This window comes from Gammaproteobacteria bacterium (assembly GCA_035279405.1).
Lineage (GTDB): Bacteria > Pseudomonadota > Gammaproteobacteria > Natronospirales > REEB76 > REEB76.
Map to the genome: position 1 here is coordinate 57672 of DATEHU010000059.1, position 53368 is coordinate 111039.

Below are 53368 nucleotides of genomic sequence, written 5' to 3' on the forward strand. Positions count from 1 at the left end.
AGAAACCGTGCAGCACCGGGCCGCCGAGGATCAGCAGCGCGATCACCACCAGCAGCGTGGTGCCCGAGGTGATGATGGTACGCGACAGCGTCTGGTTGACGGCGAGGTTGATGATCTCGATGGGCGTGCCCTTGCGCATGATGCGGAAGTCCTCGCGGATGCGGTCGAAGACCACCACGGTATCGTTCACCGAATAGCCCATGACGGCGAGCACCGCGGCCAGCACGTTCAGATCGAATTCCAGATGAAACACCGAGAAAAACCCCACCACGAACACCACGTCGTGCAGCGTGGCGAGCACGCCGCCGACGGCGAGCCGCCATTCGAACCGGAAGATGATGTAAAGCAGGATACCGACGAGCGTGAGGACGAACGCCAGCGTGCCCTTGGTGGCCAGATCGCGTCCCACTTCGGGGCCGACGAAGTTCACCTGCTCCAGACGCACCTGCGGTACGTCCTTCTGCAGCAGCGCCATGACCGCGTTGCCGGTGTCCTTGCCGGATACGCCCTTCTTGGGTTGCAGGCGGATCAGAACCTCGCGCGGCGTGCCGTAGCTCTGCGCGATGGCGTCCTTGTAGCCGGCCGCGGAGAGCGTGCCGCGGATCTGCTGCAGATTGGCGGTCTGCGGATAGCTGACCTGCACGGTGACGCCGCCGGTGAAATCCACCGCGAAATTCAGGCCGTGGATGGACAGCGACACCACCGCGATGATGAGCACGATGATGGAATACGCAAACGTGAACTTGCGCAGCCCCAGGAAGTTGATGTGCGGAACGTTGTGGAAAAATTCCATGGCGCGCCCCTACACCGGCAGCTTGCTGAGGTTGCGGCCGCCGTAAATCCAGTTGACGATGGAACGCGTGCCCATGATGGCGGTGAACAGCGAGGTGAGAATGCCGAGCGACAGGGTCACGGCAAAGCCCTTGACCGGACCGGCGCCGAACAGGAACAGCATGACCGCGGCGGTGAGCGTAGTGACGTGCGCGTCCACGATGGTGGCGAAGGCGCGCTTGTAACCGGCATGAATCGCGGCCTGCGGCGTGTTGCCCGCGCGCACCTCTTCACGGATGTGCTCGTTGATCAGCACGTTGGCGTCCACGCCCATGCCGAGCGTCAAGGCGATGCCGGCGATGCCGGGCAATGTCAGGGTTGCCTGAATCAGCGATAACAGTGCCACAGTCAGCACCAGATTCATGATCACCGCGAGGTCGGCGATCACGCCGAAAGTCTTGTAGTACAGGCCGATGAAGATCACCACCAGCAGGAAGCCCAGCAGCGCGGCATGGAAACCCTGGCGGATGTTTTCCTGACCGAGACTCGGGCCGACCGTGCGCTCCTGCACAATGTCCATGGGCGCCGCGAGCGAACCCGCACGCAGCAGCAAGGCCAGGTTCTGCGCTTCCTGCTGCTGCAGGCCGGTGATCTGGAAACGCCCGCTGAAGATGCCCTGGATGGTGGCCACGTTGATGACCGTGTAGGTCTTCTTGTGTACCGGCACGGTCTTGCCGTTGACAGTGGTGCTCTCGGTCTTGGTTTCGATGTACAGCACCGCCATGGGTTTGCCGAGGTTCTCGCGCGTCACATCGCCCATCTTGCTGGCGCCGGCGGAATTCAGCGACACGTTGACGTCCGGCAAACCATTCTGTTGATCAAAACCTGACGAGGCATCCACCAGCTGGTCGCCGGTGACGATCACGTCGCGCCGCAACAGCACCGGATTGCCGGCCTTGTCCTTGAACAGTTGATCGTCAAGTGGAACGTGGCCGGTCTGCTGCGCCAACATCGGATTGGCCGTCGGATCCACCAGCCGGAATTCGATAGTGGCGATAGCGCCGAGGATTTCCTTGGCGCGCGCGGTGTCCTGCACGCCGGGCAGTTCCACCACGATGCTGTTGCCGCCCTGCTGCTGCACCACCGGATCGGCCACACCCAACTGGTTCACGCGGTTGCGCAGCACGGTCATGTTCTGCTCGACCGCGGTCTGGCGCAGCGCCTGCAACTGCTTGGGATCAATGACCGCTACCAACGTGTTCGGCTGGCTGCCGGTGGTGACGGCGAGTTCCTGGAATTGGCTGCTCAGCAATTGTTTGGCACGCGTCACGTCGTCCGGCGTGCGCAACTGCATGTTGATGTTTTCCCCGGTAAGCGCCACGTCCTCATAGCGAATCAACTGTTGGCGCATGGTACTGCGGATGTCGGCGGCGTCACGCTGCAGCTTGGTCTGAATCGCGGCATTCAAATCCACCAGCATCTGAAAGTGCACGCCGCCTTGCAGGTCCAGGCCCTTGGCCATGGGTCTCAAACCCAGCACGCGCATCCATGCCGGTGTGCGCGGCGCCAGATTCAGGGCTACCGAGTACTGATTGCCCAGCGCCTTGGTAATCGTGTCCAGTGCCTGCAATTGGGTGTCGGGGGTATCGAAACGCACCAGCAGCCGGTTGTCGTCGAGCACCGCCGACGTGTACGGCAGCTTGGCCGCGTCCAGTGCCTGCTCCACTTGGGTGGTCGTGGCCTCGGTGACCGTTCCGTTGTTCTGCGAAACCTGCACCGCCGGATCGTCGCCGTAAAGATTCGGCAGCGCGATCAGGATGCCCGCCACGGTCACCAGAATGACAAGGATGTTTTTCCAGACTGGATAGCGGTTAAGCATGTGCGAATCGGCCGCAGTTTAGAAATTCTTGAGTGTGCCCTTGGGCATGACCGCGGTCACGGATTGGCGCTGGATGCGCAATTCCACGCCCTTGGCGACTTGCAGCGTCATGAACTGATCGCCGAGTTCCGTAACCCGCCCGAGCACTCCCCCGCTGGTTATCACCTCGTCACCCTTGCCGATGGCGGACAGCATCTTCTGATGGTCCTTCTGGCGCTTTTGCTGCGGTCGGATCAGGAAAAACCAGAAGAACGCGATCAGCACGACAAAGATGATGATGGTGATGTATTCGCCGCCACCCTGCTGCGGCGCCGGTGCGCCGGCGGCGTAGGCGTTTGATATGAAGAAGCTCATGGGCAATCCTGGATTCGGGTTTTGAAACAGCGGGTAAATCCGCCGGGCGGCCGCCCAGTGGGGTCCGCCGCGGCGGCGCGCATTATGGCATAGACACAGGGATTTGCTGCGCGTTGGCGAGGAAATCCACGGCAAATGCACCAAATCGCCCGGCATCAAGCGCCGCACGCATCTCGGCCATGAGCCACTGATAGTAATAAAGGTTGTGCAGGGTCATGAGGCGCGGCGCCAGAATCTCGCCGCACTTGTCCAGATGGCGCAGATACGCGCGGCTGTAGTGCCGACACGTATAGCAGCCGCAGCTTTCGTCAATGGGCCGGGTGTCCGCCTGGTGCTCGCTGTTGCGGATGCGCAGCACCCCGTGGCGCGTGAACAGATGGCCGTTGCGGGCGTTGCGCGTGGGCAGCACGCAATCGAACATGTCCATACCGCGGGCCACGGCCTTGACCAGATCCTCGGGCGTACCCACACCCATCAGATAGCGCGGCCGTTGGGCCGGCAGTTCCCCTGCTAACAGGTCCAGCACCGCGAGGCGTTCGGACTCGCTCTCGCCGACGGCCAGACCGCCGAGCGCATAGCCGTCGAAGCCGATGTCCTTCAGTTCCGCCAGCGAGGCGCGCCGCAGCTCCGGGAACACGCCGCCCTGCACAATGCCGAACAGCGCGGCCGGATGATCGCGGTGCGCCGTCTTGCAGCGGCGCGCCCAGCGCAACGAAAGCTCCATGGACTCACGGACCTCAGCCTCACTCGCCGGGTAGGGAGTGCACTCGTCGAACACCATGATGATGTCCGCATCCAACTCGTGCTGCACGCGGATGGAATCTTCGGGACTCAGGAACACCGTGTCGCCGTTCACCGGCGACTGGAAACTCACACCCTCCTCCGTGACCTTGCGCAACTCCGCCAAGCTAAATACCTGGAAACCGCCGGAGTCAGTAAGGATCGGCCCAGACCAGTGCATGAACTCGTGCAAACCGCCGTGGGCACGGACGATTTCCGTGCCTGGCCGCAGCATCAGATGAAAGGTGTTGCCGAGAATGATCTCCGCGCCCACCTCGCGCAGCTCCTCGGGTGTCATCGCCTTCACCGTGCCGTAGGTGCCCACCGGCATGAAGGCGGGGGTTTCGACCGTCCCGCGGTCAAACGTCATGCGCCCGCGGCGCGCGGCGCCGTCCGTGTGCAACAAGTCAAATTTCATTCGGAGAGTTTAAATTAGGCGGGGCTTTCGCGCCCCTACTACGAGGTACTTTCCTTGTACGAACAAGGAAAGTACCCAAAGGAAGTCGCCCCGGGGATTCCGCGCTTGTCTGAAACCGAATGGACGACCATTCGGTTTCAGCCGCGTGCCCTCGTTTCTCGCCCGGCTCGGGGCGGTGCAGACGGGCCACCTGGCCCGCTGCACCGGTTCGTCATCCTGACTTCACCCCGCCCAAAGGGCGGGCGCTCGAAGCTGCGCTTCTCGCCCTCACAGGGCTGCGAGACTCGGCGGACTCCACGGGTTTACGAAGAGCAAAAAGCGCCTGGTGCCGGTGTCTTGCTCTAAATACCCGTAGCGCGAGCCGAGCACTGGACTGAGCAAGGTTAGCCCGAAGGGGCACGAACAGGATGTTCGCGCTCCCGCCGTCAGGCCATGGATGGCCTGTCGGCGGGACTCCACAGCGAAGGAAGCGCACAGGGCAGTCGCGGTTTCCGCGACCCGCGCTCCGGGGGAATGGGTTTGGGCACTTTCGCCGAAACGAAAGTGCCCCGCCCGCGGGTGCGGGAACCCGCTCTTAAAAAATACATGCGGCCGTAGGCCGCTCGATATAAGACTGGATTTCGGCCTTCGCCGGAATGACGAGAAATAGTGCCACAGGCCGCTCAACTGCGCTCCGTCAGCGCCCCCGGCATGGGCGTCACAAACATCGCGTCGCCATAACTGAAAAACCGGTAGCGCTGTTCGACGGCATGGCGGTAGGCGGCCAGCACGTGTTCGCGGCCGGCAAAGGCGCTCACCAGCATCAGCAGCGTGGACTCGGGCAGGTGGAAGTTGGTGATGAGCGCATCCACTACCTGGAACCGGTAACCGGGATATATATAGAGTGAGGTCTCCCCGGTGAAAGGCTTGAGGACACCGACTGCGGCGGCGGCTTCAAGGCTCCGCACCGCCGTAGTCCCCACGGCCACCACTCGTCCGCCGCGCCGGCGGGTCTCCGCAACTGCATCGCACACCGCTTGCGACACAAACGCCTGTTCGCTGTGCATGTGGTGCTGAAGAACGTCCTCCTCGCGCACCGGCTGGAATGTACCGGCACCCACGTGCAGCGTCACGAACTCGCGCCGCACGCCGCTGTCTGCAATTTTGCCCAGCAGCGCCTGATCGAAATGCAGGCCCGCGGTGGGCGCGGCCACCGCGCCCGGAACGCGCGCGTACACCGTCTGGTAACGCGCACGGTCCTCGGCGCCGTCGTCATGCCGGATGTAGGGCGGTAGCGGCACATGACCGTGCTGATACAGGAATTCTGGCAGCGTGACTTCCGAAAACTCCACCCGGAAGAACTCTCCGTCGCAGCCAACGACCCGAGCATCGGTCGCGTCCTCAATACGCACTTGCATGCCGATGCGCAGCGGCTTGCTGGATCGCGCCTGCGCGAGCGCGGTGTGCGCATCCAGGATGCGCTCGATCAGCAGTTCCAGCTTGCCGCCGCCGGGTTTGCGGCCGAAGAGCCGGGCCGGAATCACCCGCGTGTCGTTGAACACCAGCAGGTCTTCGGGCCGCAGCAGCTTCGGCAGCTCGCGGAACATGTGGTCGGTGTACTGACCGCTCGCCCCGTCCAGCACCAGCAGCCGGCTGGCGGTACGCTCCGCCAACGGGTGCTGCGCGATCAGCTCGGGAGGAAGTTCGTAATGAAAATCTTGCCGCCGCATAGGCGGCACAGCGTAGCAAACCCGGAGATTTCGTTCCCGATCCGGCCGGTGTACGGTTTAGCGCAAGTAAAAATGCATCGGCCGATAGACGCCGATCTGGCCCGGGGCTTTGGGTGCGATAACGTCGAGCGTCAACGGTTTGCCCTTGCGCAGGATGCCCAGCTTGAGCGGCTCTCCGGGTGCGTAGGAGTAGAGAATACGCATGGCTTCCGCAGGGGTGGCAGGCGTGCGATCGCCGATCTTCAGAATCACATCGCCATCCTTGAGCTTGAGCGCTGCATCGCGCGGCGCACGCACCACCAGCAAACCCTTGTCGGTGCCGAAATACTGGCCAAGGCCGGGGGTGAGTTGCGTCAGTTGCATGTCGCCCCACGCGCCCCACACGCCCGGCGGGAACAGCGCACGCAGATTCTCCGGCTGCAGGGGTGGAACCGGGGGCACCGGCGGGACCGGGGGCACGGGCGGCGGCGAAGGCACGGCAAAAGCAAAACTGTAATCGGACAATTTGCCGGCCTTCAGGCTAACGCTGTGCGCCTTGCCATTGCGCATGAAGCCGAGCTTGAGTGCGTCGCCGGGTTTAACCTTGTCCATGAAATCCATGAGTTCATCGGCCGCGGATTGCTTGGCACCCGCGCGCAACGCCGTGCCATTGATTACGGTGAGGGTGTCGCCGGCCTGCAGACCGGCCTGGTCGGCCGGCCCGCCGGGTGTGACGGCGAGCACGCGCACGCCCCGGGCGTCTTTCGCATCGCGATTCTCCGCGATGCTGACCCCCAGGACCGCGCGATTAGGATCAAACATGCGCGACATGCGCGACATCATCGGCCCCTGCATCTGCAGGCTCAACTGCGCCATGCGTTGCGCCGCCTGCTCCATCTCGTGGCGCGCCTGCTGCATCTGCTTTTCCAACTGCTGCTGGCCGAGTTCCGCGGATTGCTGGTTTTGCTCGGCCATCCGTTGATCGTGCTCCGCCATGCGCTGATCCTGTTCCAGCCATTGCAGATCCTGATCGATGACCGACTGGTTATGCGGTAACGCCTGCTGATCCCGTCTGAGTTTCTCCTGATCCTGCTGCAGCTTCTGCTGGTCGCGCTGTCGCTGCGCCGCCTGCGTAGGTGCGGCCGTTTGCGCTTGCGGTGCAGCGCTCGTCTGCGCATACACGGAGAAAGCCGGGGCGAATGCCAGCGCACAACCAATGGTTAACAGGATTTTCATGGAACACCTCGATATGAGTTCATTGATTCCAGGTCACCGCCGAGGCCTGTGCGTAGCGCACCGCCACCAGCGACTGCATCAAATCCACGCGTTGCTGCCAGAGTTGCGTCAACTGCCCTCCGGTCTGCGGCCGGGCTGCCGTGCTGTTGATCGCGTAATCCACCAGCGCGATGCGGTCTTCGAGCGCGGCCACGGTGGCGGCGCTGCCGACATTCACGATGCTCGGATGGCGGTCCGCATTCATGAACTGCACCGCGTTTTCGAGATAGCGCGACTGCGCCTGAAGTTGCGCCAGACGTGCCGCATCCACAACGGCGCCGGCAGTCACCGCGGCGCTGCGGTTCTCCGCGGGCCACGGATGCCAGGCCACCAGGACCACTGCCGCGGCCAGTGAGGCCGCGAGGCCGATCCCGGCCACCGGCAACCAGCGTGCCCGGTTTGTGCCGGCAGGCTGGTCGAGACGTTCAGCTACCCGAGCCCAGCCGTTTTCCGGCGCCTCAAACGCCGGCAGTGTGCGCAAGCGTTGCCGCCAGTCCGACAAGCGCAGCAGCGCCTGCCCGCACTCGGCACAGCCACGCACGTGCGCCACCGCTTCGGCGGCGAGCGGTTGGCCGTCGCGCAGCGCAATCAGTTGTTCAGCACTGGCGTGCATAGCTTTGCATCCGTCTCCAGGTCGGCCCAGCGCCGCATGCGCGCATAGGCGCGCGCGAGCTGGGATTTCGAAAAACTCGGTGTGGCGCGCATGCACTGGGCGATCTCGTCGTGGGTGTAGCCTTCGACGTCATGCAGCCATACCACCGCGCGCGCGGCCTGCGGCAATTCTTCCAGCGCGCGTTCCATATCCAGCACGTCCTGCCAGCGGCCGCTGTCGTCCTGGCGCAGCGCTTCGGCTTCCTGCGGCATCGCCGCGCGGTAGCGCAGCCAGGGCGAGCGCAACTGCATGAGACAGCGGTTCACCGCGATGCGCCGGATCCACATGCCCACCGGCGCCTCGCCGCGGAAGGCCGGCAGACCGCGCATCACTTCCACGAACGTATCCTGCATTGCATCCTCGGCCAGTTCGGGCTTTACCAGCAGCCGGCTGGCGAGCGTGTACACCGCCGTGGCGAATTGCTCATAAAGGCGCGCTTGGGCGGCGCGCTCACCGGCGCAGGCACGCGCCAGGATTCCGGCCTCCACCGCCTGATTAAACGAGCCGCTCATGGATACTAGGATGCGCGGGCGGGCCAATAAGTCGCAACTCATGCAGAAAAATGTTCCGGCCCCGGGAAGATTTCCCTATACTGTGCGCCTTTGCGCGGCCCGTGCCGCGCGCCCCTGGCCCGGATGGCGGAACTGGTAGACGCGCGGGACTCAAAATCCCGTATCCCTTAAAGATGTGTGGGTTCGACTCCCTCTCCGGGCACCAATTGATCATATCGACGCCGCGTACGACCAAGCCCTCCCTGGCACGCCAGCCAGCCCGCACTTCCTGTGCGGGCGCTCGAAGCTTCGCTTCTCGCCCCTGGCGCGAAGTCCAGCCCCGACATCCATGTCGGGGCGTTCGGGCCGATGCGAGCGGTGCTCGCATCAAAACACGGCCCTCACCCTCTCCGGGCACCAAATAAACTAAACGCGTCATGCTCACTGAACCATCCTTGGTAGGCTGACCTGCCGCCGCTTCCCTGCGGCGGCGCTCGGGCGGAAGCAACCTGTGTTTGCGCAGAACCTCGTGCTCACCCTTATTCTGGCGCCATTTACGGGAAGTTGCTGTTATGTACCAGGATTCCCGCTTTCATCACGCCCTGGGGTAAGCGATAATCCGCTAACTGCAGAGGACAGAGACATGTTTCAAATAGATTTCGAACGCGAAACCGATGGCCGCTGGCTGGCGGAGATTCCACCGCTGCCCGGCGTGATGGCTTATGGGAGCGACCGCGACGAGGCCCGCCGCAAAGCGGAAGCTTTGGCCTTGCACGTTCTAGCGGAACGGCTGGAACACGGTGAACGTCTGCCGCAGGCTGCCGATGAAACGGTTGCGAAGCTCTTTGCAACGGCATGAGCGTATAGCCGGCCACGCGGGCTAACCAGGTATTGGCCGCCTTGCTGCGTATCGGTTGGCAGATCAAACGGCAGCGTGGTTCTCATCGCACGCTCAAACGCGAGGGCTGGCCGGATTACGTTTTCCCATTTCACAACCGCGACGAAATCGGACCACGCATGTTGGCGAGAATCTCAAAGCACACCGGCCTGAAACCCGAACACCTCTGAACCAAATCACCAATCTCGACGCAGACGCCCGAGCAAGCATTGCGGCCTGGAGTACGCCGTTTTCGCTTCTGGTTCTCGTTTGGCAGCTTAAGGGGAATTCTTATGCTATCCGGGGCCCACATCCCTGATGCACCCGCGTAAAGCTCCGCTTCCCGCCCATGTCGGGGCGTTCGGGCCGATGCGAGCGGTGCCCGCATGAAAGTACGGCGGTAGCGCAACAGCTTATCGGCGCCTTATGATGCCGCACCGCACGTGCCCGCGTGCGCACTGGTCGAAAGCCCATGAACAACACCAATAAATCATCGGGCATGGATGCAACGCTGCCCTCCTCCGGCGTGATGACCGCAGCGCAAGTGCTTGCGCGCCAGGACCGCATCCCCGTATGGACGCTACCGCGCTGGTATCTGGTGGTCATCGGCATCGGATATTTTTTCACCTTCTTCGACATCGCCGACATCGGCTATGCGATGCCGGCCATCGCGGAGCAGTTCGAACTCACCGGTTCGGAAACGCTGTTCGTCGCGCTCGCGCTTGGCCTGGTCGGCTACGTGATCGGTTCGATCGTGATCGGCGCAATTGCCGATCGCGTGGGCCGCTACCGCACGCTGATTGTGACGCTCACGATCACCGCCATCGGCTCGTTCCTGGATGCCACCGCGACCGGCATCGTGACGCTCTCCATCTGGCGCTTCGTGACCGGCATCGGCGTGGGCGCCGATCTGAATCTCGTGTCCACCTACATCGGCGAGCTGGCGCCGGCAAGCAAGCGCGGTCGCATTTCCACACTCACGTTTCTCGTCGGCATCCTCGGCCAGGCGGTGACGCCGTTCGTGGCGCTTGCGCTGGTGCCGAATTTCAGTTTCGGCTGGCGGCTCATGTTCATCATCGGCGGCCTGATCGCATCCATCGGCGTGATTGCGCGCGCTCAATTGCCGGAATCCCCGCGCTGGCTGGCGCTGCACGGGCGCGTGGCCGAGGCCGACGCGGTGGTGCGCCGCATGGAAGCCGGCGCTGCCGCGAAAGGCATTACGCTTCCCGAGCCGCGCCTCACGGAAGTGTCCGACACGCGCCACGCCTTCCCGTTCCGCGCGCTGTTCGCTCCGCCCTACGGCTCACGGCTCGCGCTGCTCGCCGCGATGTGGTTCTTCTGGTACATCGGCAACTACGGATTTCTGGGTGACGCCGCGTCGCTCATCGCGGCGCACGGCTTCGCGGTCGGGAGTTCCATCCTGTTCCTCGGCGTCGGCGCCATCGGCTACCCGGTGGGCGCGCTCATCATGGCGTTCATCGCCGACCGCGTGGAGCGGCGCCTGCTGATCTTCGGCTCCACCATCGTGTGGCTGATCGGCATGCTGCTGATCGGCACCAAAGCCGGCGAGGTGGTGTTGATTGTCGGCTCGTTTGTGGCCTCGCTCGCGCTCGGCCTGTATCTGCAGGTGGCCTACACCTACACCGCGGAACTCTTCCCGACGCGCGCACGCGCGAGCGGCTTCTCGCTCTCCGACGGCATCGGCCACTGCGGCGGCGCGGTGGGCGCACTGCTGTTGCCAACGGCGGTGGGCGCGCTGTCGTTTTTCACCGGATTCCTCGGCATCGGCGTGACCGGCCTGATCGCCGGATTGATCGCGCTCGCCGGTCCGCGCACCAGCGGAAGGCGGCTCGAAGAGGTTTCGCACTGAGCTGCGTCGGTCGCGGAACTGAGGCGCACGGTCTCTGCGGATGACGCAGACTTGAATACACGCAGCGCAAGTTTCATAATTGTCGTGGTCATTGGATTGTTCCGGCATTCACCACACTGGGTATCCGCCTTCTTTTATCAGTCTCACGATTAACTCTGCTCAAATTGCTCGCCACATCCTCAAACAAGCTCACCGGCGCGGCCCGCAACCGTTCCCTAAAGGTCCCCGGGCCAGGCTGTGCCTGAAAACCGCCACACGATCGAAGTCATCCCCGCCCTGCCAGCCCCACTGGCGCGTCTCGCGGACCTGGCCGAAAACCTCATGTTCAGCTGGGACCGCCGCATCCGCGACCTGTTCTATTTCATGGATGCCGAGCTGTGGGACAGTTGCAACCACAACCCCAAGGTATTCCTGCGGCGCCTGTCGCAGGTACGCCTCGACCAACTGGCCCGTGACCCGGCGTTCCTGCACCAGTACGCCGAGGTGCTGGCACGCTTTGACCGCTACCTGAAACAAAAAGGTGACTTCCCCGACGCCGAAGTACGGCCCATGGACCAGCAAACCGTGGCGTACTTCTGCATGGAGTATGGCTTGCACGAGAGTCTGCCTTTGTATTCCGGGGGGCTCGGCGTGCTGGCCGGCGACTACTGCAAGGCGGCCAGCGATTCCGGCCTGCCGTTCGTTGCCATCGGCTTGATGTATCGGCTCGGCTATTTCACCCAGACCATCAACGCCGCCGGTGAGCAGCAGGCGCATTACCATCCGGTTCCCATTGAAGACCTGCCGGTGCGGCCGGCACTGGATGCCGCCGGCTCCCAAATCAAGGTGCAGGTCGCGATCGCGGACCGGCGCGTGGCGCTGCTGGTGTGGGAACTGGCGATCGGCAACGTGCGCCTGTTCCTGCTCGACTCGGACCTGCCGGAAAACACCGCGCAGGACCGGTCCATCACCTACCAGCTGTATGGCGGTGACGCCAGTACGCGCATCACGCAGGAAATCGTGCTCGGCATCGGCGGAGTGCGGGCGCTGGGCGCTCTCAACATCCATCCGGCGGTTTGGCATATCAACGAGGGACACGCGGCATTTTCGGTGCTGGAGCGCTGTCGCGAGCACTTGCAGTCCGCCGGCCTGGATTTCGCCACGGCACTCGAGCTCACGGCTTCCGCCACGCTGTTCACCACGCACACGCCGGTAGCCGCGGGGCATGACGTGTTCAATCGCGAGTTGATGCTGACGCATTTCAAGGCTTACGCCGGTGAACTGCGCATTTCCTTCGACGAACTCATGGCCCTGGGTGCTACACCCTCCCGCCCGGACAACTTCAACATGACCGCGTTGGCACTACGTGGCTCGCGCTGGCACAACGGCGTAAGCCGCGTGCATCGCAAGGTGGCCGCACACATGGAGGGTCATGTCTGGCCGCAGGTGCCACCGCAAGACAATCCCATGGATTACGTCACCAACGGCGTGCATGCGCGCACCTTTCTGGCGCGCCGCTGGGCATCATTTTTCGATGAACAACACCCCGACTGGCGCGAACACATCGCCGATGCCGAATACTGGCAACAGGTGTTGGCTAAAATCCCCGATGCGCGCTTCTGGAAACTGCGCCAGACGCTCAAACGCGAACTGCTGGCGAGTGCCCGCGGGATCCTGCAACGTCAGTTGCAGCGCAACAGCGTGGGCCGCCTGCGCGCCGAGCAGATGCTGGAGGGCCTGGATGACAGCCGCGTGGACGCCCTGGTGATCGGTTTCGCACGCCGCTTCGCCACCTACAAGCGCGCACTGCTCCTGTTCCACGACCCACAGCGCCTGGCCAAGCTGCTGAACAACCGCGAACAGCCGGTCATCGTGCTGTTCTCCGGCAAGGCACACCCGCAGGACCAGCCCGGGCAGCAGATTATCCGGGAAATCAACCGTTACACGCAGCAGCCGGAATTCGCGGGCAAAGTGTTTTTCCTCGAAGGCCACGATATCGCGCTCGAGCGCAAGCTGGTCACGGGCGTGGACCTGTGGCTCAACACTCCCGCGTACCAGCAGGAAGCCAGCGGTACCTCCGGCCAGAAGGTCGCCATCAACGGCGGCATCAACCTGAGCATGCTGGACGGCTGGTGGGAAGAAGGCTACGACGGCGCCAACGGCTGGGCCATCCCGATGCACGACCCGGCGCTCGACGCGGAGCAGCGCAACCGCGTGGAAGCCGAGGATCTGCTCGATCTGCTGGAACAGGAAGTGCTGCCGCTGTATTTCCGGCGCGACGCCGACGGCTTGCCGACCAAATGGATCAAGATTTCCAAACACTCGATGGAAAGCGTGCTGCCGCATTACAGCATGCGGCGAATGCTGCTGGACTACCTGCAGCGCTTTTACCTGCCGGCCTTGCGCCACGGACGCAAGCTCGCGGACCAGAACGCCAATGCGGCGCGCACACTCGCCGCCTGGAAACAAACGATTCGCGCTCGCTGGCCGCAGGTGAACGCACACTGGCAGCAGCCGCCACCGGCGCGGCTGCATCTGGGCGAACACCTGACCCTGTCGGTCATGGCAAACCTGGGCGAGCTCACTACCGCCGACGTGTACATGGACTGCCGCGTGGAAAATTCCGACAACGGCAGCGCATCAACACTCGCCTTCACGCCGACGGCCACTGAAGGGCAAGCCACGCTCTACACGCTGGAGCTGACACCCGAGACCAGCGGGCTGATGCATCTCTCCGTGCGCCTGTATCCGACGCATCCGCTGCTTGTGCATCGTTTCGAAATGGGCTGCCTGCTGGCGTTATAGGCCTTCAGTCACTGCGGCTGTAACGGCCGGCCAGTTCCCTGAGGTGCGACTGCAATTCCGTATTCAGGGCGTACGGCGCACACCGCCACGCCCAGTTCCCCTCGACCCGGCCCGGCGTGTTCATGCGCGCCTCTGATCCCAGAGCCAGACAATCCTGCAGTGGCAGCATGGCGAGCGCGCACACCGAGGCCATGGCCGCATGCACCAGGGGCCAGGGCATGGGCTCCGTGGGGCACCCCAACTCGTTGAGCACGCGTTCGCGAACGCCGGTGTTGAGCGCCCGCCACCAGCCAAGCGTAGTGTCGGTATCGTGCGTGCCGGTGTATACCACATCCCTGGCCGCGTGATTTTTCGGCAGATGTGGATTGTGCGCGCCGTCCGAAAACGCAAACTGCAGCACACGCATGCCCGGCAGGCCGAACTCGGCACGCAACCGCTCGACGGCGGGAGTGATATTGCCAAGGTTTTCGGCCACCAGTTGCAACGGCGCCAGTTCGCGTTGCAGCGCCGTGAACAGCGCCCGGCCAGGCACCTCCATCCACGCGCCCTCGGCGGCGGATTGCGCTTGCACGGGAATACACCAGCTTGCCTCGAAGCCGCGGAAATGATCGAGACGCAGAATGTCGAAGAGCGAGGCCTGCATCGCCAGCCGCGCGCGCCACCAGCGGAATCCGTCCTGCGCGAGCGGATCCCAGCGGTATTCGGGACAACCCCAGTTCTGTCCGTGCGCGGCAAAGTCATCCGGCGGAGCTCCGGCCATTTGCGTCAACCGCCCGCTGGCGTCCACGGAAAAAAATTCTCGCCGGCTCCAGACATCCGCGCTGTCGTGCGCCACGAACATCGGCAAATCGCCGAACAGGTACACGCCGGCACGCTGCGCATAGTGCCGCAACTGCCGCCAGGCGCTGAAGAACGCGTATTGCGCCCGACAGGTTCTCTCCATGGCGCGCCGGCAACGTACGCGCGCCTGCACAAGCGCGTTGGGCTCCCGGTCGCGCGAAGCCCGCGGCCAGAGATACCAAGGTTGTCCGCCTTGCTCCTCCCGCAACGCGCAATACAGCGCATAGTCATCGAGCCAATGAGCCTGCGCGGAGCGGAATTCCTCGTACTCCGCATGCGGCGGAGACTGCGTGTATCCGTCCGGCAGCAATGCCGTGTTGCCGGCAAATACGGAGCTTGCTTGATAAGGTGACCCCGATGCATTCACCGGATTGAGCGGCAGCACCTGCCAGACACGGCAACCCGCTGCGGCCAGAAAATCCACGAACCGGTATGCCTCGGTTCCCAGGCGGCCATGCGCTCCCGGACCCGGAAGCGAGGTGATATGCGCCGTGATTCCGAAACGGCGGCGACCAAGAATGGGCGGGAGCGGTGCCATGCTCATTGCGCGGGACGCATCGTGCCGCCACTGCCCTGCACGCTGCCGCGGCTGAACGGCTGCGAGAGTTCGTCGGACGGCGTCTCACGCATGAGACGATACAAGCCGGTCAACTGCATGCGGTACAGGCACTCCATGCGCGCCACGCTCGCGGCCTGATTCTCGTCGCCCGGCCACCAGAACCAGTCCGAGCCTTCGCACACCGCCAATTGCAACTCCAGACGTTCACGTTGCACGGCGTCCAGCCGGCCCGCGGCCAGCGCCGCATCACAATGCCGTCGCGCCTCCACCAGCAGATCCCAGGCACGGTTCTTGTCGGGGTGACCGATCCAGGTATCCAGGTTGCCTTTTACCCAGCTGCCGGCCACGAGCTTAGTCAACGGGCGCACCGGGACGCCGGCATCGTTTACGCATTGACTGAAGGTAGTCAGACGAAACCGGTCGTCTTGAACCAGCGCGCGATACACCGCGCTGAGGAAGTGATAGCCATTGTCCGGATAATGCTCCCAGGCGTTCTCGCCATCGAGCACGATGCTCACCACCCGGCCTGGATCGGTATGCGACTCCGCGGCGATAGCCGCCAGCCGCGTAATCAAGTCCGCGACAGCGTCGTCCGCCTTCCAGGTCTTGTACTCGAAGCCGATCAGGTCCGACAGTTTGTCGTCGCGGAAAAACACCACGACCTTGTGCTCGCCCAATCGGTACGGACGATGTACCACGTCGGAAGATGCACCCGTTACTCCGAGGCTGTGCATCAATACCTGCTGGCCGCTGGCCACCCACGCGAATCCGGATGCGTCGAGCAGCGTAAGCGCCGCAGCGGACAGCGCGCCCTCTGACGGCCAACAGCCGGCTGGAGGCGCCGCGAAGCGTTGAGCATGAGAGCGGCGAGCTTGTTCGATGTGCCAGCGGGCACGGGCGGCTCCTTCCGGATAACTTGCCGCCACCGGCAGGGGCAAATCCGGATGCGCTTCGCGCGCCGCGTTGAAATCCAGCAGCAACGGCAGGATTGGATGCGCCCAGGGACTCATGCTGAGTTCTATCCGTCCGCCTTTAGCGAGTGCGCGATAGCGCGGCACGATGCCGCGCAACAGCTCGTGCATGACCAGCAGCAACTCGCGACGGTCGTCAGCGCTGTAGTGCTGCGTCTTTTGCACCAGACGCTGCACCCGGGGATCCGTGCGCCGCACCGTCTCGCCGAGCCACGCCAGGTGGCACCACACGAGGAGATCGCCCATGAAGTCCGCCTCCACGGAGGCGCTCGCATCCGGATGCGCCAGAATCCATTCGGCATGCTGCACAAGCGGGTGCAAGGCGTCAAAGCGCTCCAGCATGCGTGGGCGCGCCAATTCGCGGCAGACGCGCATCAGGTTGTCGCGGGACTCTCCGGCCTGGATCAGTTCCGGCTTGGCCAGCGCCGCGAGCAGCGGATCGCGCAAATTCCCGCGGCCGGCGAAAAAGTCCTCCAACTGGGCGCAGTAGTCCTCGATCTGCTCCAGCAGCACGGGCGAGAAATTGACCACCGCCACCGCACCCGGCTGGTTTTCCAGGTGCGCGGCCATGTCGGTGTAATCCTTGAGTCCGTGCAGATAACTCCAGGGCGCCAGGTATTCGCCGGACACCGGCTCACGATATTGCGGCTGGTGCATGTGCCAGCACAACACCACGCGCAATTTGTGGTCAGCGGACATCGCGAGGCACGCCTGGCCCGGCATTCACCGCTTTTCCGCGCGCCGGCATTACGGTTTGCGCGTCCGGCGCACGGGCAACCACGGCTTGAGTGCACGCTCGGCCAGCACGGGCCAGTGGCGGTTGGCGGCCGGACTTGCGGGACTCGGATGCGGCAAATAGGCGAGCGGCAACCGTTCCCCCAGCAGCAGCTGCGCACGTTGTTCCGCGTATCGTCCGATGCCGATGACCGCCACGGGTTCCAGCAACTGCACTACCCGCGCCAGGGCACGGTCGCACACGGCCGTGAGCGCCCGCGCTTCACGCCGGTTCAGATGCTGGGGCGTGAGATTGTGATTTGCATGCAGAAACAACAACGGGCAGTAATTCCACACGAAGAAGCGCTCGAAGAACTGCTCGGGTGCACCGAAACGGCGCTGCGCCCACCCCCACAAGCGCGAGCCGCTGCCCTCGTAGCGGTGACAGGCCATCCCGAGTATCGGATATTTGGGATGCTGTGCGGGCAAGGTGCGCGCGAGCCGGGTCTCAATCCTGAACCAGGTGCGCACCATCACGGGGTCGCCAAACGGCACGCCGGTCTGCGCCATGCCCCAGGGTCCGGGGTTTATCCCGAGCAGCAGTACGCGCCCGCAGCGGCCGCCAAAACGTTCCAGATACTCACGCTGCCCGCTCCAGGCGTAGCGCAGCGGGTTGTAGACGTGGCTCGGCGTGCTCCACTTGAGCGCCTCCGCTTCGCGCCTCAGCCGGCGTACGGTATTCAGTAACGCGGGCCGCGCTGCCACAGTTCTGTGCGTTGACATTCGATTGTTGTTCCCGATCACCTGGATGCACGCCTCGCCCCGCGCAGGGGGCGAAGCCCAGATGCACGTCTTCAGGCCGCCACCATGCCGGCACGCTGCGCGCAGCGTTGCGCAAGGTCGGCGAGCACATTCATGTAGTTGATGTAGGCTTCGTAAGGCGAATCGTAATGGCTGAAGTATTTGTGCACGTCGCCGTCTGCCCAGTACTTGGTGGACATGTAGTAAAAGTGATCGCTCGTCAGCAGCCGGCGCCAGTCTTCCAGCAGGCCCGCGTCAATCGCCGCCGCGGCGTGCACCTTCGATTCCAAGTCATACACGGCACGCTGCGCAGCACGCTGAATGCGGTTGCCGGTCCAAGCCGACGTATCGCGCTCGAGATCCGCCCACGACCCCGGGTCGGGGAGCGCCACGGCCGCAGCGCCCGGAGGTACGCGCTCCAGTGCCTCGCTCGGCGTCACAAACCGCAACCCGCGCCGCGCCAACACCGCCCCCGGCAGCGCGCGCATGAAATCGAAGATCCCGGTGCTTTCCCATTGATGTTCGCCGAAGGTCTCGTAGTCCATGAACAACCCCAGCAGGCGCTCGCCGCTTCCGTAGGCCGCCGTGTTCTCCAGCCACTGCACATAGCGCTCCGCCGTGAGCGGCCACTCGCGCCAGCCGCGGTTTGAAAACCGGAACGCAATATCGTCGCTCAAGCGGTAATGGCGCGCCAACGCCAACAGCGTGGGTGCCGCGGAATACCGGCAGGGGTGCAGGACATCGGATTCGCGCAGTACGCGATCCGCGCCTTCCATGCACATTCCAGCATAACCGAGCGCGGCGACCTGCCGGGCAATGGCATCGCTGACGATGAGCTCGGTGTTGCGGAATATCCTGCCGGGTACGCCGAGCAGCCGTTGACAGACACCCCGGTGCAGCGCGATCTGCGCCTTGAATTCCTGCGGACTGTAAAGCCCTGCGAGGCTGTGATGTGATGTCTCGGACAGCAGTTCGGCCGCGCCGGTCGCCGCCAGCCGGCGGAAAGATGCCAGGGCATCCGGTGCATACGCCTGCATCTGCTGCAGCGCCGTCGCGGTAATCGAAAAGCTCACGCGGAAATCCGGCTGATAACGGCGGATCAGCTCTTCGAGCAGCGCGTTCATCGGCAGATAACACTTGTCCGCCACGCGCCGCATGATGCGGCTGTTGACCGCCGCGTCGAAGTAATCATGCTGATGGCCCACTTCCGCGTAACGGTAGGTGCGCAAGCGCCAGGGTTGATGTACCTGAAAGTAAAAGCACAGATTGAGCGACATTGAATGACTCCTCAGGCGGCGGCCGCCGGCAGCGGCAGGCCGCACACGCGTGTGTAGGTTTGCAGAACCTTGCGCGCCGAGGATTCCCACGACAGTTGCGCCAGTTGCTCGCGCCCCGATTCCACCAGTTGCTGGCCGAGCACCGGCAGGCGCAGCAGCGCGAGAATCTGGTCGGCAAGCTTCTCGTGATCCCAGAAATCCACCTGCAGGCTGTGGCCGAGCACCTCGCGCACGCCGGATTGTTTGGACAGAATCACCGGTGTGCCGTTGCGCAGCGCTTCGAGCGCCACCAGTCCGAAGGGCTCGGACACGCTGGACATGACCAGTACCCGTGAGCGCGCCAGCAGCCGATCCACGGCGGCCGGTTGCAGAAAACCGCGGAATTCGACGCGCCGCGCAATACCCAGAGAACGCGCAAGCGCATGCAGCCCGTCGGACATGTCGCCGCTGCCGCACACCAAAAAGCGCGCTTCGCGATTGAACTCGGCGACGCGCGCTGCAGCACGCAAAAAATGATCCGGACCTTTCTGAAACGTCAGCCGGCCAAGAAACACCACCCACGGTACACGCCCGGGGCCGGCCGGGCTTTCATCCAGAGCATCCGCGGGCTCATCCGGCGCGTTGTACACCACGGTGATCTTCCTGCGGGGCACGCCATAACGGCTGACCAGTACGTTCGCGGTATAGCGGCTGACGGCAAACACGTGCGTGGCGCGCGCGCACGCCTGCTGTTCGATGCCGGCGATATATGGATTGACAGCCTCGCCGCTGCGGTCATATTCGGTGGAATGCACGTGCAGAAACACCGGCAAACGGAGCGGCGCGGCTGCGGCGAAGGCCGCCGGGAAACTCATCCAGTCGTTGGCATGCACCACGTCGGCTTCGATACCAGGAGCAAGGCGTGCGACCCGTATGGCAAAACGTGCGACCTGCCGTCCGAGATCGTGACTGTAAAGCTGCACGGCGGGATCACCGGGGTCACCGGCATCAACCGGGTCACGCGCATCGTCTGCCGTCCGGGTCGCTGGTACCCGTATTCCGATGGGTCGCTGATACGGGTACAAACGTGCGGGCACAGCCAGAAATTTCAAGCCGGGTATGGCCTTTTTCCGCGGCAAGGTCCACGGCGATCCGCCCCGGTGTCTGCCGAGCGCCAGCCACGCGCTTACGCCGCCCACCGTCAGAAACGATGCTTCCTGGCTCAGCGGGTAGCGCGGCAGCACGAACCGGACCTCTGCGCCGCACTCCGCCAGGCCACGCGCCAGCCCCTGGCTTGCCTTGCCCAAACCACCCGCAAATAGCGGCGGGTATTCCCAGCCGAGCATCAGGACCCGTGGACGTCTTGTACCAAGCACACATTCTCCTTGAAAAGCATTACATTCCAGGCGCCGGACTGTGCACAAATCACAGCCAACAGAACACCTGCCGCGATGCCGTGGTGAGCCCAACACACCAAGCATCGGCGGGCATCCCTTCGTCCTGATCACAAACGCAGCCGATGCGGTGCGACGGTATCGGCAACCTATGATTAGGCAGTCGTCACAGACTCAAGCCGCGATGCCGCGGCGTCATCAAACCACCAGACCAGTTGTCCGGTTATCGGGGTAAGGTATTGCGCCGGCAGCACTTCCGGCTCGAACCGCCCTTCCAGTACCCGCTGCGCAATGTCGGCCTTGCCCGCTCCGCGGGCAAGTACCCAGACCTGGGCCGCATTGTTCAGGATGGGTCGCGTGAAGGTGAGCCGCCATTCTCCCGGCGCCTCTATATATTGGGGCACAACCACGTTCCACAATGCCCGCAAGGCGCCGGTACCGGGAAACAGCGATGCGGTGTGGCCATTCTCGCCCAGCCCGAGCAAAATCAAATCGAAGCGCGGCACGCCCGCCGTCCGAAACACGGACGCGAGCTCCTGCCGGTAACGCAAGGCCGCGAGCGCCGGGTCATCCTCGCCGCGCATGCGGTGCAGCTGCTCCGCGGGCAGTGGTACGTGCTTGAGCAGCGCATCCGCGGCCATGCGGAAATTGCTGCGCGCGTCATCCGGCGGCACGCAGCGCTCATCTCCAAAAAACACTTCGGTGCGCGCCCAATCCACGTGGGTATTGAACTCCTTGGTGGCCAGAAGTTCATACAAGGGCTTGGGCGTGGAGCCGCCGGCAAGCGCCACGCAGAACCGGCCGTGCTGCCGGATGGCATCCGCCGCAAGCTCAACGAATTGCTGCGCGACGGCGCGGTAAAAGTCCGCGCTATCCACGACACGGCGATGCGACTCGGCCTGCATCACGCCACTCACAACTTGTCGTGGCCCGGTGTTGCGCGCTCGATCCGCACCTGCCAGTCGTGATGTTCCCAGCCCCGCGGTCCGATAAACCGCCGCGTGAATTCCAGGCTCTGGCTCACGCCCAGGCGCCTGAGATCCAGCGCAGCCGCGTGCCCGCCCGCAGCGAGCGGCTGGCTGCCGAGATCCGTGACCTCCTGCCAACCGTCGTGGCCGAAATGCAGGACGAATGGCTCGCGCGATTCCACGGACAGCCGCGCAGCCGGACTTACCCGCTCGCAAGGAGCCTCGTCGCGCCAATGCACCACAGGCGCTGGCTCAACAGTTGCCTTGCGCCGGGCCGGAGATTTTCGATTCGCTGAAGTCGTACTCATGTCGCGTCCTCCTCATGCCTTGCTCGTAGAGCCAATGTGTACCTGCCAGTTCTGCTGTTCCCAGCCGCGCGGTCCGAAAAAGCGGCGCGTAAATTCAATGCTCTGCCTGGCGGCGAGGCTCTTGGGATCGAGCAGCACCGCGTGCATGCCGAACGCCAGCGGCGTGCTCGGCACATCCGCCGCGTCCTGCCAGGCGTCGTGTCCGTAATGTAGCTCGAAGGGATCGCGCGCCTCAATGGAAATTCGTGTGCCTGTGGCCAGCTCCAAGCACGGCGAATCATCCCGCCAGTGCACCACAGACGGGCGCGGCGCGTGACGATAACGCTCCGCCACCGCCTGCAGGCGTTCGATGGGCGCACCGCGCTTCGCAGCCAGCGCGAGCTTCAGGAACTCCGCGTGCGCCCACACCAGCGGCATGGCGCTGCCACTCGGCCGGCCGGGCGTGAGAAACCGTTCGGGAATGGGCGCGGTATCCCAGACCTGTTCGGGAATCATGCCGCCTGCGCTCGCCGCGCCGAGCATGGATTTGAGATACGGCAACGGGTCTTCGCCGGCATCCAGCGCGTAATGGCCGCGTTCGCCGCTCAGCAGCGGCCAGGCACGGCCGATGCCGCTGCCGTCAAACGGCCGGCCGTCCGCGTGCTCGCCGTAACCGTCTTCGTTGTAACGGTGGTAGAAAATCCCGGTGGGCGTGGTCACGCGCAGCAGAGCGTCCACGAGCTTCAGCGTGTCACGAATGCGCCGGTCGTCGGGCGCGCGCAAGCCGAGCCGCACCAGATACAGAAACTCCATGCCCAGCAAATCCCGCGCCCGCAAGCTCTCGCCGGCGCGGTTCTTGAGGACGACGCGGCCGCGCTCCGCAGTTTCGCAGGGCGGCGTGATGCGCACATAATGGCCGCGCGTGCCGTGCTCGTGATCGAGGTCGGTATCCTCGGCGTATACCCAGCTCTCCACGCGCGCGTTCCAATCGTCGGCCAGCGACAACGCGTAATCCTGTTCGGCGGCATCCAGGAATCGGTGCGCGGAGCCCGCCACCAGCGCAGCAATCGCGGCCGCAAGCGTGAAGGGGTTGGCGCCTGCGTTTTCTTCCCAGCGGTCCTGCGGACTGAAGGGACCGGTCGCAGCGACGAAGCTGAGCGCCGCGCGCACCATGCGCAAGGCCTCGGGACGCATCTCACCCAGTTCGCCTACTTCGTCCAGCTTGGCCGCCAGCAGCACCGGCAACGCGGCTTCATCGAGTTGAATGCCGGTCCAGAACGGCCGGCCGTCGCCGAAATTGTTCTGCAGCCAGTGGCCGTCCGGCTGCTGCGTGGCAATCAGGTAGGCGAGCATGGCGCGCGCTTCCTGGTGCTGCCCGCAGGCGAGAAACGCAAACCCCGCCTCCACGGCGTCGCGCGGCCACACCAGATGATAGCCGCCGGGGTCGTCACGACTTGCGCCCCAGGGTGTGCTCAGGCTCGCGACCACGGCGCCCTGATAAGTGCGATCGCCGTGCACCTTGAGCACCATCGCCGAGCGGCGCGCTTCGCGCGATAACGCCGGCGTCAGGGACGGCGTCTTGAGGCCGCGTGCCCAACGCCGCCAGCCGGCGATGAACCGGCTGCGCGCCACCTTGTAGCCGGAAGCCAGCGCGGATTGTGCGAGCGTGTGCGCACCCTCTGGCGTCTTGGCAAATGCGAGCGCCAGCGTGCCGCTGGTCGCGGTCAGTTCACCGGTGAGCGCCACGTTGCCGGCACCCGCGGAAGCGTACTGCCAGGTCATCGCAGAGTGTTGATGGAAATCCTGCCAGCCGTCGGACGCACCGACATAGCCGGCGCTGCCGCGCGTGATGCCGCCATCCGCCATAAGCGCGAGTGCCGTCTCCCCGTGCGCGGCCATGAGCGCCTGCGGCGCGACCCAGGCCGTGTTGTCGTGGCCGGAACTGCCAAGATGCGGCGCGAGCAACACGAACAGTTTCAGGCCTGCGCCCTGCAGGCGGTAATGGATCAGCGCTGTATCACGCAGCGGATCGGTCAGAAACTCGAGTTGCAACTTGTAACGCGGGTGTTCATGCAGCACGCGCGGCAGCGGTATCTCGGGCATGGGCGTACTCAGCCGGTAGCGATGTTCGCGCTTGACCTCGGCCCAGAAGTCCTCGCCCGCGACGATGAAGCCCAGATCCCGGATCTGCGGCAGGCTGCATGTCGGCCAGAACACTTCATTCAAAATGCCGTAACCGACCGTGAACCACACGCGGCTCGATCCCAACGCGGTGCCGACCAAGTCCTTGGCGCTGCTCGCCCAAGTGGGCGCATTGCCGGGCTGGCCCGGAGCGTTCATGGCAGGTCGCCCGCAGAAACTTTCACCGGGCGCCAGCGGTGCCCCGGTGCGAGCAGCCGGTTCTGCGAGGCCGGCCCCTCGGAACCCGACGCGTACGGCTCCGGTTCCCCGTGTTGCCAAGCGCGCAACACCGGATCCAGCAGGCGCCAGGCCCACTCGACCTCGTCGAAGCGCAGGAAATGCGAGCGGTCACCCTCGAGCGCGTCCATGAGCAACTGCTCATAAGCGGAGAATTCCTTGTCCGGATCATGCGCATAGGGCGCGGTGAGCACCACGTTGTGCGTCGCCAGTTTGGCGCCCGGCAACTTGGCGGTCGCCACCAGGTTCAGGCTTTCCTGCGGCTTGAGGCGGAACACCATCCAGTTGTTGGCGATAGTGTTGGCGCCCGGCAGCACGTCCGGCACCTGCTTGAACTCGACGGCGATCTCCCAGCGATTGCTCGCCATGCGTTTGCCGCTGCGTAGATAGAAGGGCACGCCGCGCCAGCGCCAGTTGTTGACCTCGAAACGCAAGGCGGCGAAGGTTTCGGTACGCGAGTTGCGGGGAATGCCCGGCTCCCGGCGGTAGGCGGGCACGCGCTTGCGGCCGATGCGGCCGGCCGTGTACTGGCCGCGCGCGCTGTAGCGGCGCACGCTGCCCGCGGTGAACGGCACCACGGCGCGCAGCACCTCGACCTTGTGATCGCGCAGCACGTCGGCATCCCAACTCGCGGGTGGCTCCATGGCGGTGAGACAGAAGAGCTGCATCAGGTGATTCTGCAGCATGTCGCGCAGCGCGCCCGCGTGGTCGTAGTAGGCGGCGCGATGCTCGACGCCCAGCATTTCCGGGCAGTTGATCTGCACCTGGGAGATGTGCGCGCAGTTCCACAGCGGTTCGAGAAAGCGGTTCGCGAAGCGGAACACCATCAGGTTCTGCGTGGTTTCCTTGCCGAGGAAGTGGTCAATGCGCAGCACATTGTCTTCGGCCCATTGACTGTGTATCTGCTTGCGCAGCGCTTCGGCGCTGGCGAGATCCGTACCGAAGGGTTTTTCGACTACCAGACGCCGCCAGCCCCTGGCCGTTTTTGCGAGACCCGCTTTGCCGAGCGCCACAGCCGCGGTGCCGAACAGCGGCGGCGGCAGCGCGAGATAAAACAATGCGGAGCCCTGGATGCGCCGCACCAAGGGGTCCATCTGCTTGGCATCGAGACCGCCGCTGATGTAATCCAGGCCGGCGGCAAACCGCCGCGCCTGCGCCGCCTGGTAATCCGGCGCGAAGGCACGCAAGGCCTTGTGGATGTGAGCGCGGAAACGCTCGCGGCTCCAGCCCTCGATCGAGTAACCCGTGATCTTGAGGCCGCGCGCATAACCCAGGCGGTAGAGCCGGTAAAGCGCCGGCATCAGCAGGCGCTGGGTCAGATCGCCGGTGGCGCCGAGGATCACGAGGTTCGCACCCGGCATGGCCTTACTCCTTGTCCGCCGCGGGTTTTTCATCGTGACCGCCGAACGCGTGGCGCATCGCGGACATCACCTTGCCGGCAAACTCATCGTGACCGCGCGAGGCAAAGCGCGCGAACAGCGCAGCGGTCAATACCGGCGCGGGCACGCCTTCTTCGATGGCGGCGAGCGCCGTCCAGCGGCCTTCGCCCGAATCCGACACGCGCCCGGCGTAATGCGCGAGCGTGGCATCCCGGCTCATCTCGATAGCCGTCAGATCGAGCAGCCAGGAACCGATGACGCTGCCGCGCCGCCACACTTCCACGACATCGTCCAGCGGGAACTCGTATTGATACCGGTCGGGATGTTCGAGCGGACTGGTTTCGGCATCCGCCTCCTGAGTGCTCTTGCCGATGTTGGCTTGATGCAGGATGTTCAGGCCCTCGGCGTACGCGGCCATGAGCCCGTATTCGATGCCGTTGTGCACCATCTTGACGAAATGGCCGGCGCCGTTCGGTCCGCAGTACAGATAGCCCTGCTCGGCCGGCGTCGGAGCGCCGCTGCGGCCCGGAGAGCGCGGCGCGGCATTTGCGCCGGGCGCCAGCGCGCGAAACGCGGGTTCGAGATGGCGGAAGGCCGCCTCAGGTCCACCGATCATCTGGCAGTAACCCCGTTCGCGTCCCCACACGCCGCCGCTCACGCCCACGTCCACGTATTGAATTTGCCGGGCCGCGAGCGACTTGGCGCGGCGCAAATCCTCGACGTAATGGGAATTGCCGCCGTCAATCACCATGTCGTCTGCGTGCAGCAGCGGCGTGAGCACATCCAGCACCTTGTCCACGACCGCGGTCGGCAGCATCAGCCACACCGCACGCGGACTCGAAAGCTTCGCAACCAGCTCCGGCAGCGAGGCAACGGTTTGCGCACCGGTTTTGGCCGCGGTGTTGCGCGCCGGCACATTGGTGTCAAACGCCACACAGCGCACACCGGCGTTCTCGAGCCGCTCCACCATGTTCAGCCCCATGCGCCCGAGACCAACGAAGCCGAGCTGCAGGGCCGCACCGGAATTTTTTTGAGCACTCACGTTTCGTTCTCCCACAGGCGGAATCCGCCGATGAACGCATGGGCGTTGTTGCCGCGGTGCACGCCTCGGGGCAGTTGTTTCAACAGACGCAGGTTGCCGCCGCCGAGCGTCACGTAATCGGGCTCAAGCGCCTTGCGCAGCATTTCAATCTCGGCAAACACGTTGGCCTGCCAACGCTGCTTGCCGAGACGTTTCAGGGCCGCATCGCTCACGTAATACTCGTAGGTCTTGTTGCGATACGGCATGTGCGCGAGTTCCATGGCCTGCACCACGCCGTCCACGATCACCGCCGACCCGAGTCCGGTGCCGAGTCCCAGGAACAGCATGTGACCGCCCGCATAGCTGCCGAGCGCCTGCATCGCAGCGTCGTTCGCGAGTTTCACCGGGCAGCCGAAGGCCGCCTCAAAATCAAATCCGATCCAGCCCGCTCCGAGATTCACCGGCTGGCTCACGATGCGCCCGCGCACCACCGGCGCGGGAAAGCCGATGCTCACCACGTCGTAGCTCCAGCCGCGCAACGCCTTGCGCACGTTTGCGAGCATGGAGGCCGGCGTCATCGTCGGGCCGGAGAGGATTTTCACTTCGCGTGTGCTGCCGCTGCGGCGCGCCTTCACGTGGCTGCCGCCCACGTCCAGCACCAGCACGCGCGGGCGCTTTTGCACCGCGCGCGCATGCGGACGTTTGCGTGCCTCGCGGTACCAGCGAATCGCCGCGTTGGTTGAAGCATCGTGCGCCAGCGCCCTGGAAGGCGTTTCGATTTCTTCCGCCACGCTCAGCGCGAGCTTCTTGCCAAGCTCCACGCCCCATTGGTCAAAGGGATTGGTGTCCCAGATCGCCGCCTGCGTGAACACGCTGTGTTCGTACAGTGCCACCAGCGCGCCCAGGCTCGCGGGCGTGAGACGCTCGGCCAACAGCAGGCTCGACGGCCGGTTGCCTTCCATCACCTTGTGCGGTGCGAGCTGCGGATCGGTGCCTTCGGCGCGCACCTCCTCCAGTGTCCTGCCGATGGCCAGCGCCTCGGTCTGTGCAATCACGTTGGCGAGCAGCAGATCCTGGTGATTCCCGAGCGGGTTGAGCGCGGTGCCGAACGCGATGAAATCGCATGGAATCAGGCGCGTGCCCTGATGGATCAACTGATAGAACGAGTGCTGGCCGTTGGTGCCGGGCTCGCCCCAGAACACCGGGCCGGTGGCGTAGTCCACGTGCTGGCCGGCGAGCGTCACGTGCTTGCCGTTGGACTCCATGGTGAGTTGCTGCAGGTACGCGGGAAAACGCTTGAGGTAGTGCGCGTACGGGAATACCCCGACCGTCGCGGTATCGAAGAAATCCGCGTACCAGACGTTGAGCAGGCCCATGATCGCCGGCAGATTCTGCTCGAGCGGCGCGCTCCGAAAATGCACGTCCATGGCGTGAAATCCGCCGAGCATTTCACCAAAGGCCTCGGCACCGATTGCGATCATGGTGGACAGGCCGATGGCGGAGTCCATCGAGTAGCGCCCGCCCACCCAGTCCCAGAAGCCGAACATCTGTTCGCTGGGGATGCCGAAGGCATTTACGGCCTGCTCGTTGGTGGAGAGCGCCACGAAGTGCGGAGCTACGGCCTGCTTGCCGCGGCCCGCGGCCGCCAGCAACCAGTCGCGCGCCGTGCGCGCGTTGGTCATGGTTTCGAGCGTGGTAAAGGTTTTGGATGCGACGATGAACAGCGTTTCATCCGGGCGCAGACCGCGCACCGCTTCGGCAAAATCCGTGCCGTCCACGTTCGACACGAAGCGCAACTGCAAGCGGCGGTCGCTGTAATAGCGCAGCGCTTCGTGGGCCATCACCGGGCCGAGATCGGAACCGCCGATGCCGATATTGACGATGTTGCGGATCGGCCGGCCGCTGTAGCCGCGCCAAGCCCCCGCGCGGATCGCGCCGGCGCATGCCGCCATGCGCTTGAGCACCGCCTGTACTTCGGGCACGACGTTCACGCCGTCCACCCGGATCACGGCATCGGCCGGTGCGCGCAGCGCAATGTGCAGGGCGGCGCGCTTTTCCGTGGTGTTGACTTTCTCGCCCGCGAACATCGCGTCGCGGCGCGCTTCCAGGCCGCGCGTACGCGCCAGATCGAACAGCAGTTTCAGGGTTGCCTCGTTGACGCGATGCTTGGAATAATCCAGCCGCCAGCCGGCGGCTTCGACCGTATAGCGTGCGGCGCGCGCTTCATCCTGCGCGAACAGTTCGCGCAGCTGCACCGCCTGCATCGTGCGGTAATGGCTGTCCAGCTTCTTCCACGCGACTGAATCGCGCAACGCGCTCATGCGGCGCGCTCCGCACGCTGGTGCACGGTGGCCAGCAAATCTTTCCAGGACGCGTCGAATTTCTGCGCACCTTCGGCCTGCAATTCCGCCGCCAGCGCATCCACCTCGAGCCCGCGCGCCGCGAAACGCGCGAGCACGGCGCGCGCCGCACTGTCGTCAACCGGGAGCGATACCGCGGCTTTGCCGTGATCCGCAAACGCATGCAGGGTTTTGTCGGGCACCGTGTTGATGGTGAGCGGCGCAATCAGTCCCTCCACGTAGAGCACGTCGCTGGCGGCGGGATCCTTGGTACCGGTGCTGGCCCACAACAGCCGCTGCGGACGCGCGCCTGCGTTCATGAGCGCCTGCAGCCGCGCCGAATCCAGCACGCGGCGATAGTTTGCATACGCGCACGCGGCCACGGCCAATCCAATCTGGTTGTGCATGGCGGGCGGCACCTTGTCGGCAACCAATACATCCCAGCGGCTGATGAATACCGAGGCCACCGAACTCACGTCCAGCGTCAGCCCCTCCGCTTGCCGCCGCTCCAGCCCGCGCAGGTACGCATCGGCCGCCACCTGGTACTGCTTGGGAGAAAACAGCAAGGTGACGTTAACCGGGACACCGCGATAGGTGAGTTCCTCGATGGCGCCGGCTCCGGCGGCGGTGCCGGGCACTTTTATATACAGATTCGGCACCGCGGCACGCCGGTGCAGCGCCAGCGCCTGCTCCACGGTACGCGCAGTGTCGTCCGCCAGCAGCGGCGACACTTCCAGCGACACCCAGCCGTCCACGCCCTGCGTACGCCGATGCACCGGCGCGAACAACTGGGCTGCGCGCCGCAGGTCATCGAGCGCCAGATCAAAAAACAACTGCTCGGGATCCTTGCCGCCCTGATCGCGCAAGGCCCGGTCATAGGCGCTGCTCTTGCCGATGGCATGATCGAAGATGGTGGGATTGGACGTGAGGCCGGTGACGTGACTATTGTCGCGATAGGCCTGCAGCGTGCCGTCATCCAGCATGCTGCGCGTGATGTTGTCGAGCCACAGGCTCTGGCCGAGCCCCTGGACCGCCGAAGTTGAATCTGGGTTCATGATTGTCTGCCTGGCGTGTTATGGACAATGCAGCGCACCGGCGGCGCGCACGCGATGGCCAACCGGCCTACCGGTCGCGGGGTCGGTATGCTGAAACGAAAATCACTCCTGTGACGGGACTGGCGCAATCCACGCGCATACCCGCAGGCTGCGGGAATTCACGTATATCGCGACGCGATACATTGTACTCGCCGCGGATTTGCGCGGCAAACGTGCGGTGTCCGGCGGTGTTTGCACCGCGATTCTTACACCCCGTATGATGCAAACCCGCATGCGGACGCTCGCCGGGGAAGATTGGCCCGACTATTACGCTTGCGGAACGCGCGCTCCCCGAAATACGCCCCGATGCCCATGTCGCCGACGACAAGATATTGCGAGGCCTGCGGCCGCCCCACCGTGGAAAAAATTCCCCCCGGCGATCACCTGCCGCGCCGGGTTTGCGGGCATTGCGGCCGCATCCATTACCAGAACCCGCGCATGGTGGTGGGCTGTGTGGCGGAATGGCAGGGCAAGGTACTGCTGTGCAAGCGCGCCATCGAGCCGCGTGCGGGCCTGTGGACGCTGCCGGCGGGGTTCCTGGAAAATGACGAGAGCGTCGAAGAGGGGGCGCTGCGCGAGACCCGTGAGGAAGCCCTGGCGATCGTGAAGGATCCAGTGCCGTTCGCGCTGGTCAACGTGCCGCACGTGCATCAGGTCCACCTGTTCTTCCGGGCGCAACTTCAGCATGGCAAGCATGGCGTGGGCGCGGAGACGCTGGAGACCGGACTGTTCGATGCCGCCGGCATTCCCTGGGCTGAAATCGCGTTCCCGAGCGTGCGCTACGCGCTCGAATGCTATCTGGCCGATCGCAACCGGGGAAAATTCGAGTTTCACATCAGCACCTGGCGCCAGCCCCTGCCCGCCTGAAACCGCCGCGCACTGCGGCTTATGGCAGAATTGGCATTCCGTTGAGGGCATTCCGAGGTTGATACATGGCTTTTGTCGTCACTGAAAACTGCATCAAGTGCAAGTACACCGATTGCGTCGAGGTCTGTCCCGTGGACTGTTTCCACGAAGGCCCCAACATGCTGGCCATAGACCCGGACGAGTGCATTGATTGCACGCTCTGCGAGCCGGAGTGTCCCATCAACGCGATCTACTCCGAAGATGACCTGCCGGAAGACCAGCGACAGTTCAAGGCCCTGAATGCGGAACTGTGCAAGAGCTGGCCTGTGCTCACGCAGCAGAAGCCCGGCCCCGATGACGCCAAAAGCTGGGAAGGCCGGTCCGGCAAGCTCGCGCTGCTGGAGCGGTAAGCGCTGTGGCTTAAAACAAAACGCCCGTCTGAGACGGGCGTTTTGCGTGTCAGGTTCTCAGCTCGGTCGGTTCATTTCACCCTGTCCATGAGCTTGTCCAGCCGATCCTTGTTCATGATCTGCTTGGCTTCCATGGCCTTCGCGGCCTTTTCGGCCGCCTCCTTGTTGGTGGCCTTGCCCACCACGATGACCCCCAGCATGCCGAACATGTGATGCGGCGAGCACTCAAACAGATACACTCCATCCTTGCTGAGTTTGACGGTGATGGGCTTGCTGATTTCGCTCTTCCAACCCTGGGCCCCGTCAGGCACCAGGTAGGACTGCGAGTCATGGCCGGCGTCCGCGGGCACGAACTGCACCGAGTCGCCCGGCTGGATATGCAGAAAATCCGGCTCAAACACGAAGGTTCCGCCGGCGCCGCTGTTCAGCTCCTTCACCGTATAGGTCTTGGCGTAGGCATTGGCGGCAATCAGGGACGCTGCTGCGAGCGCGAGTGCGCCCAATGCAAGTTTCTTGTGCATGATATTTCTCCAAAAAATATTGTTCAAAACCAGGGCAGATAGGTACCGCGAACAATTCGTCGGTACGTACTTGACAGGCAATGGTCTGCTTGCAGTGGCGCCATTATCTCACGAATGTGCCCACAGCGCAGATTGACTCGGGGAACTTTCAGGGTTCGTCCGTTGGAGCGGACTTTGATTCTTGCGCGAGTACCGCGGCAAGTGCCGGTGGCGGAAGATAACCGTCAATCAGTCTGCCGGTATCGGTAAGCATCACCGGCGTGCCATCCAGCCCGAGCATCTGGCCGAAGGTGTAACCCGCGGCCACCGCGGCCGCATCGCAGTGTGCGGGTTTCGGCGTGGCCCCGTTCATCGCGGCTTCAAACGCGGCCTTGCGGTCCGCTGCGCACCACACATCCACGGCTTTCTGCCACGCGGGCGAATCGCGGCCGTCGCGCGGGAAAAACAGATACTGCACCGCAATGCCCATGGCATTGAGCCTGGGCCGGTCGTGCTCCAGCACCCGGCAATAATGACACTCGATATCGGTAAACACGGTCAGGGTCTGCTTGGGATGCCGCGGTGCGAACACCAGCATGCTGGATGGCGGGAGTTGCCTGAGGTAGGCGAGCCGCGCGGCGTCGCGTTGCACGCTGGTGAGGTTGTTGCCGCTTTGCAGGTTGATGATGTCGCCGCGCACCAAATAGCGGCCGTCCGCGCTCACATACGCGATCTGCGGGCCGATGGTGATGCGGTACAGGCCCGGGATGGGCGAAACCACGACGTCGGTCGAATTGATTCCAAGCTGCTTGGCAAGACGCGCCTGCGCAGTCGAATTACCGTCCGCCAGGGCGGCCGCGGCCATGGTCAGCGTGACCATCGCGAGCAGCAATGCGTCGATGCCTTTCATGATTTCCTCTGCCTGTACATGCTGCCTGAGACAGCGGCGCATGTCCGGAGTTGCGGCGCAGCGCTGCCGCGCCTCAACCCCGCGGGTGGTGCTGGGCGTGAAGTTCCTTCAGGCGTTCGCGCGCCACATGCGTGTAGATCTGGGTGGTGGACACGTCGCTGTGTCCGAGCAGCATCTGCACCACGCGCAGATCCGCACCGTGGTTGAGCAGATGCGTGGCAAATGCGTGTCGCAGCGTGTGCGGCGAGAGCGCGACGCGGATGCAGGCCTTCTGGGCATAGCGTTTGATGATGTGCCAGAACGCCTGGCGCGTCATGTGGTCGCTGCGGTGCGTGGGAAACAGATAATCGGTTTGCTGCGCGCCGACAATCTCGGGACGCGCGTCGTGCAGGTATTTTTCCACCCACCTCTGGGCTTCCTCGCCCACGGGCACCAGGCGCTCGCGATTGCCCTTGCCGACTACGCGCACCACGCCCTGGCGCAAATTCACCTGCTCGAGACGCAGGCTCACGAGTTCGGATACGCGCAGTCCGGTCGCGTACAGCACTTCCAGCATGGCGCGATCGCGCATCCCGAGGGTACTCTCCACGTTCGGCGACTTGAGCAACGTCACCACTTCGGCTTCGGTCAACGACTTCGGCAACGGACGCCCGAGCTTGGGCATGTCGATGCGCGTACTGGGATCCTCGTTGACGCGCCCCTCGCGCAGCATGTAACGGTAAAACCGGCGGATGCTGGACAACTGCCGCGCGGTGGAACGCGGACGTGCACCCTGCTGCATGCGCCAGGCGAGAAACGCCAGCAGTTGATCGCGCACCGCCGCGAGAATGCCGACGCCCTGTTCGTCCAGCCAGCGCGCCAGTCCCTGCAGGTCGGCGCGATAGGCAGACAGCGTGTTGTCGGCCAGACCACGTTCACTCCACATGGCATCCAGAAACTGTTCGATATCGCGGGCACTCTGCGGCGGCACCGGACGTGCGGCTTGCATACCGCGATGCGCAAGAAGATTGCCTTTGCTCCCGGTTTCAGCCACGCAGATACCTCAATCTCCCGCCGAGTACTTCGTACACAAAGACGTCGTACATGCTCTGATTTACGCAGCCTTGCGCAAGCAGCCTGAAATTCAGGCCATGCTGTTATGTAAAACATTAGCACAATTCTCACCGCTTGCCAGCGTCAAAGCCAATTTGGATACTGCCCGCCGCTAATGAAATTCCTGAGCAATCCAATGAACCGGGCGGCCTTCCCCCTGCGCGTGTGGGCGGTGTTGTTGCTGCTCGCCATTCCGGCCGCGGTACTGGTAACGCTCCTTCCGGGCCGGGGACTCCGGCGTCGGGCTGCAAGACGCGCGGGCCGCGCGGTTTTTGCCGCCGCCGGCATCGGCATACGCACGACCGGCCTTGAGCACCTGCCCGCCGGCGCCTGCTTTCTGGCCTCCAGCCACGCCACCTATCTGGATGGTCCCCTGCTCACCAGCGTCTTGCCGCCGCGTTTCGGGTTCGTGATCAAACGCGAAGTCATGAAGACCCCGCTGTTCGGCTGGTTGGCGATGCGCCTGGGATCGGTGTTCGTGGAACGCTTCGACACCCGGGGCGCGATGATTGATGGCAATCGGCTCATCCAGCTCGCCCGCCACGGAGTGTCGCTCTGCGTATTTCCCGAGGGCACATTCCGGGTCGAACCGGGCTTGCGTGCTTTCCATCTGGGAACTTTTCTCGCGGCCACGCGCGCCGGCATTCCGGTGGTGCCGGTGGTGATAAGCGGAGCACGCGCAATCCTTCCCGGCGAAACCCTGTGGCCGCGCCCGGGATGGATTGAAATCGAAGTACTGGCACCGATTAAGCCGGCCGGCAAGCGCGGCGACGATGCGCGCGCGCTCCGCGATCAGGTGCGCGCCGCGATTCTCGCACACGTGAGCGATCTGGAGCGCGCGCATGCCGAGCCGCAACCAAGTGCCGCGAATCGCCGTGACCCATGAGCGCCGGGCCAGCCGCAAACGGACGTGAGGCCTGCGTATCTACATGCGCATGCACTTTCTGCACCGGCTGATTCCGCTGCGCCGGTTCCTCAGCCTGGGCGCGCTCGGCCTGGCGGTTGCGAGCTGCGTTACGCGTCGGCCCGACAAACCCATGCGCGTGATGCTGATTCCGGCGCTCCAATGGGCCGCGGATGCTCCGCTGGTCATCGTGTTGCCCGGGATCGGCGACGACCTTCTGGACTTGCAAAACGTCGGCATCGCCGCGGCCATCCAGCGCGGCTGGCCGCGTGCCGACGTGCTGCTGACCGGCGCAACGTTCGAGTATTACCTGCATGGCAGCATGGGACAGCGCCTGCACGCTGAAATCGTTCAGCCCGCACGCGCGCAGCAAGGCCATCATCAAATCTGGCTGACGGGCGCTTCCATGGGCGGCATGGGCGCACTCCTGTATGAGCGGCGCTTTCCCGCTGACGTGAACGGCCTGGTGCTGCTTGCACCCTACATGGGTGAATCGCGCCTGCTGAATACCATCGCCGCTGCCGGCGGTGCGGGGCAATGGAACCCGGGTGCGCCGCCCGCAAACATCAACCGCGGGAATTACCAGACCGAACTCTGGCGCGTGGTGCAGCGCTGGTCGCGACATCCGCAGACCGCCCGGCATGTATGGCTCGCCGCCGGCTCCCGCGACCGCCTGTTACCGGCAGCCAAACTCATGGCGCCGCTCCTGCCGGCCGGTCATTTCCTGGAACTGCCTGGGGGTCATTCCTGGAAAGTGTGGACGGCGGCCGCGACGGAAATCTTTGCACGCATCGCAGCGCGGTCACCTGACCAAGTGATCAGGTGCCAATAAAAAAGGCCGCACCCAAAGGTGCGGCCCCGGATTTTTATTCCGCTTGAGTACCGTTACCCGCGTGGCGGCCGGCTGTGGTTCTCCTTGCCGCGATCGCTTGAACTCCGGGCTGGAGCGCGTGCCTGAATGTGCGGTGCGCTCTGGAATGACTCCCGGACCGGCGCGGCACGCAATTGCTCCACACGCGGCGCCTCGCTGCGGTTCATATTCCATGCACCCTGATCCGGGCGTACGGCCGGCTGATCGGCACGCGCATAAGGATTGCCGAAGTCCATGGCCGGCGGTTGCGGATGGCGCTCCTCGTGCTTGCGTGCCGGTGGCGGCGTGGGCCGCGGATTTTCCGCGCGCACGCGTGGTGCTTGGTTGTTCTGCATGGGACGCACCACCGGCTGATATTGATTGACATTGGGCTGCACCGGCCGCACCTGCGGTTCGCGCTCGACGCGCACTTCGTTTCTCACCGCCGGTGGCAGCGGATGCGCCTCGCCGCGGTACACGTAACCGGTGCGCGCGGAATTCATGCGCACCACGTCCGTGCCGGTGAACACGCCGGCCCGCCCGTTGGCCACGATCTGCGGCCGGCCCTGATTGACGCTAAAGCGCTGCTCGGGATTGCGCAGGGCTACGCGCTGCTGCTGCAACTGCATGACGGTAGGAGACACGTGCTGTTGCCGCGCATATACCTGCTGCTCGGGGGTCGGGCGCACCGGGATGCCGCCGACTCCACCGTTGTAACTCACATGTACCCCGGTAGTGACCGTGTTGCTCACCGGCTGGCTGTAGGTATTGTGTATATAAGTGACGTTTACATTGGTGATGGCGCGGTTGTAATAGAACGAGTTCCCGCGCCAGTAGCCGCCCCAGTAGCCGCGACCGTTGTAGCCGTAGCCATAATCAATGCCACCGTAGAATCCCACGCTCGGTCCCCAATACCCCGCGCGCCACCAGTAGTAGCCGCCGTCCCAGGCCCAATAGCCCGGTGTCCAGAACAGACCGACCGCCGGCGCCAGCACCCAGGTTCCCGGCACCCAGTAATAGCCATAGGGACCGTAGGCCCAGTAGCCCGGGGTCCATATGTAGCCGACGCCCGGAATTATGGGCTGCGGGTACCAGGGAATGGGCGGCGGAGCAAAGCCGACCGAGACGTTGAGATAAACCTGCGCCGAGGCCGTGCCCGGGACGGCCATCAGGGACGCGGCCAGAGCCGTCACCATCAGGAATGCCACGAGGATCCGTTTCATGTTGCGCCCTCCTACGAATGGTCTTGCCAGAAACAACGCATGCCACACAACAAGAGTTTACTGCGCGCGCGTACGCACAACATTAAAAGCGCGTAATCCAGGCCTCTTGTTACACTTTGTTACAGGCTGCGGCCGTCGAAGTGATTGACCTTGAGCGCGCCGATATCCACCCCTTCGAGACAGCGCACATTGACGGCCACCATGTCCTTGCCCTCCTTGTCCTTGGCCATGCCGAAGGTCGCGCAGCCGCAGTTCGGGCAGAAGTAATGTTTGATGTGGTGCTGGTTGAAGGTGTAGAACTTCATGTCCGATTCCGGCGTCTTGAGTTTCAGCTTGGTGCGCGGTAGAAACCACAGCAGATGGCCGCGCCGCTGGCATATCGAGCAATTGCACGCGGTTACCGGCCCCGGCTCGGCTTCGACTTCATAACCGATTTTTCCGCAATGACAGCTGCCTTGATAAACCATAATGTCACCCCTCGCCGACTCCGGCCAGGTTATATTACCGCCCGGACCAGGTACTGCCGTTTGCCGGCTTGAAACAGTCCGGCACAGCCCCAAAATCCTGGTCTATGCAACTTGAGGAACCCCGCATGTACACCACTAAAAACAGTTTTCCGGAAAAATCCCGCACCCAGGCAATCGGCATCCTGCAGCAGAACCTGGCCGACGCCACCGACTTGATGCACCAGGCCAAGCAGGCCCACTGGAACGTCAAGGGGCCAAGCTTCATCGCCTTGCACGAGCTATTCGACAAGATCGCCGACGCGTCGGCGGAATACGCGGACTTGATTGCGGAACGCATCATGCAGTTCGGCGGCAGCGCCGAAGGCACGGTGCGCATGGCCGCCAAGCGTTCGCACCTGCCCGAATACCCCCTGAACATCACCCAGGGCCGCGAGCACGTACAGGCGTTGTCCCAGGCGCTGGCGAATTTCGGTGAAAGCGTGCGCCACGCCATCGACCAGGCGGATGAACTCGGCGACAAGGATACCGCCGACATCTTCACCGAGATCTCGCGCGGTGTGGACAAATACCTGTGGTTCGTCGAGGCCCACAATCAGGCGGACAAATAGCCTCGGGTGAATAATAAGCGCCAGGACAAAAATACGATGATCTCTGTCCGGCGCACCTGAAATCCCCCCTTACCCCCTTTGCAAAGGGGGGAGCGCGTTCGGCGCGCGGGGGGGATTTGTCATGCGTGTCGACTTTGATAAATTCTCCAGCTAAAAACGGCGGGCCGGCATTCTCCGGCCCGTTTCTGTCTGCCGGACTCACCGTTCAGTTGACGTTCAGATAGCGGTACTTGAGCATCGGCCCGATCTGCGGATCGCGGCCGTAGAAAGTACGGAACATGTGCGCGTAATTCTCGGTGTTGCCGCGCGACAGGATCAGGTCGCGGTAGCGCTGGCCATTGGCACGCGTCAGGCCGCCGTGGTCCAGGAACCACTGGTAACTGTCGTCCGCGAGCATCTGCGTCCAGTTGTAGGCGTAGTAACCCGCGGCATAGCCGTTGCTCCAGATATGCAGGAAGTAGCTGGAGCGATAGCGCGTCGGCACCTGCGGCAGGTACACGCCGGTCTTCTTGAGCGCCGCCAACTCAAACTGGTCCACGTTCTGCTCGGGCGCACTCGCGGGCAGCGTATGCCACTGCATGTCGAGTTCGGAAGCTGCGAGCATCTCGGTCATGTCGTAGCCCTTGTTGAAACCGCGTGCCTTGAGGATCTTCTCCAGCAGGACTTTCGGCATCGGCTGACCCGTCTGGTAATTGACGGCGTAATGCTCCAGCACCTTGGGATACAGCGCCCAGTGCTCGTTGAACTGTGACGGATATTCCACGAAGTCGCGCGCCGTGGCAGTGCCCGACAGGCTCGGATACTCCTGATCGGCAAAGAAGCCGTTCAGCGCGTGACCGAACTCGTGGAACATGGTGATCACGTCGTCGATGCTCAGCAGCGCCGGCTGGCCGGGCGCGGGCTTGCTGAAGTTGGTCACGTTGTAGATCACCGGCAACTGGTGCAGCAGCCTCGACTGGTACACCAGGTTGTCCATCCAGGCGCCGCCCGACTTGTTGTCGCGCTTGAAATAATCGCAGTAGAACAGGCCGAGCGGCTTGCCGTTGTAGTCATGCACTTCGAACACGCGCACGTCCGGCTGCCATACCGGCAGGTCATGCCGCTCCTTGAAGCTGATGCCATAGAGTTCGTGGGCGGCGTAAAACACGCCGTCTTCGAGCACGCGGTTGAGCTCGAAGTACGGTTTGATCTCGGCCTGGTCCAGATTGTATTTCTGCTTGCGCAACTGCTCGGCGTAAAAATCCCAATCCCAGGGCTCGAGTTTGAATTTGCCGCCGTCTTGGTCAATGATCTGCTGCAGTTCCGCCGCTTCCACACGCGCCTTGCGGGTCGCGGGAGGAATCAACTCTTCCAGAAATTTCTGGACATTCGCCGGTGTCTTGGCCATCTGGGTCTGCAGGACCCAAGAGGCGTAGTCGGGATAACCCAGTAGTTTGGCTTCCTCGGCGCGCAGCTTGGCGAGGCGCGTGATCGTCGGCCGGGTGTCGTCGGCGCCGCCGCGCTCGGCCCGCGTCCACGATGCCTCGAACAGTTTCTCGCGCGTGGCGCGATCGGTGAGTTCGCCGAGATCCGGCTGCTGGGTGGTATTCTGCAGCGGGATCACCCACTTGCCGTCCAGGCCGCGGCTCTTGGCCGTAAGCGCCGCCGCCTGCAGTTGCGCCGGCGACAAGCCAGCCAGTTCGGACGGGTCGCTCGCCACCAGCGCCGCGGCATTGGCCGCCGCCAGCAGTTGATTGGAAAACCTGGCGCTCAGGCTCGCATCTTCCTCGTTGAGTATCTTGAGTTTGGCCTTGTCGGCCTCGGACAGCCGTGCGCCCGCCAGCACGAACTGCTGATGATAGTAATGCACCAGCCAGCGCGATTCGGGATCCAGCTTGAGCCGGTCGCGCTCGTTGTAAATCGTCTCGACACGCTTGAATAGTTTGGCGTTGAGCAGGATGGCATCCTGATTGGCCGCCAGTTTGGGTGCCACATCCTCTTCGACCTTCTGCAGCGCGGGATCGGTGTTGGCGCCGGTCATCAGGTTGAAGGTACGCATGACGCGAGTCAGCAACTGCCCGCTCTTTTCCAATGCAACCAGGGTGTTGTCGAAGGTCGGCGGCGCCGGATTGTCGGCGATGCTTTGCACCTCGGCCAACTGCCGCTGCATGCCCGCCTCTATGGCCGGCAGGTAATCGCTGTCGGTGATCTTGTCAAAGGGCGGCGCCTGGAACGGCAGCGTACTGGGCGCAAAAAACGGGTTGCTGCGGGCTGTGTCATTGGGCGTCATGGAATGGGTTCCATCGGCCGAAACCAGCGGGGCGGCGCTCAGCGCCAACGCGCCGGCGAGCGCAAGGGCAAAGTTGCGAAACATGGCGACTTCCTTTTATGGGGGCAACCGGCCGGTGGGCGGCGCGGAGCGCGCACTTTACCCGCAGTCGGCGTTCAGGCCAAGCTCCGTGGCGCTCCGGCGATCCACCGGCGTCAGCTGCTGCTACCGGCTGAAATACGAGGATGTGGCTACTGCCACGAGGCCAAATTCGTCGCGACTACCGCGATCACAGCCGGAAGTCGTCGCGTTGCCTGAAGGTTTCGCGATCCGGCCAGCGCGGGCACAAGGCTTCCACCACCGCCATCAGGTCGTCAAGGATTTCATAAGCATCGCGGGACGAAGGGACTGGAGTTTCCAATCCTCCGCCCCCGGCTATGGATTGCGCACTCCGAACTATTGGTTGTTGTTCATGTGAGTTCATTGAGGATATCTTCCAGCAAAGTTTCACGCTCAAACAGGCGGAAATAATCCCGCACTTCGTCCATATTGAGTGTGGCGCGATTGGCGCGCAACAGGGCTCGGATATCTTCCAAATCCTGGGTACGGCGAGGATTATTGACTAAGGCTTGCAGTTTGAACCCGATCAAACCCTCGGCGCTGATGACCGGGAGTGAACCAAACAGAGTCGGTCGAGTCAATGCGTCCGACAGTAACCGCTTGGCAATCGCCCGGCTTGCATAGAGCAAATCAATCCGCTCGTCTCCGCGCTGATAGTTTCCAGCATCAGCGCCCCTGTGCAGATTTTCATAGCCGAGGTGTTTCAGTGTCAGATCAACCTGATGGGCATCTTCAATTGCCACAAGTACATCAACATCCTGAGTGGCGCGAATAATCTTGTGTGCAGCAAGCGCCAAGCCTCCAATCAGCGCAAAGCGGATACCTGCACTATTAAGTGCCGAGACAATCTCCGCGAGCTGCTTTCCGAGACGTGAGGTCATGATTGCCCGGTACACTCAAGACTGCAACCGCGAACACTATACCCCAGCGTACTGGGGTCCAGACTTCAAAAATCAGACCGCACTCCTTCTTTGATCGTGAGGTACCGGGCCGCGCCGAATCCATGCAATCAAGCGGCACATGCCGCTCAGGTACCGAGATATCTCACCACCCATGCGTTGATAGCTTGGTAGTACAGCTCGCGGTGCACCGGATCCTGCGGCGAATGATGCGCGCCGGGGATGCCGATGAATTCCACCGGCACGTGGCGGCTGGCGAGCGCATGGTAGAGCGCGAACGATTCGGTGATCGGCACGGTGGTATCGTCGGTGCCGGAGAGGATCAGCGTCGGCGTGGTGATGTCGCCCGCGTAGGTGATGGGCGAACCCGTACGGTAGAGCGCGGCACTGCCCTTGTCCCAAGGTGTGCCGCCCAGCGAGTCGCGCGTCCAGGCAAGATTGCCGGCGGCGGAGAGTTCATATTCCTCGGTCCAGTCCACCGCGCCGTCGCCCACCACCGCACAGCGCCAGAAATGCTGGTGCGAGATCAGCCAAGCCGTCATGTAGCCGCCGTAGGAATGACCGGTCGCGGCGATGCGCGATTCATCCACGAGGCCCTGCTTTTCCAGCATCTTGATGCCCGAGATCACGTCGCTGTCCGGGCCTGCGCCGGGATCGCGATAGATCGCGTGCATGTGCGCGTTGCCGAGATTGTCGCTGCCGCGGTAGTTGGGCTCGAAAACCAGGTAGCCGTCCGCCGCAAACAGATCGCGCAGCGGGCCGATTTCGTTGGTATCGAAACCTTCGTCCGATGACGCTTCCGGGCCGCCGTGATCCCAGACCACCAGCGGATACTTCTTGCCGGACACGTAATCATTGGGATAAGTCAGGATGCCGTCATCGAGCTGCCCGTCCGGTGCATGCCAGGTCACTTCGATGCTGCGTGCGTGCGCGTAGGCGGCAAAGCGGCTGTTGAAGTCAGTCTGTCGCACCGGCTTGCTGTCCACGCTGCGTAGCAGATACAGCTCCGGTGCGGTAGTGGCGTTGTCCGCGACCACGGCAAGCGCACCCTGCGACGATGCAGCCACGGCCAGCGGGTTCAAGCCGCCCAGGTCCAGGGCATGACCTCTGGCGTTCAACGGCTGAACATAGAGCTTGCTGCCGACATGATCATCGGCCATCACCACCACGCTACCATCCGGCAGCCAGGCGAAATCGGGCAGCAGATTGCGGTCAAGGTCGGCGCTGATATCGCGTGCGGCGCCGCCGCTGGGCGTGCCGATGAAAAGGTCCATGTCGCTGACCGCACCCGGTCCATGTATATATAGATAGGCGATAGCATTGCCCCGCGGTGCGAAGCGCGGCGTGTATTCATAGCTGAGCTTGCCCGTGATCGGGTGCTCGGCGCCGGTTGCCACGTTCACCGCGACGATGCGCGTGCGGTCCGAGTCGCCGTCATCGGCATTCACCTGCTGCGTATAGGCGATCCACTGGCCGTCCGCCGACCATGCGGGCGCCGAAACGCCGCCGCCAAAGGGCGGTGCGGCCTCCAATACGCTGGTGGAGCCGTAGGTCAGCTGGTGCGCCTTGCCGCTCTTCACCGCCAACAGCCAGATGTGCGAGGGCACGGGCGGCTTGTTGATCAGGTAATCGTCGTCGTGAATCGTGAACAGATCGTGGTGGGTACGCAGGTCCTTCGCGCTCAATGGCGAATCGTCCGGCGTCACGTAGGCGATGGTATTGCCGTCGGGGCTCCAGGAAAACTGCTCGACGCCGTTCGGCGCATCGCCGAGTTCTTCCGGTGTGCCGCCCGCCGCCGGCACCGTGTAAATCTGCGCCTTCTGTTTGCCCACCTCTGCGGTGAAGGCGAGTGTACGGCCATCCGGCGACCAGCGCGGGCTGCTTAATTCCCGCATGCCCTGCGCCAGCACGCGTGACGCACCGCCTGCCGTATCCATGACCCGCAGGGTCGCATCGTAGCGGTCGTGCACGAAATCCGAGCGGATGGTCAGGAACGCAAGCTGCCGGCCATCAGGCGAAAACTGCGGCGAAGTTATACGGATGAGCGCACGATAGTCTTGCAGATTTATTCGCGCACTCGTTGCCGTTGCGGCCAACGGCACAAGTATCAGCAACAGGCAGGCATAACCCAGGCGTTTCATGAGTCTCTCCTTCCAGCGAACGGTCTGAATCCGATCAAGAATCGTCAATGACGGCAGCCGTTTGGTTGCCATCACTGAGTAGCGAGGTAATGCAGGGCGGCCATCATTCTATACCCGCTATCTGTTATAGCGAACGGCAGCTGCCCTTCCAGACTCAGCACACGTTGTCAGTTTCAGGGCTCTCAAGCTTTCAGACGCCAACCCGTGCGAAAAATCCACCAGACAATGAATAGACATAGCGCCAGGAACGCAATGGTGGCCACCACGCTGACGCCCACGTTGACGTCCGCCAGCCCGTAGAAACTCCAGCGGAATCCCGAGACCAGATACACCACCGGATTGAACAGCGAAATCTTCTGCCATAACGGCGGCAACATGTGGATCGAGTAGAAACTGCCGCCCAGGAAAGTCAGCGGCGTGATGATCATCAAGGGAACCACCTGCAATTTTTCGAAATTATCCGCCCAGATGCCGATGATAAAGCCAAACAGACTGAAACTCACAGTCGTCAGGACCAGGAACAGAATCATCACCGCCGGATGGGCTATCGAGTAATCCACAAACAGCCGTGCAGTGACCAGAATGATTACTCCCACGATCACCGCCTTGGTCGCCGCCGCCCCCACATAGCCGGTCACGATTTCGAGGTACGAAAGCGGCGCCGAGTGCACCTCATAAATGGTGCCAACGAACTTGGGAAAGTAGATGCCGAACGATGCGTTCGACACGCTCTGCATCAACAGCGACAGCATGACCAGGCCGGGAATGATGAAGGCCGCGTAGCTCACGCCTTCCACGCTGGTGATGCGCGAGCCGATGGCCGAGCCGAACACTACAAAATAGAGTGAGGTGGATATCACCGGTGACAAAATGCTTTGCATCAATGTGCGTCCGGTACGCGCCATCTCGAATTTGTAGATCGCGCGAATGCCATAAAGATTCATGCGTGCTCCTTGACCAGATCCAGAAAGATTTTTTCCAGCGTGTCCTGCTGCGTGTTCAGGTCCTTGAAACCGATGCCGGCCGCGGCCAAGTCCCTCAAAAGAGGCGTAATGCCGGTGCGCTCACTTTGCGTGTCGTAGGTGTAAATCAGCTCATCTCCCTTGCCGTTGAGCGCCAGGTTGTAGGCCGACAAGGTCGCGGGCAGCGACGCCAGCGGTTCATGTAATTGCAGGCGCAATTGTTTCTTGCCGAGCTTCTGCATCAAAGTGGCGGTTTCTTCCACCACGACCAACTCGCCCTTGTTGATCACGCCCACACGGTCGGCCATATCCTCGGCTTCCTCGATGTAATGCGTGGTCAGGATGATAGTCACGCCGGACTTGCGCAGGCGCCGCACCATCGCCCACATATCACGGCGTAGCTCCACATCCACGCCGGCTGAAGGCTCATCCAGGAACAACACGCGCGGCTGATGCGATAGCGCCTTGGCAATCATCACGCGACGCTTCATGCCGCCTGACAGCATCATCACCTTGTTGCTACGCTTCTCCCACAGCGTCAGGTCTTTCAGCAGTTGTTCAATATAAGCGTCGTCCGGTGCCTTGTTGAACAGCCCGCGGCTGAAACGTACCGTATTCCACACGCTCTCGAACGCGTCGGTCTTCAATTCCTGCGGCACCAACCCGACAATTGAACGCGTGGCACGCCATTCACGCACCACATCGTGGCCCTCCACCGTAATGGACCCGCGGCCCGGATTGACGATGCCGCAAATGATGCTGATGAGCGTGGTCTTGCCGGCGCCGTTTGGTCCGAGCAGCGCGAAAATTTCGCCACGACGAACCGTCAAGTCGATGTTCTTCAGAGCCTGGAAGCCGCCGGCGTAGATCTTGTCGAGCCCGCGTACGTCAATCACGGTATCGGCGTGTGCAGCTTGCAAGGTGTGTGCGTCGTTCATGGATACTTCACAATTGTGGAAAAGAAAGGCGATTACCGAGCGCGCACTTTACCTGCAGATCAGCGGCGAGTCCAAGCGACAATATGCAGCTGAAGCGCATGCATCCGAGCGAAGAAACGCCCGATTGGTGCCTGACGAAACCGCCCTGGAATCCGGGGCGGTCATTTTAGGCTCGGTGCGGGAATACCGTTGGATATGCAGCGGTGGGACTTATACTCGCGGCCGCCTTATACTTCCAGCTCCCGCTAAGACACCTGAGGTTGATATGGCGCATATCGAACTTGAACCAGATCGCGTGAGCGTGCACTTGAGTCCGCTGGATGAAGTACTGGCGCTGCACGGCTCGCTGCATCTGCCTTACCGTTATCTAACCTCGGTGGTTCACGACCCGGTGCCGCCGGGCTGGTTTCACGGCTTCCGCGTCGGCACCAATATTCCGGGCATCAAGATCGCGGGAACTTTCTTCAACGGCGACGGCGTGGTGTTCTACGACTTCCACGATCCCGCGCGTTGCCTGACCTTCGAATTCACACACCAGCTTTACAAGCGTGTCGTGGTCCAAGTGAACAAGGATCAGGACCCGGACGTGCTCGCCATGGCAATCTCCGCGCGGATTGGTAAATAACCTTGATCTGGTAATCGTCCCGGTTTGAAATACCGTTCGTCCTGAGCGTAGGTCCACAGAGCCAAAGTTGAAGGGCGGGACATATTTCGACTCAACGCCTAAAACCGGCGTGATTTAGCAGCTAGTTGTCCCTCGGATTTCTATTTCCAAATAGCCAGCTAACGATTCTTAATTGATCGCGTTGAAGTCCGCAGCGGCATGACGCTCGCGTAACACCTTGCGCGTGTCGCCCGAGGTCTGATTGACGATGCGCCCGCGCTGCACCGCCGGCCGTCCCGCGATAGCATGCGCCCAGCGCAGCATGTGGGTGTAATCCTTCGCTGACAGAAATTCGGCGGCGTGGTAGAGCGTGCCGAGCGCCAAGCTACCGTACCAAGGCCAGACCGCGATGTCGGCAATCGTGTAGGCGTCGCCCGCGACGAATTCATGTTTCGCCAACTGCTTGTCGAGTACGTCCAGTTGGCGCTTGGACTCCATTGCGAAGCGGTCAATCGCATATTCGATCTTGGTCGGCGCGTAGTTGTAGAAATGCCCGAAGCCGCCGCCCACGAACGGTGCAGCGCCCACCTGCCAGAAAAGCCACGACAGACACTCGGCGCGGGCGGGCTGGGTGGTGGGCAGAAATGCGCCGAACTTCTCCGCGAGATACACCAGGATGGACCCGGATTCGAACACGCGGATGGGCGTGGGACCGCTGCGATCCTCCATGGCAGGGATTTTTGAATTCGGGTTGATCCCGACGAAGCCGCTTCCGAACTGATCGCCCTCACCGATCTCGATGAGCCAGGCGTCGTACTCCGCGTCCTTGTGCCCCGCCGCCAGCAGCTCTTCCAGCATGATGGTGGCTTTCTGCCCGTTCGGCGTACCTTGCGAGTAGAGCTGCAGCGGGTGCTTGCCCACCGGCAGTGCTTTTTCGTGCGTCGGCCCGGATACCGGCCGGTTGATGTTGGCGAACCGGCCGCCGCTCGGCTTGTCCCAGGTCCAGACCTTGGGCGGGATGTATTCGGATGGGGTGCTCATGCCATGAATCTCCTCTGGGGCGGCGCGACTACCGCACCGCATATTGCGCTTTGGAAATAGTGGTGCAAGCGGGTGTTTTCAAGGCCACCGCAAACTTGCCGGCGGCAAAAGAACACTCGAGGAAAGTCCGGGCAATTGCCTTGTTGTCATTCCCGCGGACGCGGGAATCCAGATGAATAAGTGCAATGGACGCCCGCTTCCGCGAGGCTTCCGACCGTCAGTGTGGCCCGAACTCGTGGACCATTTCCGTCATCGTGCGAGCGACGCACGCGGCATCGCAACGGCCGGCAAGGAAACCCGAACCACATCCCATCAGTTCCGAGAGGACATCTTGCAACGCGCGGGCTTCCGCGCTCTGCGGCACACCGTCGCCGCCGGCCGCCCGTTCCTGTTCTGCGTAGCTCTGCACCGCCTGCACCATGGTGTTTGCCATGTGATTCGCATCGGTGTCGCCGCGCAGGAAGCTTGGCCCGGCAGTTACCGCCTGATTAATCGCCGCACGCATGCGCGCGGCTTGCGTAATCGGCTTCGACGCTGCTGCTGAAACCTTGTGGGAGTGATGGTGTACTTGATGGGTATTCATTGCACGCTCCTTTTGCCGCTCTTCACGTTTTCTATTATGCACTTCTCCGCAGCGAGCGCTTCGCTTTTGCCACCCACCGACTTCAGTTCCTTGGCGCGCTCTCGAATTACTGCGCGTTCTTCGGTTGTGAATCCTCTGAATGGCGTGCCAGCCGCCTGATTGCGTGCCGTCTTATTTGCGCGCTTCGGGTTACGCAAAGTCTTTGCTCGCTTCTGTAGAAGTATTCATAACGCGATAGCGTTCTTCAAGCGCTGTCATGATCCGGCGTCGCTGTGGTTCAGGTATGGGCTGACCATCACTGTTTGCCATGAAATTGTGCATCTGCGGGTTGATTACGTGCACGTCGGGTGTGGGAGCACTGCAGCTAACGAACCACCCAGGCAACGCGAGTACCGGCTCAACACAAACGCGCTCGCCGGTTTTGCGATACAGGTATTTCGACAGCCAGCGTGCTTGACCGCGGGTTTGATCCAGCATCTGTGTGTCACGCCAGTCCGGAAAAATGAGCGCGTGCCCATCGAATCTCACCTGTGCGTTGGCCGCGCCACCGCCGCCGGGTTTCTGGCGGGATTTGGTTTCGACCATGTAAACCTTGTCGGATCCGATCACAACATGATCAAGGTTGAAACCTTCTGCAGGAACGTCATGATAAATCGCACATCCCTTCGCGATCAGCGGTGTAAGTTCCTGCGCAGTGGCACGCTCCGCTGCTAAGCCATCGAGGTACCGTCGGCGTGTTCGGATCAGTGTCACGCCTGACCGAGCGAGCCAAAACGAAACGATTGCAACCAGCACCAGGAGAATCAATTCAAACGATCCAAAATGGACGAGGCGCAAATCTATGCGTTGGAATGCCCACACTGCGAGAGCGAGTGGACCAATCAATGCTGCAATACCTAACCGTTCGTTAGCCTTATCCATCAGGCGCTCGGCCTGATTCCCCGCGTATTCGCCGGGAAGGTGATGAAATTCAGTGGTCAATGGAGAGCGCCGATTATGTGCGCGTCTGCTGAAGATTGTCCAAAGCGCGACGGAACCTGTCGGCAGCAGGGCGGCAGCAAACGCGATCACGATAAACAGCACAAGTATTAATGTATGCATGGTCTCTCACCTGAAGTCCTTAGGATTACCGCTGACCTGATACGTCCTACGGAAGTTGGGATATTATCGAAAGATGATGAACTGTGGACGATTCAAATTTATCCAGGTTCTGCTCTCCTCCTCTCTAGTTACGCTATCCTGTCGAACATGAGCGAAGCGACGTGGGATTCCGGGGCCAGGCTTCGAGCGTTCCAATGGCTGGATGAGCTGGCGCAAACGCATATGGTCTGGCAGCTTTCAAGGCGCGATCGTAACCATAGGCGGCGTCGCTGCCGGGATTAGCCTATACTCCCGGCTCAACCTGAGGAACCACCGTGGCCAAAGCCAATTACAAGTTCGACAAGCGCCAGCGTGATCTGGCCAGGCAGAAAAAGCAGGAAGACAAGCGTTTGAAGAAACTCGCCAAGAAAGCGGCCCGGGAACCAGCCGAGGTCAGTCCACCATTACCGCGCGACGACACTGCTTAGGGAAGCTCTGCTTTAACCAGGTCTCCGTCATCTCGACAAAAGTCGGTATCCATTGCCGCGCATATCGCCTCAGATTCCGGCCCCGATGGATTTCCAGAAGTTCCCAACGGCCTGGCCTTGTGCAAGATTCACCACGCAGCGTTTTAATCGCGGGATTATCGGTGTTCGACCGGACTATGTGATTCGGCAGAGGGAAGACGTGCTCAGGGAAGAAGAAGATGGGCTGATGCTGACATACGGCTTACAGTTGCTTCACAACTCGAAATTGCTGGTACCAACGAGAATCGAGGACAAGCCGTCGAAGCCTGATTTAGAACAGAGATATCATTGCTTAATCCAGTAACAGTGATCTGTCCACGATTATCCAATTGTTCATGGATGCTCGTTAGTAAGATTACGCAATCCCTCACGTAATTTGCCAAAGCTTGGCGAAACATTGCGCTCCAAATCGAGCAGTGGACCAATCTTTTCAGCCCACTTAAATTTCACTTGGCCTGGTAGCGGCCAGCCTGCGTTCCGAATCGCAGCAGAACCACCAGGATGTACTGCATCGGCTAGTAGTTCCCAAGTGTTGCATACGCTATCCTGCTTGTAGCGATTAAGTACATCAACTCTGGCTCCTGGATAAGCTTCCATCAGCGCTAGTCGGTCGCCAAGATACCAAGCTTCCACTTCTTCGATCGCCAATCGAAACAGTGTTCTTGGCGCAGGCGTGCAGCCAGTGGCAATAGCTTTGAGTTCCGCAAGAAAGGCTGTGCAGTCGCGGGCGTCAGTGTCGAGCACAACCACTACCGCATCGATAGCGGGAGTCTTGCCGTAACCTCGCAGGAGGCGCGGTAGCTGATCGAGCAGAATTCGTTTAGCAGGATCAGTAGCAGAACGCAGGTTTTTGGGGATGCGGCCGATGCCCTTGTAGGCATGTAAACGCCATGTATGTGGGTTACATTGCTGACCGAGCAGCTTGGGTAATATTAAATTGAGCAGACTCTTGCTGGAAGCGTCTTCCACTAGCATCTCGATATGCATACTCACCTCGCATCGAGGTAGTCGCTGTACCAAAGCCCGCCTAACGGCAAACCTTCGGCGACTAGATTCTTGACATCTTCCAGTTCGGAAACTCGGCGAACCTTAGAGTAGCCATCAGCGCCTTTCTCTAGAATCCAAACCTCGTGCGGTGACAACGCATCAACAAAATAAGGTTGATGTGTGGTCACAAATATCTGTGGTGCATTTCTCTTGCCGGTGGCATGATCACGAAACTCCTGCGCGAGCGACTCAAGGAGTTTGTGGTACAAGCCATTTTCAGGCTCCTCGATACAGATGAACGGTGGCGGATCGGGGTCCTCTAAGAGAAGTAGATATGCAAATACTTTAAGTGTGCCATCTGACATCTGCTGAGCAAAGAACGGGTCGGTAAAAGCGCCATCGTTAAAACGTAACAGAACGCGTTTGTCTGCCGTCACTTCCGTATCGATACTGGCGATCCCCGGAATTTTGTTCGCAATTCGCGCAAGAATGCTACGGAAACGCTCTTTATGCTCACGCTCCATAAACTGCACTACATTTCCGATGTTATCGCCGTGCACGTTAAGGTGTCGTTGTGGTCCCGCGACAGGCAGGCTGCGCGCAGCATCCGGATAGAAGTACGAAAGGTACCAACCCTTCAGAAAATCTCGGAAACGCTTGATGCGCGGATGCTCCTTCAGCGTACCTAAAGTGGCGATACCCAACTGACGCGAGTCGGTCAACTCCACCTTGGCCTGGGTGCGATCCTCCTCCCCCTCAGATTCGACCGCTTCCTCGCCGGCCCACACCGACCCTTTGCCGTGATCAAGATGCAAAAACGGATAAGGACGCCCATGTTTTTGTCCTTTGCGACGCTGTTTGAGCAGTTCTGACTCAACGTACGGCCTACTGGAACTATCCAAGTTGATCGAAAGCTCGTAGGTAATTGGACGTTCGTTGGGAGCTTCACGGTAGTAAATTTCGAAATGAACTGGTGATTCCACACCTTTCGAGCGCAGGCGCTCAAAACTGCCGCGTTGTTTCATGTCACAAGCAGTCTCTACATCCGTTGCCAAACAATCAGCCACGAAGCCAAAAGCATCGAACAGTGAACTTTTGCCTACACCGTTCTTGCCAATAACCACGGTGAATGGCGTCAATGGTTCCCCGCCTTGCCCCGAAAGCTTGCCGAGAGTCACGTCGCGCAGGGCACGAAAATTCTGCACACGAAAACCTTCAATAATAGCCATTTTGAATTCCTTGAACGCTAGACCAGTGCTGGACAGCGCCTTTTAGGGTTGACTTCACCATTAAGTGCGCGTGCAAACCGTAATGCGGGTTTGCGTACTCCTAAGTCGACCATTTTACGTTCCAGGCACAAAGCTGATCGCGCAATCAGTGAAATATGCATCGTCTGACGGCAGCGCGGCATTATTTCCGAGTATAGGTATGCTGTCACATATTCCACTCGTTACTCTCCACCGACATCGTACAGCGCATGGCTGATCTGGCCCTGGCTTAGATACTGTCACGGGCGCAGCATTGTGCCGTGAAAGAGTCCGAAACCAAATACGCCGATCAACATCAATACATCGATTGCGAGCATCACAATCGTGAATATCCCAGCGTATTCCCAGAAGGATTTTTGCCGTGCGAGGGCGTCTTCCAGGGCCTTCTGGCCGGAGCCCGCGACCCGGGAAATGGCGCTGCTGTAACGTATCAACAGGATGCCGGGTATAAGCAAGAAGAACACTGATGCCACAATATAAACGCTTCCCAACAGAACAAATAGGACAACTGGCAACCGCGGGTCCGCGCGCCCGAGTGCGGATCCTGCGAACATGAACAAGCTCGCCAGCACCATGAACGCCGTGCCGATGAACGCCATTACTGCCAGGAATGTCACCCACGGGCTGGTGCTCTTTAGATACCCGAGTGCAGCTTCGGAAATGATGACTGGTTCGTTCATGTTGAATCCCCCTCCCGGTGCGATATTGGTGTTGGACTCACGGTTTTTCCAATGTTCGAGGCCGGCCGTCAAAAATCAGGGATGATGGGCTGCCAAATATATCCCTGCCGAACTGAATCCGATTATCAATAGAACATAGAGCACTACAACGACGATGATGTAGATACCGAGATATTTCCAAAAGGATTTCTGCTGCTTGAGCGCTTCTTCAAACGTCGCCATCTCCACGCTACTCCCGAGGCCGGCGATGGCTTTCGCATAACGGTACAGGTACAGGATCGGCATCACATAAACCAATGCCATTACGATATAGAAGACGCCGAATACCTTGGCAAATGACTTTGGCATCCCCGGCGTCGAGAAACCGCCGTATATCCCGGTGATCATGGCCAAGCCGAAGAGCACCGCGATGGTCAGACCTACAAACCACACTATCGCCAGGAACTTCACCCAGGGACGCGTGGCCTTGAGTGAACCCAGCATGGCTTCGGTAACTTCAATTGGTTGATTCATGGATGGCCTCCCTCTTGAATTCTACAATCGCCAACTCTTGCATCGGGTTATTCTACGTTTCGCGGCTCCTCCCTTAGTAACGAACACCTATGCAATGGCTGCGCCCGCGACGTTTTATTACATGTTTCGGCGATATTCTCCGCCCACATCGTAAAGCGCATGGCTGATCTGGCCGAGCGAGTGGGTTTTGACGGCTTCCATCAGCGCTTCGAAAGTGTTCTTGCGTTCGCGGGCGGTTTCCTGCAGGTAGCGCAGGCCGTGACCGTCGTGCACTTGCGGCACGGGCGCGTCGGTGGATTCGGTGGCGTTGGCGTGCGAGGTTTCGCCGGACGGTGCGAGCGCATTGCGCGCCTTGCGGAAGGCCTGCACGTTGGCGATCTGCTCGCGTTTTTCCTGCTCGGTCGCGCGGATCAGTTCAATTTTCGTTGCAACTTCGCCGGCATGTTCCTTCGGCAGAAACGTGTTGACTCCGATCAGGGGCAACGAGCCGTCGTGCTTTTTCTGTTCGTAGTAGAGCGATTCTTCCTGGATTTTGCCGCGCTGGTACATGGTGTCCATGGCGCCCAAGACGCCGCCGCGCTCGGAAATCGCCTCGAATTCCTTGTACACGGCTTCTTCCACCAAGTCGGTCAACTGCTCGACGATGAAGCTGCCCTGCCACGGGTTCTCGTTGAAATTCAGGCCCAGCTCGCGGTTGATGATGAGCTGGATCGCGACCGCGCGGCGCACGCTGTCTTCGGTGGGCGTGGTGATGGCCTCGTCGAAGGCGTTGGTGTGCAACGAATTGCAGTTGTCAAACAGCGCGTACAGCGCCTGCAGCGTGGTGCGGATGTCGTTGAACGCAATCTCCTGCGCGTGCAGCGAACGCCCCGACGTCTGGATGTGGTACTTCAGCATCTGCGAACGCTCGTCGGCGCCGTACTTGTTCTTCATGGCCTTGGCCCAGATACGGCGCGCCACGCGGCCGATCACGGCATACTCGGGATCAATGCCGTTGGAGAAGAAGAATGACAGGTTCGGGCCGAACTTGTTGATGTCCATCCCGCGCGAGAGGTAGTACTCGACGTAGGTGAAGCCGTTGGCCAGC

Annotated in this window: 50 protein-coding genes and 1 tRNA gene (1 of these 51 running past the window's edge); 12 read left to right on the forward strand and 39 right to left on the reverse strand. The window is 62.1% G+C overall.

Annotated features, from left to right (window positions below; all coding sequences use genetic code 11):
• The 8 genes from secF to VJR90_11635 all read right to left on the reverse strand — a co-directional run.
• Window positions 1-793 carry the 5' portion of a protein translocase subunit SecF gene (gene secF / locus VJR90_11600; protein HKV98116.1) on the reverse strand. It extends 143 nt beyond the left edge of the window, so 793 of the gene's 936 nt are visible here — the first part of the coding sequence; it begins with the start codon at window positions 791-793; the stop codon falls past the left edge of the window.
• Window positions 794-802: 9 nt separating this feature from the next.
• Entirely contained in the window at window positions 803-2650 is a 1848-nt protein-coding gene (secD, locus tag VJR90_11605) for a protein translocase subunit SecD (GenBank protein HKV98117.1), read from the reverse strand.
• A gap of 18 nt (window positions 2651-2668) precedes the next feature.
• Complete coding sequence (gene yajC, locus VJR90_11610) at window positions 2669-3004, reverse strand: preprotein translocase subunit YajC (protein HKV98118.1); 336 nt, start codon at window positions 3002-3004, stop codon at window positions 2669-2671.
• A gap of 82 nt (window positions 3005-3086) precedes the next feature.
• On the reverse strand, window positions 3087-4202 hold the full coding sequence (gene tgt / locus VJR90_11615) for a tRNA guanosine(34) transglycosylase Tgt (GenBank protein ID HKV98119.1): 1116 nt from the start codon (window positions 4200-4202) through the stop codon (window positions 3087-3089).
• A gap of 662 nt (window positions 4203-4864) precedes the next feature.
• A complete protein-coding gene (gene queA / locus VJR90_11620; GenBank protein ID HKV98120.1) occupies window positions 4865-5911 on the reverse strand; it encodes a tRNA preQ1(34) S-adenosylmethionine ribosyltransferase-isomerase QueA in 1047 nt (348 codons plus the stop codon).
• A gap of 57 nt (window positions 5912-5968) precedes the next feature.
• Window positions 5969-7126, reverse strand: a complete 1158-nt coding sequence (locus tag VJR90_11625; protein ID HKV98121.1) for a PDZ domain-containing protein — start codon at window positions 7124-7126, stop codon at window positions 5969-5971.
• Window positions 7127-7145: 19 nt separating this feature from the next.
• The gene (locus VJR90_11630) at window positions 7146-7778 is read right to left on the reverse strand and encodes a hypothetical protein (protein HKV98122.1); all 633 of its coding nucleotides are present in this window, start codon (window positions 7776-7778) and stop codon (window positions 7146-7148) included.
• Window positions 7754-8329: a sigma-70 family RNA polymerase sigma factor gene (locus VJR90_11635; GenBank protein HKV98123.1), complete on the reverse strand. Its 576-nt coding sequence runs from the start codon at window positions 8327-8329 to the stop codon at window positions 7754-7756. Before VJR90_11635 ends, VJR90_11630 begins: the two co-directional genes overlap by 25 nt.
• Window positions 8330-8446: 117 nt before the next feature.
• Between VJR90_11635 and VJR90_11640 the strand changes: the two genes are divergently transcribed.
• From VJR90_11640 to glgP, 5 genes are all read left to right on the forward strand, one after another.
• A tRNA-Leu gene (locus tag VJR90_11640) sits at window positions 8447-8534 on the forward strand.
• A 417-nt stretch (window positions 8535-8951) separates the two neighbouring features.
• Window positions 8952-9167: a type II toxin-antitoxin system HicB family antitoxin gene (locus VJR90_11645; protein ID HKV98124.1), complete on the forward strand. Its 216-nt coding sequence runs from the start codon at window positions 8952-8954 to the stop codon at window positions 9165-9167.
• A gap of 32 nt (window positions 9168-9199) precedes the next feature.
• Entirely contained in the window at window positions 9200-9376 is a 177-nt protein-coding gene (locus tag VJR90_11650) for a type II toxin-antitoxin system HicA family toxin (protein ID HKV98125.1), read from the forward strand.
• Window positions 9377-9657: 281 nt separating this feature from the next.
• Window positions 9658-11055, forward strand: a complete 1398-nt coding sequence (locus VJR90_11655) for an MFS transporter (protein HKV98126.1) — start codon at window positions 9658-9660, stop codon at window positions 11053-11055.
• 237 nt (window positions 11056-11292) lie between these two features.
• Window positions 11293-13839 (forward strand): alpha-glucan family phosphorylase, encoded by a 2547-nt coding sequence (gene glgP, locus VJR90_11660; GenBank protein HKV98127.1) that lies wholly within the window; start codon window positions 11293-11295, stop codon window positions 13837-13839.
• 4 nt (window positions 13840-13843) lie between these two features.
• Here the strand turns inward: glgP and malQ are convergent, their stop codons facing one another.
• From malQ to tal, 12 genes are all read right to left on the reverse strand, one after another.
• Window positions 13844-15217: a 4-alpha-glucanotransferase gene (malQ, locus tag VJR90_11665; GenBank protein HKV98128.1), complete on the reverse strand. Its 1374-nt coding sequence runs from the start codon at window positions 15215-15217 to the stop codon at window positions 13844-13846.
• A 2-nt stretch (window positions 15218-15219) separates the two neighbouring features.
• Window positions 15220-16908 (reverse strand): glycoside hydrolase family 57 protein, encoded by a 1689-nt coding sequence (locus tag VJR90_11670; GenBank protein HKV98129.1) that lies wholly within the window; start codon window positions 16906-16908, stop codon window positions 15220-15222.
• Between the two features lie 48 nt (window positions 16909-16956).
• A complete protein-coding gene (locus tag VJR90_11675; GenBank protein ID HKV98130.1) occupies window positions 16957-17706 on the reverse strand; it encodes a uracil-DNA glycosylase family protein in 750 nt (249 codons plus the stop codon).
• Window positions 17707-17777: 71 nt separating this feature from the next.
• Window positions 17778-19001, reverse strand: a complete 1224-nt coding sequence (locus tag VJR90_11680) for a glycoside hydrolase family 57 protein (protein ID HKV98131.1) — start codon at window positions 18999-19001, stop codon at window positions 17778-17780.
• Window positions 19002-19012: 11 nt separating this feature from the next.
• On the reverse strand, window positions 19013-20356 hold the full coding sequence (locus tag VJR90_11685) for a glycosyltransferase family 4 protein (protein HKV98132.1): 1344 nt from the start codon (window positions 20354-20356) through the stop codon (window positions 19013-19015).
• Window positions 20357-20529: 173 nt separating this feature from the next.
• Window positions 20530-21279: a 6-phosphogluconolactonase gene (pgl, locus tag VJR90_11690; GenBank protein ID HKV98133.1), complete on the reverse strand. Its 750-nt coding sequence runs from the start codon at window positions 21277-21279 to the stop codon at window positions 20530-20532.
• 8 nt (window positions 21280-21287) lie between these two features.
• Window positions 21288-21650 carry a hypothetical protein gene (locus VJR90_11695; GenBank protein HKV98134.1) on the reverse strand — a complete coding sequence of 121 codons (363 nt, stop codon included), beginning with the start codon at window positions 21648-21650 and terminating at the stop codon, window positions 21288-21290.
• Window positions 21651-21662: 12 nt separating this feature from the next.
• Entirely contained in the window at window positions 21663-23969 is a 2307-nt protein-coding gene (locus VJR90_11700; protein HKV98135.1) for a glycoside hydrolase family 15 protein, read from the reverse strand.
• Window positions 23966-25408 carry a glucose-6-phosphate dehydrogenase gene (gene zwf / locus VJR90_11705; protein HKV98136.1) on the reverse strand — a complete coding sequence of 481 codons (1443 nt, stop codon included), beginning with the start codon at window positions 25406-25408 and terminating at the stop codon, window positions 23966-23968. Before zwf ends, VJR90_11700 begins: the two co-directional genes overlap by 4 nt.
• 4 nt (window positions 25409-25412) lie before the next feature.
• Complete coding sequence (gene gnd / locus VJR90_11710) at window positions 25413-26438, reverse strand: decarboxylating 6-phosphogluconate dehydrogenase (protein ID HKV98137.1); 1026 nt, start codon at window positions 26436-26438, stop codon at window positions 25413-25415.
• Window positions 26439-26464: 26 nt separating this feature from the next.
• Window positions 26465-28768: a glucose-6-phosphate isomerase gene (gene pgi, locus VJR90_11715; protein ID HKV98138.1), complete on the reverse strand. Its 2304-nt coding sequence runs from the start codon at window positions 28766-28768 to the stop codon at window positions 26465-26467.
• Entirely contained in the window at window positions 28765-29841 is a 1077-nt protein-coding gene (gene tal / locus VJR90_11720; GenBank protein ID HKV98139.1) for a transaldolase, read from the reverse strand. Before tal ends, pgi begins: the two co-directional genes overlap by 4 nt.
• 351 nt (window positions 29842-30192) lie before the next feature.
• Here tal and VJR90_11725 point away from each other — a divergent pair, with 351 nt between their 5' ends.
• Window positions 30193-30747: an NUDIX hydrolase gene (locus tag VJR90_11725; GenBank protein HKV98140.1), complete on the forward strand. Its 555-nt coding sequence runs from the start codon at window positions 30193-30195 to the stop codon at window positions 30745-30747.
• Between the two features lie 65 nt (window positions 30748-30812).
• Window positions 30813-31136: a ferredoxin FdxA gene (gene fdxA / locus VJR90_11730; protein HKV98141.1), complete on the forward strand. Its 324-nt coding sequence runs from the start codon at window positions 30813-30815 to the stop codon at window positions 31134-31136.
• A 71-nt stretch (window positions 31137-31207) separates the two neighbouring features.
• On the opposite strand, the gene VJR90_11735 is transcribed toward fdxA, so the two are convergent.
• The 3 genes from VJR90_11735 to xerD form a co-directional block, all read right to left on the reverse strand.
• Window positions 31208-31657, reverse strand: coding sequence for a pseudoazurin (locus VJR90_11735; protein ID HKV98142.1), 450 nt, complete (start codon window positions 31655-31657; stop codon window positions 31208-31210).
• 148 nt (window positions 31658-31805) lie between these two features.
• On the reverse strand, window positions 31806-32546 hold the full coding sequence (locus VJR90_11740) for a DsbC family protein (protein ID HKV98143.1): 741 nt from the start codon (window positions 32544-32546) through the stop codon (window positions 31806-31808).
• A gap of 73 nt (window positions 32547-32619) precedes the next feature.
• Window positions 32620-33534: a site-specific tyrosine recombinase XerD gene (gene xerD, locus VJR90_11745; protein ID HKV98144.1), complete on the reverse strand. Its 915-nt coding sequence runs from the start codon at window positions 33532-33534 to the stop codon at window positions 32620-32622.
• 240 nt (window positions 33535-33774) lie between these two features.
• Between xerD and VJR90_11750 the strand changes: the two genes are divergently transcribed.
• Together VJR90_11750 and VJR90_11755 are read left to right on the forward strand one after the other, a co-directional pair.
• The gene (locus VJR90_11750; GenBank protein ID HKV98145.1) at window positions 33775-34524 is read left to right on the forward strand and encodes a lysophospholipid acyltransferase family protein; all 750 of its coding nucleotides are present in this window, start codon (window positions 33775-33777) and stop codon (window positions 34522-34524) included.
• Window positions 34525-34567: 43 nt separating this feature from the next.
• Window positions 34568-35374 (forward strand): alpha/beta hydrolase-fold protein, encoded by an 807-nt coding sequence (locus tag VJR90_11755; protein HKV98146.1) that lies wholly within the window; start codon window positions 34568-34570, stop codon window positions 35372-35374.
• A gap of 53 nt (window positions 35375-35427) precedes the next feature.
• Here VJR90_11755 and VJR90_11760 read toward each other — a convergent pair whose 3' ends face one another.
• Together VJR90_11760 and VJR90_11765 are read right to left on the reverse strand one after the other, a co-directional pair.
• Entirely contained in the window at window positions 35428-36615 is a 1188-nt protein-coding gene (locus VJR90_11760) for a hypothetical protein (GenBank protein ID HKV98147.1), read from the reverse strand.
• A gap of 119 nt (window positions 36616-36734) precedes the next feature.
• On the reverse strand, window positions 36735-37082 hold the full coding sequence (locus VJR90_11765) for a GFA family protein (GenBank protein ID HKV98148.1): 348 nt from the start codon (window positions 37080-37082) through the stop codon (window positions 36735-36737).
• Between the two features lie 104 nt (window positions 37083-37186).
• Here VJR90_11765 and dps point away from each other — a divergent pair, with 104 nt between their 5' ends.
• A complete protein-coding gene (gene dps, locus VJR90_11770; protein HKV98149.1) occupies window positions 37187-37690 on the forward strand; it encodes a DNA starvation/stationary phase protection protein Dps in 504 nt (167 codons plus the stop codon).
• Between the two features lie 205 nt (window positions 37691-37895).
• Here dps and dcp read toward each other — a convergent pair whose 3' ends face one another.
• From dcp to VJR90_11800, 6 genes are all read right to left on the reverse strand, one after another.
• Complete coding sequence (gene dcp / locus VJR90_11775) at window positions 37896-40043, reverse strand: peptidyl-dipeptidase Dcp (GenBank protein HKV98150.1); 2148 nt, start codon at window positions 40041-40043, stop codon at window positions 37896-37898.
• Between the two features lie 184 nt (window positions 40044-40227).
• A complete protein-coding gene (locus tag VJR90_11780; GenBank protein ID HKV98151.1) occupies window positions 40228-40359 on the reverse strand; it encodes a hypothetical protein in 132 nt (43 codons plus the stop codon).
• A 49-nt stretch (window positions 40360-40408) separates the two neighbouring features.
• Entirely contained in the window at window positions 40409-40939 is a 531-nt protein-coding gene (locus tag VJR90_11785; protein ID HKV98152.1) for a hypothetical protein, read from the reverse strand.
• Between the two features lie 146 nt (window positions 40940-41085).
• On the reverse strand, window positions 41086-43098 hold the full coding sequence (locus VJR90_11790) for a S9 family peptidase (GenBank protein ID HKV98153.1): 2013 nt from the start codon (window positions 43096-43098) through the stop codon (window positions 41086-41088).
• Window positions 43099-43280: 182 nt separating this feature from the next.
• Complete coding sequence (locus VJR90_11795) at window positions 43281-44042, reverse strand: ABC transporter permease (protein HKV98154.1); 762 nt, start codon at window positions 44040-44042, stop codon at window positions 43281-43283.
• On the reverse strand, window positions 44039-44998 hold the full coding sequence (locus VJR90_11800) for an ABC transporter ATP-binding protein (GenBank protein ID HKV98155.1): 960 nt from the start codon (window positions 44996-44998) through the stop codon (window positions 44039-44041). The genes VJR90_11795 and VJR90_11800 overlap by 4 nt, the downstream gene beginning before the upstream one ends.
• Between VJR90_11800 and VJR90_11805 the strand changes: the two genes are divergently transcribed.
• On the forward strand, window positions 44997-45623 hold the full coding sequence (locus tag VJR90_11805) for a hypothetical protein (GenBank protein ID HKV98156.1): 627 nt from the start codon (window positions 44997-44999) through the stop codon (window positions 45621-45623). The genes VJR90_11800 and VJR90_11805 overlap by 2 nt on opposite strands.
• A 168-nt stretch (window positions 45624-45791) precedes the next feature.
• On the opposite strand, the gene yghU is transcribed toward VJR90_11805, so the two are convergent.
• The 3 genes from yghU to VJR90_11820 form a co-directional block, all read right to left on the reverse strand.
• Window positions 45792-46643, reverse strand: a complete 852-nt coding sequence (yghU, locus tag VJR90_11810; protein ID HKV98157.1) for a glutathione-dependent disulfide-bond oxidoreductase — start codon at window positions 46641-46643, stop codon at window positions 45792-45794.
• A gap of 217 nt (window positions 46644-46860) precedes the next feature.
• Entirely contained in the window at window positions 46861-47226 is a 366-nt protein-coding gene (locus VJR90_11815; GenBank protein HKV98158.1) for a hypothetical protein, read from the reverse strand.
• 189 nt (window positions 47227-47415) lie between these two features.
• Window positions 47416-48327, reverse strand: coding sequence for a nuclease-related domain-containing protein (locus tag VJR90_11820; protein HKV98159.1), 912 nt, complete (start codon window positions 48325-48327; stop codon window positions 47416-47418).
• Between the two features lie 314 nt (window positions 48328-48641).
• Here VJR90_11820 and VJR90_11825 point away from each other — a divergent pair, with 314 nt between their 5' ends.
• A complete protein-coding gene (locus VJR90_11825; GenBank protein HKV98160.1) occupies window positions 48642-48794 on the forward strand; it encodes a hypothetical protein in 153 nt (50 codons plus the stop codon).
• A gap of 372 nt (window positions 48795-49166) precedes the next feature.
• Here VJR90_11825 and VJR90_11830 read toward each other — a convergent pair whose 3' ends face one another.
• The 5 genes from VJR90_11830 to VJR90_11850 form a co-directional block, all read right to left on the reverse strand.
• Window positions 49167-49820, reverse strand: a complete 654-nt coding sequence (locus VJR90_11830; GenBank protein ID HKV98161.1) for a hypothetical protein — start codon at window positions 49818-49820, stop codon at window positions 49167-49169.
• Between the two features lie 2 nt (window positions 49821-49822).
• Window positions 49823-51049 carry an AAA family ATPase gene (locus tag VJR90_11835; protein ID HKV98162.1) on the reverse strand — a complete coding sequence of 409 codons (1227 nt, stop codon included), beginning with the start codon at window positions 51047-51049 and terminating at the stop codon, window positions 49823-49825.
• A gap of 278 nt (window positions 51050-51327) precedes the next feature.
• Window positions 51328-51768 (reverse strand): hypothetical protein, encoded by a 441-nt coding sequence (locus tag VJR90_11840; protein HKV98163.1) that lies wholly within the window; start codon window positions 51766-51768, stop codon window positions 51328-51330.
• Between the two features lie 75 nt (window positions 51769-51843).
• On the reverse strand, window positions 51844-52281 hold the full coding sequence (locus tag VJR90_11845; protein ID HKV98164.1) for a hypothetical protein: 438 nt from the start codon (window positions 52279-52281) through the stop codon (window positions 51844-51846).
• 117 nt (window positions 52282-52398) lie between these two features.
• A partial coding sequence (locus VJR90_11850; protein HKV98165.1) for a methylmalonyl-CoA mutase family protein occupies window positions 52399-53368 on the reverse strand: 970 nt, incomplete at its 5' end.

Excerpts from the sequence above, each read along its gene's own strand:
- secD (HKV98117.1), bottom strand. The coding sequence starts at position 2,650 with ATGCTTAACCGCTATCCAGTCTGGAAAAACATCCTTGTCATTCTGGTG.
- yajC (HKV98118.1), bottom strand. The coding sequence starts at position 3,004 with ATGAGCTTCTTCATATCAAACGCCTACGCCGCCGGCGCACCGGCGCCG.
- tgt (HKV98119.1), bottom strand. The coding sequence starts at position 4,202 with ATGAAATTTGACTTGTTGCACACGGACGGCGCCGCGCGCCGCGGGCGC.
- queA (HKV98120.1), bottom strand. The coding sequence starts at position 5,911 with ATGCGGCGGCAAGATTTTCATTACGAACTTCCTCCCGAGCTGATCGCG.
- VJR90_11625 (HKV98121.1), bottom strand. The coding sequence starts at position 7,126 with ATGAAAATCCTGTTAACCATTGGTTGTGCGCTGGCATTCGCCCCGGCT.
- VJR90_11630 (HKV98122.1), bottom strand. The coding sequence starts at position 7,778 with ATGCACGCCAGTGCTGAACAACTGATTGCGCTGCGCGACGGCCAACCG.
- VJR90_11635 (HKV98123.1), bottom strand. The coding sequence starts at position 8,329 with ATGAGCGGCTCGTTTAATCAGGCGGTGGAGGCCGGAATCCTGGCGCGT.
- VJR90_11645 (HKV98124.1), top strand. The coding sequence starts at position 8,952 with ATGTTTCAAATAGATTTCGAACGCGAAACCGATGGCCGCTGGCTGGCG.
- VJR90_11655 (HKV98126.1), top strand. The coding sequence starts at position 9,658 with ATGAACAACACCAATAAATCATCGGGCATGGATGCAACGCTGCCCTCC.
- malQ (HKV98128.1), bottom strand. The coding sequence starts at position 15,217 with ATGGCACCGCTCCCGCCCATTCTTGGTCGCCGCCGTTTCGGAATCACG.
- VJR90_11670 (HKV98129.1), bottom strand. The coding sequence starts at position 16,908 with ATGTCCGCTGACCACAAATTGCGCGTGGTGTTGTGCTGGCACATGCAC.
- VJR90_11675 (HKV98130.1), bottom strand. The coding sequence starts at position 17,706 with ATGTCAACGCACAGAACTGTGGCAGCGCGGCCCGCGTTACTGAATACC.
- VJR90_11680 (HKV98131.1), bottom strand. The coding sequence starts at position 19,001 with ATGTCGCTCAATCTGTGCTTTTACTTTCAGGTACATCAACCCTGGCGC.
- pgl (HKV98133.1), bottom strand. The coding sequence starts at position 21,279 with ATGCAGGCCGAGTCGCATCGCCGTGTCGTGGATAGCGCGGACTTTTAC.
- VJR90_11695 (HKV98134.1), bottom strand. The coding sequence starts at position 21,650 with ATGAGTACGACTTCAGCGAATCGAAAATCTCCGGCCCGGCGCAAGGCA.
- VJR90_11700 (HKV98135.1), bottom strand. The coding sequence starts at position 23,969 with ATGAACGCTCCGGGCCAGCCCGGCAATGCGCCCACTTGGGCGAGCAGC.
- zwf (HKV98136.1), bottom strand. The coding sequence starts at position 25,408 with ATGCCGGGTGCGAACCTCGTGATCCTCGGCGCCACCGGCGATCTGACC.
- pgi (HKV98138.1), bottom strand. The coding sequence starts at position 28,768 with ATGAGCGCGTTGCGCGATTCAGTCGCGTGGAAGAAGCTGGACAGCCAT.
- tal (HKV98139.1), bottom strand. The coding sequence starts at position 29,841 with ATGAACCCAGATTCAACTTCGGCGGTCCAGGGGCTCGGCCAGAGCCTG.
- VJR90_11725 (HKV98140.1), top strand. The coding sequence starts at position 30,193 with ATGTCGCCGACGACAAGATATTGCGAGGCCTGCGGCCGCCCCACCGTG.
- fdxA (HKV98141.1), top strand. The coding sequence starts at position 30,813 with ATGGCTTTTGTCGTCACTGAAAACTGCATCAAGTGCAAGTACACCGAT.
- VJR90_11735 (HKV98142.1), bottom strand. The coding sequence starts at position 31,657 with ATGCACAAGAAACTTGCATTGGGCGCACTCGCGCTCGCAGCAGCGTCC.
- VJR90_11740 (HKV98143.1), bottom strand. The coding sequence starts at position 32,546 with ATGAAAGGCATCGACGCATTGCTGCTCGCGATGGTCACGCTGACCATG.
- xerD (HKV98144.1), bottom strand. The coding sequence starts at position 33,534 with ATGCAAGCCGCACGTCCGGTGCCGCCGCAGAGTGCCCGCGATATCGAA.
- VJR90_11750 (HKV98145.1), top strand. The coding sequence starts at position 33,775 with ATGAACCGGGCGGCCTTCCCCCTGCGCGTGTGGGCGGTGTTGTTGCTG.
- VJR90_11755 (HKV98146.1), top strand. The coding sequence starts at position 34,568 with ATGCGCATGCACTTTCTGCACCGGCTGATTCCGCTGCGCCGGTTCCTC.
- VJR90_11760 (HKV98147.1), bottom strand. The coding sequence starts at position 36,615 with ATGAAACGGATCCTCGTGGCATTCCTGATGGTGACGGCTCTGGCCGCG.
- VJR90_11765 (HKV98148.1), bottom strand. The coding sequence starts at position 37,082 with ATGGTTTATCAAGGCAGCTGTCATTGCGGAAAAATCGGTTATGAAGTC.
- dps (HKV98149.1), top strand. The coding sequence starts at position 37,187 with ATGCAACTTGAGGAACCCCGCATGTACACCACTAAAAACAGTTTTCCG.
- dcp (HKV98150.1), bottom strand. The coding sequence starts at position 40,043 with ATGTTTCGCAACTTTGCCCTTGCGCTCGCCGGCGCGTTGGCGCTGAGC.
- VJR90_11785 (HKV98152.1), bottom strand. The coding sequence starts at position 40,939 with ATGACCTCACGTCTCGGAAAGCAGCTCGCGGAGATTGTCTCGGCACTT.
- VJR90_11790 (HKV98153.1), bottom strand. The coding sequence starts at position 43,098 with ATGAAACGCCTGGGTTATGCCTGCCTGTTGCTGATACTTGTGCCGTTG.
- VJR90_11795 (HKV98154.1), bottom strand. The coding sequence starts at position 44,042 with ATGAATCTTTATGGCATTCGCGCGATCTACAAATTCGAGATGGCGCGT.
- VJR90_11805 (HKV98156.1), top strand. The coding sequence starts at position 44,997 with ATGGATACTTCACAATTGTGGAAAAGAAAGGCGATTACCGAGCGCGCA.
- VJR90_11800 (HKV98155.1), bottom strand. The coding sequence starts at position 44,998 with ATGAACGACGCACACACCTTGCAAGCTGCACACGCCGATACCGTGATT.
- yghU (HKV98157.1), bottom strand. The coding sequence starts at position 46,643 with ATGAGCACCCCATCCGAATACATCCCGCCCAAGGTCTGGACCTGGGAC.
- VJR90_11815 (HKV98158.1), bottom strand. The coding sequence starts at position 47,226 with ATGAATACCCATCAAGTACACCATCACTCCCACAAGGTTTCAGCAGCA.
- VJR90_11820 (HKV98159.1), bottom strand. The coding sequence starts at position 48,327 with ATGCATACATTAATACTTGTGCTGTTTATCGTGATCGCGTTTGCTGCC.
- VJR90_11830 (HKV98161.1), bottom strand. The coding sequence starts at position 49,820 with ATGCATATCGAGATGCTAGTGGAAGACGCTTCCAGCAAGAGTCTGCTC.
- VJR90_11835 (HKV98162.1), bottom strand. The coding sequence starts at position 51,049 with ATGGCTATTATTGAAGGTTTTCGTGTGCAGAATTTTCGTGCCCTGCGC.
- VJR90_11840 (HKV98163.1), bottom strand. The coding sequence starts at position 51,768 with ATGAACGAACCAGTCATCATTTCCGAAGCTGCACTCGGGTATCTAAAG.
- VJR90_11845 (HKV98164.1), bottom strand. The coding sequence starts at position 52,281 with ATGAATCAACCAATTGAAGTTACCGAAGCCATGCTGGGTTCACTCAAG.